At 65.3% G+C, this 57,671-nt stretch carries 47 protein-coding genes, 1 tRNA gene, 1 other RNA gene and 1 pseudogene; 20 read left to right on the top strand and 30 right to left on the bottom strand.

Annotation, left to right across the window (positions count from 1 at the left end):
- Positions 1-13: 13 nt before the first annotated feature.
- The 3 genes from JWP90_RS00975 to zapE form a co-directional block, all read right to left on the bottom strand.
- Positions 14-559: a type II toxin-antitoxin system PemK/MazF family toxin gene (locus JWP90_RS00975; RefSeq protein ID WP_297358651.1), complete on the bottom strand. Its 546-nt coding sequence runs from the start codon at positions 557-559 to the stop codon at positions 14-16.
- A gap of 162 nt (positions 560-721) precedes the next feature.
- On the bottom strand, positions 722-1,954 hold the full coding sequence (locus tag JWP90_RS00970) for an ammonium transporter (protein WP_297358649.1): 1,233 nt from the start codon (positions 1,952-1,954) through the stop codon (positions 722-724).
- 161 nt (positions 1,955-2,115) lie between these two features.
- Positions 2,116-3,153, bottom strand: a complete 1,038-nt coding sequence (gene zapE / locus JWP90_RS00965; protein ID WP_297358647.1) for a cell division protein ZapE — start codon at positions 3,151-3,153, stop codon at positions 2,116-2,118.
- A gap of 148 nt (positions 3,154-3,301) precedes the next feature.
- Between zapE and JWP90_RS00960 the strand changes: the two genes are divergently transcribed.
- Positions 3,302-4,198 (top strand): sulfurtransferase, encoded by an 897-nt coding sequence (locus JWP90_RS00960; protein ID WP_297358645.1) that lies wholly within the window; start codon positions 3,302-3,304, stop codon positions 4,196-4,198.
- Positions 4,199-4,250: 52 nt separating this feature from the next.
- Positions 4,251-4,685 (top strand): SufE family protein, encoded by a 435-nt coding sequence (locus tag JWP90_RS00955; RefSeq protein WP_297358643.1) that lies wholly within the window; start codon positions 4,251-4,253, stop codon positions 4,683-4,685.
- A gap of 4 nt (positions 4,686-4,689) precedes the next feature.
- Here JWP90_RS00955 and JWP90_RS00950 read toward each other — a convergent pair whose 3' ends face one another.
- Positions 4,690-5,877 (bottom strand): alpha/beta fold hydrolase, encoded by a 1,188-nt coding sequence (locus JWP90_RS00950; RefSeq protein ID WP_297358641.1) that lies wholly within the window; start codon positions 5,875-5,877, stop codon positions 4,690-4,692.
- Between the two features lie 40 nt (positions 5,878-5,917).
- Between JWP90_RS00950 and JWP90_RS00945 the strand changes: the two genes are divergently transcribed.
- The 4 genes from JWP90_RS00945 to JWP90_RS00930 all read left to right on the top strand — a co-directional run bounded on the left by JWP90_RS00945 (position 5,918) and on the right by JWP90_RS00930 (position 11,105).
- On the top strand, positions 5,918-6,499 hold the full coding sequence (locus JWP90_RS00945) for a DUF3000 domain-containing protein (protein WP_297358662.1): 582 nt from the start codon (positions 5,918-5,920) through the stop codon (positions 6,497-6,499).
- Positions 6,492-7,691 carry an HRDC domain-containing protein gene (locus JWP90_RS00940; protein WP_297358639.1) on the top strand — a complete coding sequence of 400 codons (1,200 nt, stop codon included), beginning with the start codon at positions 6,492-6,494 and terminating at the stop codon, positions 7,689-7,691. The genes JWP90_RS00945 and JWP90_RS00940 overlap by 8 nt, the downstream gene beginning before the upstream one ends.
- 73 nt (positions 7,692-7,764) lie before the next feature.
- Positions 7,765-8,961, top strand: a complete 1,197-nt coding sequence (locus JWP90_RS00935) for a thiolase family protein (RefSeq protein ID WP_297358637.1) — start codon at positions 7,765-7,767, stop codon at positions 8,959-8,961.
- A gap of 5 nt (positions 8,962-8,966) precedes the next feature.
- Positions 8,967-11,105, top strand: a complete 2,139-nt coding sequence (locus JWP90_RS00930) for a 3-hydroxyacyl-CoA dehydrogenase NAD-binding domain-containing protein (RefSeq protein ID WP_297358636.1) — start codon at positions 8,967-8,969, stop codon at positions 11,103-11,105.
- A gap of 57 nt (positions 11,106-11,162) precedes the next feature.
- On the opposite strand, the gene JWP90_RS00925 is transcribed toward JWP90_RS00930, so the two are convergent.
- From JWP90_RS00925 to dut, 6 genes are all read right to left on the bottom strand, one after another.
- Positions 11,163-12,332 (bottom strand): N(5)-(carboxyethyl)ornithine synthase, encoded by a 1,170-nt coding sequence (locus JWP90_RS00925; RefSeq protein ID WP_297358634.1) that lies wholly within the window; start codon positions 12,330-12,332, stop codon positions 11,163-11,165.
- A 55-nt stretch (positions 12,333-12,387) separates the two neighbouring features.
- Entirely contained in the window at positions 12,388-14,319 is a 1,932-nt protein-coding gene (gene dxs, locus JWP90_RS00920) for a 1-deoxy-D-xylulose-5-phosphate synthase (protein WP_297358631.1), read from the bottom strand.
- A gap of 120 nt (positions 14,320-14,439) precedes the next feature.
- Positions 14,440-17,271: an aconitate hydratase AcnA gene (gene acnA / locus JWP90_RS00915; RefSeq protein ID WP_297358629.1), complete on the bottom strand. Its 2,832-nt coding sequence runs from the start codon at positions 17,269-17,271 to the stop codon at positions 14,440-14,442.
- A gap of 158 nt (positions 17,272-17,429) precedes the next feature.
- On the bottom strand, positions 17,430-18,161 hold the full coding sequence (locus JWP90_RS00910; protein ID WP_297358627.1) for a DUF3159 domain-containing protein: 732 nt from the start codon (positions 18,159-18,161) through the stop codon (positions 17,430-17,432).
- Positions 18,162-18,170: 9 nt separating this feature from the next.
- Positions 18,171-18,905 (bottom strand): DUF3710 domain-containing protein, encoded by a 735-nt coding sequence (locus JWP90_RS00905; protein WP_297358625.1) that lies wholly within the window; start codon positions 18,903-18,905, stop codon positions 18,171-18,173.
- A complete protein-coding gene (dut, locus tag JWP90_RS00900) occupies positions 18,902-19,360 on the bottom strand; it encodes a dUTP diphosphatase (protein WP_297358623.1) in 459 nt (152 codons plus the stop codon). Before dut ends, JWP90_RS00905 begins: the two co-directional genes overlap by 4 nt.
- A gap of 38 nt (positions 19,361-19,398) precedes the next feature.
- Here dut and JWP90_RS00895 point away from each other — a divergent pair, with 38 nt between their 5' ends.
- Positions 19,399-19,863: a DUF3093 domain-containing protein gene (locus tag JWP90_RS00895; protein ID WP_297358621.1), complete on the top strand. Its 465-nt coding sequence runs from the start codon at positions 19,399-19,401 to the stop codon at positions 19,861-19,863.
- On the opposite strand, the gene JWP90_RS00890 is transcribed toward JWP90_RS00895, so the two are convergent.
- A complete protein-coding gene (locus JWP90_RS00890) occupies positions 19,860-20,153 on the bottom strand; it encodes a DUF4193 domain-containing protein (protein ID WP_297358619.1) in 294 nt (97 codons plus the stop codon). The genes JWP90_RS00895 and JWP90_RS00890 overlap by 4 nt on opposite strands.
- A gap of 200 nt (positions 20,154-20,353) precedes the next feature.
- On the opposite strand from JWP90_RS00890, the gene sepH reads away from it, so the two are divergent.
- Complete coding sequence (sepH, locus tag JWP90_RS00885) at positions 20,354-21,382, top strand: septation protein SepH (RefSeq protein ID WP_297358617.1); 1,029 nt, start codon at positions 20,354-20,356, stop codon at positions 21,380-21,382.
- Positions 21,383-21,461: 79 nt separating this feature from the next.
- Here sepH and JWP90_RS00880 read toward each other — a convergent pair whose 3' ends face one another.
- Positions 21,462-22,601, bottom strand: coding sequence for an alkaline phosphatase family protein (locus JWP90_RS00880; RefSeq protein ID WP_297358615.1), 1,140 nt, complete (start codon positions 22,599-22,601; stop codon positions 21,462-21,464).
- Positions 22,602-22,676: 75 nt separating this feature from the next.
- On the opposite strand from JWP90_RS00880, the gene JWP90_RS00875 reads away from it, so the two are divergent.
- Complete coding sequence (locus JWP90_RS00875) at positions 22,677-25,148, top strand: DNA topoisomerase IV subunit A (protein WP_297358613.1); 2,472 nt, start codon at positions 22,677-22,679, stop codon at positions 25,146-25,148.
- A 129-nt stretch (positions 25,149-25,277) separates the two neighbouring features.
- Here JWP90_RS00875 and JWP90_RS00870 read toward each other — a convergent pair whose 3' ends face one another.
- Positions 25,278-27,368 (bottom strand): DNA topoisomerase IV subunit B, encoded by a 2,091-nt coding sequence (locus JWP90_RS00870; RefSeq protein WP_297358660.1) that lies wholly within the window; start codon positions 27,366-27,368, stop codon positions 25,278-25,280.
- 163 nt (positions 27,369-27,531) lie between these two features.
- Between JWP90_RS00870 and JWP90_RS00865 the strand changes: the two genes are divergently transcribed.
- A complete protein-coding gene (locus tag JWP90_RS00865) occupies positions 27,532-27,774 on the top strand; it encodes a hypothetical protein (protein WP_297358611.1) in 243 nt (80 codons plus the stop codon).
- Between the two features lie 246 nt (positions 27,775-28,020).
- Positions 28,021-29,076, top strand: coding sequence for a DNA polymerase IV (locus JWP90_RS00860; RefSeq protein WP_297358657.1), 1,056 nt, complete (start codon positions 28,021-28,023; stop codon positions 29,074-29,076).
- Positions 29,077-29,129: 53 nt separating this feature from the next.
- On the opposite strand, the gene JWP90_RS00855 is transcribed toward JWP90_RS00860, so the two are convergent.
- From JWP90_RS00855 to JWP90_RS00835, 5 genes are all read right to left on the bottom strand, one after another.
- Entirely contained in the window at positions 29,130-29,852 is a 723-nt protein-coding gene (locus JWP90_RS00855) for a cobyric acid synthase (protein WP_297358609.1), read from the bottom strand.
- Positions 29,849-31,147 (bottom strand): Mur ligase family protein, encoded by a 1,299-nt coding sequence (locus tag JWP90_RS00850; protein ID WP_297358607.1) that lies wholly within the window; start codon positions 31,145-31,147, stop codon positions 29,849-29,851. Before JWP90_RS00850 ends, JWP90_RS00855 begins: the two co-directional genes overlap by 4 nt.
- The gene (locus JWP90_RS00845; RefSeq protein WP_297358604.1) at positions 31,140-32,510 is read right to left on the bottom strand and encodes an RNA polymerase sigma factor; all 1,371 of its coding nucleotides are present in this window, start codon (positions 32,508-32,510) and stop codon (positions 31,140-31,142) included. Before JWP90_RS00845 ends, JWP90_RS00850 begins: the two co-directional genes overlap by 8 nt.
- Positions 32,511-32,712: 202 nt before the next feature.
- Positions 32,713-34,032: a nitrate/nitrite transporter gene (locus tag JWP90_RS00840; RefSeq protein ID WP_297358601.1), complete on the bottom strand. Its 1,320-nt coding sequence runs from the start codon at positions 34,030-34,032 to the stop codon at positions 32,713-32,715.
- 140 nt (positions 34,033-34,172) lie between these two features.
- Complete coding sequence (locus JWP90_RS00835) at positions 34,173-35,111, bottom strand: proteasome assembly chaperone family protein (RefSeq protein ID WP_297358599.1); 939 nt, start codon at positions 35,109-35,111, stop codon at positions 34,173-34,175.
- A gap of 102 nt (positions 35,112-35,213) precedes the next feature.
- On the opposite strand from JWP90_RS00835, the gene JWP90_RS00830 reads away from it, so the two are divergent.
- The 3 genes from JWP90_RS00830 (at position 35,214) to sucB (ending at position 39,733) form a co-directional block, all read left to right on the top strand.
- Complete coding sequence (locus JWP90_RS00830; protein ID WP_297358598.1) at positions 35,214-36,719, top strand: leucyl aminopeptidase; 1,506 nt, start codon at positions 35,214-35,216, stop codon at positions 36,717-36,719.
- A 95-nt stretch (positions 36,720-36,814) separates the two neighbouring features.
- Complete coding sequence (gene lpdA, locus JWP90_RS00825) at positions 36,815-38,188, top strand: dihydrolipoyl dehydrogenase (RefSeq protein WP_297358596.1); 1,374 nt, start codon at positions 36,815-36,817, stop codon at positions 38,186-38,188.
- A 69-nt stretch (positions 38,189-38,257) separates the two neighbouring features.
- Positions 38,258-39,733, top strand: coding sequence for a 2-oxoglutarate dehydrogenase, E2 component, dihydrolipoamide succinyltransferase (sucB, locus tag JWP90_RS00820; protein WP_297358594.1), 1,476 nt, complete (start codon positions 38,258-38,260; stop codon positions 39,731-39,733).
- Here the strand turns inward: sucB and JWP90_RS00815 are convergent.
- Entirely contained in the window at positions 39,730-41,178 is a 1,449-nt protein-coding gene (locus JWP90_RS00815) for a hypothetical protein (RefSeq protein WP_297358592.1), read from the bottom strand. The two genes, sucB and JWP90_RS00815, sit on opposite strands and share 4 nt — an antisense overlap.
- A gap of 155 nt (positions 41,179-41,333) precedes the next feature.
- Here JWP90_RS00815 and JWP90_RS00810 point away from each other — a divergent pair, with 155 nt between their 5' ends.
- On the top strand, positions 41,334-42,044 hold the full coding sequence (locus JWP90_RS00810) for a DUF4191 domain-containing protein (RefSeq protein WP_297358590.1): 711 nt from the start codon (positions 41,334-41,336) through the stop codon (positions 42,042-42,044).
- A gap of 99 nt (positions 42,045-42,143) precedes the next feature.
- Here the strand turns inward: JWP90_RS00810 and JWP90_RS00805 are convergent, their stop codons facing one another.
- The gene (locus tag JWP90_RS00805; RefSeq protein WP_297358588.1) at positions 42,144-42,587 is read right to left on the bottom strand and encodes an RDD family protein; all 444 of its coding nucleotides are present in this window, start codon (positions 42,585-42,587) and stop codon (positions 42,144-42,146) included.
- Between the two features lie 139 nt (positions 42,588-42,726).
- Between JWP90_RS00805 and glnA the strand changes: the two genes are divergently transcribed.
- Positions 42,727-44,163: a type I glutamate--ammonia ligase gene (glnA, locus tag JWP90_RS00800; RefSeq protein WP_297358586.1), complete on the top strand. Its 1,437-nt coding sequence runs from the start codon at positions 42,727-42,729 to the stop codon at positions 44,161-44,163.
- A gap of 279 nt (positions 44,164-44,442) precedes the next feature.
- On the opposite strand, the gene JWP90_RS00795 is transcribed toward glnA, so the two are convergent.
- Both JWP90_RS00795 and JWP90_RS00790 read right to left on the bottom strand, forming a co-directional pair.
- Positions 44,443-47,460, bottom strand: coding sequence for a bifunctional [glutamine synthetase] adenylyltransferase/[glutamine synthetase]-adenylyl-L-tyrosine phosphorylase (locus JWP90_RS00795; RefSeq protein ID WP_297358584.1), 3,018 nt, complete (start codon positions 47,458-47,460; stop codon positions 44,443-44,445).
- Positions 47,461-47,471: 11 nt separating this feature from the next.
- Positions 47,472-48,827 carry a glutamine synthetase family protein gene (locus JWP90_RS00790; RefSeq protein ID WP_297358582.1) on the bottom strand — a complete coding sequence of 452 codons (1,356 nt, stop codon included), beginning with the start codon at positions 48,825-48,827 and terminating at the stop codon, positions 47,472-47,474.
- 113 nt (positions 48,828-48,940) lie between these two features.
- On the opposite strand from JWP90_RS00790, the gene panB reads away from it, so the two are divergent.
- The gene (panB, locus tag JWP90_RS00785; RefSeq protein WP_297358580.1) at positions 48,941-49,774 is read left to right on the top strand and encodes a 3-methyl-2-oxobutanoate hydroxymethyltransferase; all 834 of its coding nucleotides are present in this window, start codon (positions 48,941-48,943) and stop codon (positions 49,772-49,774) included.
- 17 nt (positions 49,775-49,791) lie between these two features.
- Here panB and JWP90_RS00780 read toward each other — a convergent pair whose 3' ends face one another.
- Positions 49,792-49,980, bottom strand: coding sequence for an SPOR domain-containing protein (locus JWP90_RS00780; protein WP_297358578.1), 189 nt, complete (start codon positions 49,978-49,980; stop codon positions 49,792-49,794).
- Between the two features lie 36 nt (positions 49,981-50,016).
- Between JWP90_RS00780 and map the strand changes: the two genes are divergently transcribed.
- Positions 50,017-50,904, top strand: coding sequence for a type I methionyl aminopeptidase (gene map / locus JWP90_RS00775; RefSeq protein WP_297358576.1), 888 nt, complete (start codon positions 50,017-50,019; stop codon positions 50,902-50,904).
- A complete protein-coding gene (gene ppgK / locus JWP90_RS00770; RefSeq protein WP_297358574.1) occupies positions 50,901-51,665 on the top strand; it encodes a polyphosphate--glucose phosphotransferase in 765 nt (254 codons plus the stop codon). The genes map and ppgK overlap by 4 nt, the downstream gene beginning before the upstream one ends.
- 162 nt (positions 51,666-51,827) lie before the next feature.
- Here the strand turns inward: ppgK and rnpB are convergent.
- The 5 genes from rnpB to JWP90_RS00745 all read right to left on the bottom strand — a co-directional run bounded on the left by rnpB (position 51,828) and on the right by JWP90_RS00745 (position 55,597).
- Positions 51,828-52,191, bottom strand: an RNA gene (gene rnpB / locus JWP90_RS00765) — RNase P RNA component class A.
- A gap of 147 nt (positions 52,192-52,338) precedes the next feature.
- Positions 52,339-53,094 carry a C4-type zinc ribbon domain-containing protein gene (locus tag JWP90_RS00760; protein WP_297358572.1) on the bottom strand — a complete coding sequence of 252 codons (756 nt, stop codon included), beginning with the start codon at positions 53,092-53,094 and terminating at the stop codon, positions 52,339-52,341.
- 41 nt (positions 53,095-53,135) lie between these two features.
- The gene (locus JWP90_RS00755) at positions 53,136-53,954 is read right to left on the bottom strand and encodes a Nif3-like dinuclear metal center hexameric protein (protein WP_297358570.1); all 819 of its coding nucleotides are present in this window, start codon (positions 53,952-53,954) and stop codon (positions 53,136-53,138) included.
- A 76-nt stretch (positions 53,955-54,030) separates the two neighbouring features.
- Complete coding sequence (locus JWP90_RS00750; RefSeq protein WP_297358567.1) at positions 54,031-54,933, bottom strand: phospholipase; 903 nt, start codon at positions 54,931-54,933, stop codon at positions 54,031-54,033.
- A 298-nt stretch (positions 54,934-55,231) separates the two neighbouring features.
- Positions 55,232-55,597, bottom strand: a complete 366-nt coding sequence (locus tag JWP90_RS00745; RefSeq protein WP_297358565.1) for a hypothetical protein — start codon at positions 55,595-55,597, stop codon at positions 55,232-55,234.
- A gap of 148 nt (positions 55,598-55,745) precedes the next feature.
- On the opposite strand from JWP90_RS00745, the gene JWP90_RS00740 reads away from it, so the two are divergent.
- Positions 55,746-56,762: a manganese catalase family protein gene (locus tag JWP90_RS00740; protein ID WP_297358564.1), complete on the top strand. Its 1,017-nt coding sequence runs from the start codon at positions 55,746-55,748 to the stop codon at positions 56,760-56,762.
- A 91-nt stretch (positions 56,763-56,853) separates the two neighbouring features.
- Here the strand turns inward: JWP90_RS00740 and JWP90_RS00735 are convergent.
- Positions 56,854-56,929, bottom strand: a tRNA-Val gene (locus JWP90_RS00735).
- A gap of 80 nt (positions 56,930-57,009) precedes the next feature.
- A pseudogene (locus tag JWP90_RS00730) lies at positions 57,010-57,671 on the bottom strand (M18 family aminopeptidase); the annotation flags it as partial.

Raw genomic sequence — 57,671 nt, 5'->3', positions numbered from 1 at the left:
TAGGCTGCTTCGTTCAGCGCCAGCCGTAACGCCCGGCGATCGCGTCGGCCACTCGGGAGAAACGGTCCTCGTCAAGCGCTGCTGCTTCCCGTCTCATGCCGGCGGGGTGCACGCGGAAGACTCGCTCGATCCCGACCCAGCTGGGCCGCTCCTGGGAGTCCCAGTTCCCTCGACCGATGGGAACGAAATCGGCTGCATCGCCGTGAGGTTTGCTCGTCAGCGCCACGGCCAACGTCGTGCCACCTGCTTCCGTAGCGACGAGCAGCACCGGCCGGTCCTTTCCCCTGCCGTCACGTTCCTCGTACGGCACCCAGGTCCACACGATCTCTCCTGGGTCCGGATTGCCGTCTGTGGATGGGGAGTGCGTCATCCGCACGCGACGAATCAGGCTCGCATCCACCTCGACGGTGGCATGCCGACCGAAGCGTCCCGGCTGCTCCTCGCCCGGCTCGGCTGACGCCCCGTGCCTGTTCGCATTGCGTTGCCGCCGTGTGGGCGGTTCGGCAGAGCGGTTCAGGAGACGGACGACAGAGCGGACGAGCGCGCCAACGGACGACATCAGCGGTGATCCCCACGCTCGCTGGGGCGGCGGGGTGGCGCGGCGGGGCGTCGACTCAGCAAGATCACGCGCTCATCATAGCGGCGCGGGTCTCTCCCGCAACGCCGGAACGGGATGCCGCTGTTGGGCGGCATCCCGTTCTCTCTGGTTGCGAGGGTGAAGCTAGACGACTTCGAGCACGTATCCCTCTTCGCCGTGAACCGACGTGTCGACGCCCGCGATCTCGTCTTCGTTCTTCACCCGGAAGCCGAGCGTCTTCTGGATGGCGAAGCCGATGGCGCCGGCGACCAGGAAGGAGTAGACCAGCACCGCGAACGCGGCGATGAACTGCACGGCGAGTTGTTCGAGCCCGCCGCCGACGAAGAGCCCGGTCTCCGTGGCGAAGAAGCCGAGGTACAGCGTTCCGACGAGGCCACCGACGAGGTGGATGCCGACGACGTCGAGTGAGTCGTCGAATCCGAGTTTGAATTTCAGTTCGACCGCCAGGGCGCAGACCGCACCCGTGACGACACCGAGCAGAAGCGCCCAGCCGGGGGTGAGGTTGGCGCAGGCAGGGGTGATGGCGACAAGACCGGCGACGGCACCCGATGCGGCACCGACCGAGGTGGCCTTGCCATCCTTGAGCTTCTCGATGATCAGCCAGCCGATGATGGCAGCGGCCGTCGCTCCGAGGGTGTTGATCACGATGAGGCCGGTGTTGGCCAGACCGTTGAGCCACTCGGCGCCGGCGTTGAAACCGAACCAGCCGAACCAGAGGATCGACGCACCGAGGAGTGTGAGCGGCACGTTGTGCGGCTTCTGGATGCCCTTCTGGAAGCCGACCCGCTTGCCGAGCACAAGTGCGAGGGCGAGTGCGGCGGCACCGGCGTTGATGTGCACAGCGGTTCCACCGGCATAGTCGATGACACCGATTCCCGCGTCTTCACCGAAGAGCGCCGTGCCGAGGTTCATGATCCAACCGCCGCCCCAGACCCACGCCGCGATCGGGAAGTAGGCGAGTGTCGCGAAAATGCCGGCGAACAGCATCCACGACCCGAACTTCGCGCGGTCGGCGATGGCACCCGAGATCAGGGCGACGGTGATGATCGCGAATGTGGCACCGTAGGTGGCGCCGAGGAGGTTCGTGTTCGCGTCTTCACCCTGGGAAAGTGCGGTCAGGCCGAAGTCGGCGAACGGGTTGCCTGCGAAGTCGAGCGGGTTAGCGACCGCGCTCATGTTGAACCCGTAGAGAATCCACAGGACGGTGATGAGGCCGAGTGCGCCGAAACTCATCATCATCATGCTGATGACGCTCTTGGCCTTCACAAGGCCGCCGTAGAAGAATGCGACGCCAGGGGTCATCACCAGCACCAGGGCGGTGGCTGTGATTCCCCAGGCAATGCTGCCGGTGTCCATATCGTGTCCTTCGTTCTCTCGAGTGCATCGGGCTACCGACGGGGAACGCTGAGCGTTTCGTCGGTGTAGCCAGCTTGGATGCCGGACGTTTCGAGAGCGGTGTACCCGATGTTTCGGGTCTGTTACACGAGGGGTGCCCTTGTAAAAAGAACGTTTCGGGGTCAGGGAGCTTCGGCCAGCGCGATCATCCGTGACATGGATCGCAGGTACTTCTTGCGGTACCCGCCCGAGAGCATGTCTCCGCCGAACACCTGGTCCAGTGGGATGCCCGTGGCAGAGATCGGTATCTGGGCGTCGTAGACACGGTCGATGAACGCAACCAGGCGCAGCGCCTCCGTCTGCGAGTGCAGCTCGTGGACGTCCCGCAGACCGATCCGGTCGATGCCGTCGATGAGCTTGATGTACTTCGAGGGGTGGACGGTGGCGAGGTGGGTGATGAGCTCATCGAACGAATCATCCGACATCCGCTCCCCCGCATCCGCTGCCCTTTCCAGCCTGCTGGCGTACGCGTCCGCATCCAGGACCCCGGCGTGCCCGTCGGTCGAGCGCCGCCGGAAGTCGTTTCCGTCGATCCGCAGCGTGGTGAAATGGCTCGACATGGCATGGATCTCGCGCAGGAAATCAGACGCGGCGAACCGGCCTTCACCAAGAGCGTTCGGCGGGGTGTTCGACGTGGCGGCCACTCGTGTGCCTGTCGCCACCAGGTCGGTGAGCAGCCGGGTCATCATCATGGTGTCGCCCGGGTCGTCGAGTTCGAACTCGTCGATGCAGAGCAAAGCAGAACCGGTGAGCGCCTCAACCGCCTTCGCGTACCCGAGGGCGCCGACCAGGGCGGTGTACTCGATGAACGTGCCGAAGTACTTGCGCGGCCCCGGTGCCGCGTGCCACAGGGCGGCGAGCAAGTGCGTCTTCCCGACGCCGAATCCGCCGTCGAGGTAAACCCCTGGCTTGACCTCGGGCTCCTTCTTCCGGCGGCCGAAGAATCCGGATGCCTTCGTTGGCGCCCAGCTTGCGGCGAACGACTCGAGGAGGGAGACCGCCTCTTCCTGTGACGCAAAATCCGGATCCGGGCGGTAGCTGGCGAAGCTGGCCTCCGTGAACTGGCGTGGCGGGACAAGACTGGCCGCGATCTCCTCACCGGTGATCGTCGGCGTGCGGTCGGAGATGCGGAGGCGTGCCGTCTCGGCGGTCTGGCTCATGGGACAATACCTCGTGTGTCGAAGTCTTACGGCGCAGCTTTGGCAGGAGAGAAAGCTGCGTATCTTCGCGAGAAGAACGAGTCCCAAGCCTAAGGCAGGCGACGCGCCGCTCACACACCGCTTCGCCGTCCACTCCCGGAGGTAGACCATGCCCATCGAAATCGACGAGTCCCCCGAGTTCGCCGAGTACGCGTACCCCGAACGACTCGTCACCACGAACTGGCTCGAGGAACGCCTGGGAGCGCCCGGCCTCGTCGTCGTCGAATCGGATGAGGACGTCCTGCTCTACGAGGTGGGCCACATCCCTGGAGCGGTGAAAATCGACTGGCACACCGATCTCAACGACCCTGTGCAGCGGGACTACATCGACGGTGAACGATTCGCGGAACTGCTCTCGAGCCGGGGAATCGCACGTGACGACACCGTTGTCTTCTACGGCGACAAGAGCAACTGGTGGGCAGCGTACGCGTTGTGGGTGTTCCGGCTGTTCGGTCACAGTGACGTGCGGTTGCTCGACGGCGGTCGCGACAAGTGGATCGCCGAGGGACGACCGATGACCACGGATGCCACGGCACGGCGCCCGGCCGAGTATCCGGTCGTCGAACGGGACGACTCCGTCATCCGTGCCTATAAGGACGACGTTCTCGCGCACCTCGGGAATCCCCTGATCGACGTGCGTTCACCGGAGGAATACAGCGGTGAGCGCAACACCGCTCCGGCCTACCCCGAAGAAGGTGCGCTGCGTTCCGGCCACATCCCGACCGCGAGCAGTGTTCCGTGGTCCAAGGCGGTCGCAGACGACGGAACCTTCCGTCCCCTCGCCGAGCTCAACGCCATCTACCGGGACGAAGCCGGATTGAAAGACGGAGACGACGTGGTCGCCTACTGCCGGATCGGCGAACGCTCCAGCCACACCTGGTTCGTACTCCAGTACCTCCTCGGCTTCAACAAAGTACGGAACTACGACGGGTCGTGGACCGAGTGGGGAAGCGCAGTACGGGTCCCAATCGCGGTCGGCGAAGAACCGGGAGAACTCCCCCGCTGAACGACCGCGACCCAGCCTCCCGGCAGAAATCCCGTGGGACAATAGATGCACCATGACTGAGATCCTTCCCGCGCAGTTGGCTGAGATCCGCGACGAATTCCTCGCTGTCGACGAGAAATCACGGCTCCAGCTGCTGCTGGAGTTCTCGATGGAGCTTCCTGACCTGCCCTCGCGGTACGCGGAGCACCCTGACCTGCTCGAGCGTGTGGTCGAGTGTCAGTCGCCGATCTTCATCTTCGTCGAGGTAGCCGACGACGGGGTGCACCTGCATGCCACCGCGCCGCGAGAAGCTCCGACCACGCGTGGATTCGCCAGCATTCTCGCCCAGGCGGTCGACGGCCTGAGCGTCGAGGAGGTTCTCGCTATCCCGTCTGACTTCCCGCAGATGCTCGGCCTCGGCAGGGCCGTCTCACCGCTTCGGCTCAACGGCATGAACGGCATGCTCCAGCGGGCGAAACGTCAACTGGCAGAGCGCGCAGCGGCCTGACCGTTCAGCTGAGCGTCGCGGCCCACTCCCGGATCGCCGAGGTCCATCGGCCCTCGTCATAGTTCCAGAGTTTCGTGTGCCCGGCACCGGTGAACGGCGAAAAGGTGACGATGTCCGGACGCGCTGCCGCGAGGTCGTGCGACCCTGACGACGGGACGAACCCGTCATCGTCGCTGTGCAGCACGAGAATCGGGAGGGTGAGCTCGCAGGCGCGGCTGATGACATCGAGGCCACAAAGATCCACAGCCGAGTCGAGGCCGGTAAGCACCCTGCCCCACGGGCTGCTGATCGCAGTGATCGCCGCCAGACGCAGCGGAACGGGGATCCGCCCGGCGTCCGCCTGAAATTCGAGGACTCGGGCCCAGTCGAGCACAGGAGAGTCAAGCACTACACCCCGGAGAAGAGCGGTGTGGCTGCTGCGCAGTGAGGTCTGCACCGCGATGGTGCCTCCCATCGACCAACCCATGAGAACGACGTCTGTGGCGCCGTGCGCTACAGCCACATCCAGAGCGGCGTCGACATCGTTCCACTCGGTCTCGCCGAGGCCGTACAACCCGTCGGCACTGGGCGGAGCGTCGCCGTCGTTCCGGTATGACACCAGAAACGCCGAGTAGCCCGCCTCCCGCCAGACGGGAACGGCTCGGAGACACTCGCTTCTCGTGGTTCCGCGGCCGTGAACGATGACCACCCAGCGGCCGGTGTCTTCCTCAGCCGGGAAGAGCCAGGCCGGCGCGTTGCCGGCCGGTGTCGGCACGTCGATGTTCCGGAAGCCGATGCCGAGCTCTTCAGGCCGGGAGAAGTACCATCCGCTGAACGTGGCCGGGCCGCTCGTCGGTAAGCCATCGGCCGCAGTCTCGAGCTTGCGGGTCACGGCCGCACCGGTCGAGTGCAGAACATCTCCCAGACGCAAATACCGCTCGGGCTCCCCATAGAACAGGCCGTAGCGGCCGGGAAGAGATGTTTCCGGGTTAGCCCCGAGGGTGATCGTCGCGTTTTCGGCGTCGATGGCGAGCACATCGCTCTCCCGGACCCGGGTGCGTGCCGGCGTCACCACCCGCCGCGCGACCGTGCCGACGGCGATGACCGCACTGCTCGCAAGCGTGAGCAGGATTGCGCCGAAGACGACCACGATCTGCCAGCGGCGGCCCGTGGAGACGGGGGCATTCCGGTCGGCGTGGCTGTGTCGTTTCATGGGCAAGTAACTCTAGTCTGCAAACGTGGCTGATTTCCCGATGGGCACCGACGTGCCTCCAGAGTTCCAGAGCGCACTGGACTCCGTTCGGCGCGCCAAGGCGCGGCCCGAATTGGCTGTGACGGAGATCCCCGCACCCGGTAACCTGGCGCCATACAGCGTCGCTCTTTCCGCAGACGTCACGCCGTCCAGACACGGCGCCGATTCCGAACTCGGCACGGGAAGGTTCATCCTCCTCTACGACCCGAGCGAACCCGAAGCCTGGGGCGGCGTGTTCCGCATCGTCTGTTTCGTCCAGGCGCCGCTCGAAACCGAGATCGGCCTTGACCCATTCCTCGCCGACGTCGCCTGGTCCTGGCTCGTCGACGCCCTCAACGCACGATCAGCCAAATACACCTCTGCTTCAGGGACCGCCACGAAGATCATCTCCACCGGATTCGGGGAGCTGGCTGCGCAGGGCGATGGTGCCCAGATCGAATTGAGGGCATCGTGGACTCCGCTGGAGAACGATATCTCCTCACATGTGGAAGGCTGGGGGGAACTGCTCTGCATGCTTGCCGGGCTCCCACCAACAACCGAAGGTGTCACTCTGTTGTCTAGTCGCAGGACGGCGCGTGACTGAACGCCACGTCATCGAGTCGAGGGACGAATACCTCGACGCTGTTCGAACCATTGCAGCCGGAAGCGGTCCGATCGCCGTCGACGCTGAGCGGGCATCCGGTTACCGCTACTCGCAGCGCGCGTATCTCATCCAGCTCTACCGCCGTGGCGCCGGGCTTTTTCTCTTCGACCCGCCCGCGATCGGTCGCTTCGACGAACTGAACGAGGCGATCGCTCCTGCTGAATGGGTTCTCCACGCGGCGAGCCAGGACCTCGCCTGCTTGAGGGAAGTCGGCCTCGATCCGGTTCGCATCTTCGACACCGAACTGGCCGCCCGGCTCCTCGGGTTTCCTCGCGTCGGGCTGGGAACCGTCGTCGAAGAGCTCCTCGGGGTCCACCTGGCCAAGGAGCACTCCGCGGCTGACTGGTCGACCCGGCCGCTGCCGTCCACCTGGCTGGAATACGCCGCCCTCGACGTGGAACTCCTCGTCGATGTCCGCGACAAGCTCGCAGCTCTGCTCGACGAAGGCGGCAAACGCGCCATCGCCGCCCAGGAATTCGAAGCCACTCTGGCCAGGCAGCCGAAGGTCCAACGCCAGGACCCGTGGCGCCGGCTCTCGGGACTGAACACGGTTCGTGGTGCCAGGAACCTCGCGATCGCCCGCGAGTTGTGGACTGCGAGGGATGCGTTCGCTCGCGAGAGCGACATCGCCCCAGGGCGACTCGTCCCGGACTCCTCAATCGTCGCCGCTGTTCGAGCTGAACCACGGAGCCGCGCCGCGCTTGCTGCGCTGCGCGAGTTCAAAGGCCGGGCGTCGAGGAGCGAGCTCCCGCGATGGTGGGCGGCAATCGAACGCGGGCTCAGCACCGAAGACCTGCCGCCGATCCGCGGCGCCTCCGGCGACAGCCTGCCTCCTCCACGGAGCTGGGCGGAGCGCAACCCAGAGGCCGATGGCCGTCTCAAAGCGGCACGGACGTCGATCTCCACGATCTCCGAAGACCTCGCCATCCCGATCGAGAACCTTCTGACCCCCGAGGTTCTACGGCGCGTCGCATGGGATGCCCCCGAACCGATCACAGCTGAATCGATCGCGGACGCCCTCGCCGCTCTCTCGGCCCGCCCCTGGCAGATTGAAGCTACTGCACAGGCAATCGCCTCTGCATTTGTAGAATCCAGCCAACTGGCGTCGGAGGCTCCGAAACGGGAGTCGTAGGAAGAATCAAAGGATTCCGGCCCGATTTGGCGTGCTCTCTAGGATCGGGGTGCAAACGAAATTGGGAGGCAAAGTGGCCGAAATAGCCGACGTCTTTTTTGTTGATGGTGTGCGGACCCCGTTTGGTCGCGCCGGAGAAAAAGGTCAGTACTGGAACACCCGCGCGGATGATCTCGTCGTCAAGGCGATGATGGGGCTTCTCGAGCGCAACCCGGATGTCCCGAAAGACCGAATCGACGAGGTCGCGATCGCGGCCACCACCCAGCAAGGCGATCAGGGCCTCACCCTCGGCCGCACGACCGCGCTTCTCGCCGGACTCCCCCAGTCCGTTCCCGGTTACGCCATCGACCGGATGTGTGCGGGGGCGATGACCGCGGTGACGCAGATCGGCAGCGCCATCGCCTTCGGCGCCTACGACTTCGGCATCGCTGGCGGTGTCGAGCACATGGGCCGCCACCCGCTCGGTGCCGACGCGGACCCGAACCCGCGGTTCCTGAGCGAGAAGCTCGTCTCGGCGGATGCTCTCGACATGGGCAAGACTGCTGAGCGTATCCATGATCGGTTCCCCCACCTCACCAAGGAACGCGCGGATCGTTTCGGCACGCGCAGCCAGCAGAAGCTGCAGGCCGCATACGAGGCAGGCAAGATTCAGCCGGATCTCATCCCCGTTGCGATCAGAAGCGAATCGGGGTGGGGCCTCGCCACCCGTGATGAGGGCACTCGTCCCGAAACCACCATGGAAGGTCTGGCCAACCTGAAGACACCGTTCCGCCCGCACGGACGCGTGACGGCGGGAACCGCCTCCCCACTGACCGACGGCGCGACAGTGAGCCTGCTGGCCGGAGCTTCCGCGGTCACAGAGTTCAAGCTCAAGCCGAAGATGCGCATGGTGAGCTTCGCCTTCGCCGGAGTCGAGCCGGAGATCATGGGCATCGGTCCCGTTCCCTCAACAGAGAAGGCCCTGCGCAAAGCAGGACTCACGATCGACGACATCGGGCTGTTCGAGCTGAACGAGGCTTTCGCGATCCAGGTTCTCTCCCTGCTCGACCACTTCGGCATCGACGATGACGACCCCCGAGTGAACCAGTGGGGCGGGGCGATCGCCATCGGGCATCCACTCGCAGCATCCGGTGTTCGACTGATGACTCAGCTCGCAGCCCAGTTCGCCGAGCGCCCGGATGTGCGCTACGGCCTCACAGCAATGTGTGTCGGACTTGGCCAGGGTGGCAGCGTCATTTGGGAGAACCCGAACTGGAAGGGAAAGAAGTAATCGCTATGACCGACTACTCGACCATCGACTTCAGCCCCCTCCTCGCCCACGCCGTCGACGAGGTCGTCACGCACTCGTTCGTGCGGGACGTCGCGCTGCCGGACGGCACCGTGATCGCCCTCATCACCCTCGACAACGGCAGGGACCACACCCGGCCGAACACCATCGGCCCTGTCACGCTCATGGAGCTGGGCGGCGTGCTCGATGCCCAGCGTGCGCGAGCTGCGGCGAAGGAAATCGGCGCCGTCGCGATCACCGGCAAACCATTCATTCTCGCGGCAGGCGCAGATCTCAGCAAAGTCAGCGAGGTCGAATCCCTGGAGTCGGCGCGGTTGCTCGGGCAGCTGGGCCACCATGTGTACGGCAAGCTTGACACCCTTGGGGTGCCGTCGTTCGTCTTCATCAACGGCCTGGCGCTCGGTGGCGGGCTCGAGATCGCGCTGAACGCGAACTACCGCACCGTCGACGCGTCGGCCGCTGCCATCGCACTGCCGGAGGTGTTCCTCGGGCTGGTCCCCGGCTGGGGTGGGGCCTACCTGTTGCCGAACCTGATCGGCATCGAGAACGCCCTCAAGGTGATCATCGAGAACCCGTTGAAGATGAACCGGATGCTGAAGGCGCCGGAGGCGTTCGAGCTCGGGATCGCCGACGCGATATTCCCGGCGGCGTCGTTCCTGGAGAACTCGCTTGCCTGGGCCGGAGACGTGCTCGCTGGAAAGATCAAGGTCACTCGCAAGAACACTCCGGGAAAGGTTGAGCGGCTGGTCAAGTGGGATGCCGCCGTCGGGATCGCCCGCAGGACGCTCGAGTCGAAGATCGGTACCGTCCCCCTGGCGCCGTACATCGCCCTCGACCTCCTCAGGGCGGCGAAGAGCGGCACGCGGGCCGAAGGTTTCGAACGAGAGGATGAGGCGCTTGCGCAACTCGCCTGTGGCGACCAGTTCCAGGCAAGCGTCTACGCCTTCAATCTCGTCCAGAAGCGCGCGAAGCGTCCGGCGGGTGCGCCGGACAAGGCGCTCGCCCAGAAGGTGACCAAGGTCGGCGTGATCGGAGCGGGTCTGATGGCCAGCCAGTTCGCGTTGCTCTTCGTGCGCCGGCTCCAGGTGCCCGTCGTGATCACTGACCTCGACCAGGGCCGCGTCGACAAGGGAATCGACAGCATCCGCGGGGAGATCGATGCGCTGCTGCAGAAAAAGCGCATCTCCCCCGACGAAGCCAACCGCCTGAACGGGCTCGTCTCCGGCACGACGAACAAGAGTGACTTCGCGGACTGCGACTGGGTGATCGAGGCTGTCTTCGAAGAGCTGGAGGTGAAGCAGAACGTCTTCGCCGACGTCGAACAGTACGTCTCTGACACGGCGATCCTCGCCACCAACACGTCGTCGCTCTCGGTCGAGCGCATCGGTGAGAAGCTGGCACATCCGGAACGCCTCGTCGGATTCCACTTCTTCAACCCGGTCGCCGTGATGCCGCTGATCGAAGTGGTCCGGACACCGCGGACCACTCCCGAGGCCCTTGCGACGGCGATGGCGACGGCGGAGAAGCTGCGCAAGAACGCGGTCATCACCCGCGACACCCCCGGTTTCGTCGTGAACCGGGTGCTTGCGAAGCTCCTCGGCGAGGCGATGTTCGCGGTCGATCACGGCACCCCGTTCGACGTCGTCGACAAGGCGGTGGCCCCGCTCGGCTTGCCCATGCCGCCCTCTGAGCTGCTCGACCTGGTCGGGCTGAAGGTCGGCGCCCACGTGCTCGACACCCACCACAACGCCTTCCCCGACCGGTTCTACCGCAGCGAGAACCTGCACAAACTGGCGGAGTACGGCACCCTCCTGGAGAGAGATTCCAAGGGCAAGGTCAAGGGATTCGACAAGGGAGCGCTCAAGATCGTCGCAGGCGGTACCGAACCGCTCACAGCGGATGCCATCCGGTTGCGCCTGGTGGACGGGCTCGCCGACGAGATCCACCGCATGCTGGAGGACTCGGTGGTCGAAGGGCCTGAGGACATCGACCTGTGCATGATCCTCGGTGCCGGGTGGCCGTTCCAGATGGGCGGTGTCACGCCTTACCTGGATCGTGAAGGCGCGAGCGGGCGAGCGTTCGGGGGAACGTTCCACGATCCGCAGATCCGCGGCATCCGGAACTAGGTTCACCGACAAGGGACGCGAGGCATCAGCCTCGCGTCCCTTTGTTGGGGGCCTCGTTTACAGGACGGGGTGCGGGTAGTCCGCAGAGCGGCCCTGGAATTCAAGAATCGCCGGGTTTTGCACGACGCCGTCCCGGATCTCGACAGCACGACGGATGGTCTCGTTTCGGTCCGCATCTTCAGGGCCGGCCATCACGGTGTCCAGGAACGGCAACAGGGCCTCGCTGATCTCCCACGTAGCGGAGTCCCACAGGTGGGAGGGAGTGTGGTCGACCGCGTAATAGCGGATATGGTCGCCGACCTCGAACATCGGGTCGTCGAACGACGTCATCTTCGCCCACTCGAATCCCATGCCTTCGTCGCAGGACACGTCGACGATGAGGCTGCCAGGGGTGAACAGGTCGAGGTCAGACGTCGACAGGTAGATCACCGGGTTGTTGGGGTCCTGCAGTGTGCAGTTGACGACGATGTCGTGCTCGGCGAGGAACGGAGCGAGGGGTTTACGCCCGTCGTCGGTCACAACGCTCGAGAGGAATGCTCCTTCGTCGTCCTGGTCGAACTGCACGATCGTGGCTGAATGGATCGGGTAACCGACGGCCGCGCGCTCACGGCTGGTGAGAACCCGGACATCGTGTACCCCGAGGGCGTTGAGCGCGGTGACCGCACCGCGTGCCGTGGCGCCGAATCCGATGACGACGGCGTTGAGGCGCCGACCGTAGTCGCCGGTCGAACCGGTCAGTTCGAGGGCGTGGAGCACCGAGGCGTAGCCGGCGAGTTCATTGTTCTTGTGGAACACGTGCAGCGCGAAGCCGCCGTCTGGCGACCAGTGGTTCATCGCTTCGAACGCGATCAGGGTGAGCCGTTTGTCGATGGCCGCCTGGGTCAACTCCCGGTCCTGCACGCAGTGCGGCCAGCCCCAGAGCACCTGCCCGTCGTGCAACTCGGCGAGATCCTGCGCCTGCGGCTTCGGCAGCAGCACGATGTCCGCATCGGCGAGCAACTGGTCGCGGTCGGCGAGACGACCGACGAGAGGGCTCAGCTGCTCGTCCGAGAGGCCGAACCGTTCGCCGTATCCCGTCTCGAGGATGATCCGCTGCCGCAGCTCGGGCTCGATCCGGTCGAGGTGAAGCGGGTGGATCGGAAGACGCCGTTCGTTCTTCTTGCGCGAGGTGGCGAGCACCCCGAGCAGAAGCGGGCGGTCGGATGCTGTGGGCGGGCTGGCGGTCATCGTGTACTCCTTGGGGTAGCCGGCGACGGTGCGCGGCCGGGGATGATGTGCGCGCTCAGCTGCGCTGGGCGCGCTCGGCGGCGGCTTCAGCCGGCCGGGCAACGGGAATGCGGTGACCGGAAACCTGCGCGAGGACGTCGCCGACGATTCTCTCGGCGGTGAGACCGGCATCCTCGAGGATCTGCTCGCGGGTGGCGTGCTGCAGGAACTCGTCAGGCAGCCCGAGTTCGTCGACGCCGGTGTCCACGCCCGCCTTCCGCAGTTCCTGCCGGATGCGGGTGCCGATTCCGCCGACACGCAGACCGTCTTCGATGGTGATGACGAGGCGGTGGCTGTCGGCCAGTCCGACGAGGCTGTTCGCGACGGGAACGACCCATCGGGGGTCGACGACGGTGCTGCCGACACCGGCGGCATGCAGCCGTTCTGCGACGTCGAGGCCGAGTTGAGCCATCGGACCGACGGTGACGATGAGCACATCCCGCGCTTCATCCTCGCGGAGCACGTCGACGCCGTCCGACGTGCGGCGGATCGCCGGGATGTCGGTGCTGACGCTGCCCTTCGGGAACCGGATCACTGTCGGTGCGTCGTCCACCGCGACGGCTTCGGCGAGTTCCTCCTCGAGCCGGGTCCCGTCCCGTGGCGCGGCCAGGTGGATGCCCGGAACCACCTGCAAAATGGAAAGGTCCCAGATCCCGTGGTGCGAAGGACCATCTGGGCCTGTGACGCCGGCGCGGTCGAGGACGAAGGTCACGCCTGCCTTGTGCAGGGCGATGTCCATGAGGATCTGATCGAATGCACGGTTGATGAATGTGGCGTAGATGGCGACCACCGGGTGCAGCCCACCGAACGCGAGGCCGGCCGCCGACGTGGCCGCATGCTGCTCTGCTATTCCGACGTCATGGACGCGGTCTGGATACCGATCGGCGAGTTTGTTCAAGCCCGTCGGCCGAAGCATGGCTGCGGTGATCCCGACGATGCGTGGGTTCGTTTCCGCCAGTCGGAGCAGTTTGTCACTGAAGATGCTGGTCCAGGTCGGCGTCGTACTCGTCGAGATCGCTTCCCCTGTGGAGGGGTTGATCTTGCCGACCGCGTGGAACTGGTCAGCTTCGTCGTCGACGGCGGGGGCGTACCCTTTGCCCTTCTGGGTAATCGCATGGACGATGACGGGCGCGCCATAGTTCTTGGCTTGGCTGAGCGCTTCCTCCATCGCCTGCTCATCGTGGCCGTCGACGGGGCCGAGGTATTTGATGTCGAGGTTCGAGTAGAGCGCCTCGTTGTTACTGAACCGTGCCAGGAACCCGTGCATGCCGCCGCGGACTCCGCGGTACACCGCCCGCCCGGGAGACCCGAGATGGTCGAAAGCCTTCTGGCTCGTGAGGTACAAGTCACGGTAGGTGCGACGGGTTCGCACGGTGTTCAAAAAGCGCGCCATGCCGCCGATGGTTGGAGCATACGAGCGTCCGTTGTCGTTGACGACGATGATCAGCTTGCGAGTGTTGTCGTCGCTGATGTTGTTGAGCGCTTCCCACGTCATGCCGCCGGTGAGTGCGCCATCGCCCACGACGGCGACGACGTGACGATGGTCCTGGCCGGTCATCTCGAATGCGCGGGAGATGCCGTCTGCCCAGCTCAGTGAACTGGACGCATGAGAGCTTTCCACGATGTCGTGGGGTGATTCGCTGCGCTGGGGATAGCCGGCCAGCCCGCCGCGTTCCCGCAGCCTGGAGAAGTCCTGGCGCCCCGTGAGCAGCTTGTGCACATACGACTGGTGACCGGTGTCGAAAACGATCGCGTCCTTCGGGGAATGGAAGACGCGGTGGATGGCGAGCGTCAGTTCGATCACGCCGAGGTTGGGGCCGAGGTGACCGCCCGTTCGAGACACTTCGCTGACCAGGAACGTACGGATCTCAGCGGCCAGCTGGCTCAACTGTTCTCTTGAGAGGGCATCGAGGTCGCGAGGACCCTTGATCGTCTCAAGAAGACCCATCGCGTTCTACTCCTTGTTTCGTTTCATGCGGCCAGATCAGCGCCGACTCCCCCACTCTACGCGGCACCCCTCTGCGATTCCTGATGAATCGCAGAGGGGCGCCGACGTGATAGGGACCGGTTAGACGAGGCTCCGCAGCACGTACTGCAGGATGCCGCCGTTGCGGTAGTAGTCCGCCTCGCCCGGGGTGTCGATCCGGACCACGGCGTCGAACTCAACGGTTTCCTTGCCCGCGGGCGAGTGCTCGGTCGGCTCAGCGACCACGCGAACCGTCTTCGGTGTCGTGCCGGCGTTGAGTTCTTCGAGTCCGGTGATCGAGATCGACTCGCTTCCGTCCAGTCCGAGCGACTCCCAGCTCTCCCCTGCCGGGAACTGCAGCGGCACGACGCCCATGCCGATGAGGTTGGAGCGGTGGATACGCTCGAAGCTCTCGGTGATGACCGCCTTGACGCCGAGCAGGCTCGTTCCCTTGGCAGCCCAGTCACGGGACGAACCGGAACCGTACTCCTTGCCGCCGAGGATCACGAGGGGCGTGCCAGCCGCCTGGTAGTTCTGCGACGCGTCGTAAATGAACGACTGCGGAGCATCCGGCTGGGTGAAGTCACGGGTGTAACCACCCTCGACGCCATCGAGCAGCTGGTTCTTCAGGCGGATGTTCGCGAAGGTTCCGCGGATCATCACCTCGTGGTTTCCGCGGCGTGAGCCGTACGAGTTGAAGTCCTTACGGTCGATCCCGTGTTCGGTCAGGTAGTGACCGGCCGGGCTGTCGGCCTTGATCGATCCGGCTGGGCTGATGTGGTCGGTGGTGACCGAGTCGCCGAGCTTCGCCAGCACGCGTGCGCCGGTGATGTTCGCCACAGGGGTGGTCTCCATCGTCATGCCGTCGAAGTATGGGGGCTTCCGCACGTAGGTGGACTCGGGGTCCCAGTCGAAGGTGTTCCCGGCCGGCGTGGGCAGTGAACGCCAGCGCTCGTCGCCCTCGAAGACGGAGGCGTACTCATGGGTGAACATCTCGGTGTCGATCGAGGTGTCGATCGTGTGCTGCACCTCGGCGGCGTCCGGCCAGATGTCCTTGAGGAACACGTCGTTTCCGTCGTGGTCCTTGCCGAGGGCATCCGTTTCGAAGTCGAAGTTCATCGACCCGGCCAGGGCGTATGCGATGACCAGCGGCGGGCTAGCGAGGTAGTTCATCTTCACGTCCGGGTTGATCCGGCCTTCGAAGTTACGGTTACCACTCAGCACAGCCGTGACGGCGAGATCGTTCTCGTTGATCGCCGCCGAGATCTCCTCAGCCAGAGGCCCGGAGTTGCCGATGCAGGTGGTGCAGCCGTAACCGACCGTGTAGAAGCCGAGCTTCTCGAGGTCGTCGGTGAGCCCGGCCTTGGCGTAGTAATCCGTGACGACCTTCGAACCCGGTGCGAGCGTGGTCTTGACCCACGGCTTCGAGGTGAGGCCCTTCTTCGCCGCGTTGCGGGCCAGGAGACCGGCAGCAAGCATGACCGACGGGTTGGACGTGTTCGTGCACGACGTGATCGCGGCGATCGTCACCGCTCCGTGGTCGAGGGTGAACGCCGATCCGTCATCGAGCGTGACCGACGTCGGCTTGGACACCGACTGCGGCGCGTGGCTCTTGTGGGTGTGCGTGTGCCTGCTGTGTTCGTTCTCGGGGGTGTTCCCTGGCGGGTCGGAGGCCGGGAACGACTCGGAGGTCTCCAGGTCGACGAGGTCGTGCTCGACCGAGGTGTAGTTGCTGAGGTCCGTCTCGAACTGCGACTTCGCGAGGGTGAGCTCGATCCTGTCCTGCGGGCGCTTCGGGCCGGCGATCGACGGTACGACCGTCGACAGGTCGAGTTCCAGGTACTCACTGAAGTTCGGCTCGACGGCCGGGTCGTGCCAGAGGCCCTGGATCTTCGAGTACTCCTCGACGAGGGTGACCTGCTCTTCGCTGCGGCCGGTGAGGCGCAGGTAGTCGAGGGTGACGCTGTCGATCGGGAACATGGCAGCCGTCGAGCCGAACTCGGGGCTCATGTTGCCGATCGTTGCGCGGTTCGCGAGGGGAACCTCAGCCACACCTTCACCGTAGAACTCGACAAACTTGCCGACGACACCGTGCTGGCGCAGCTTCTGCGTGATGGTGAGGACGACATCGGTTGCGGTGACGCCGGTCGGGATCGAGCCGCTGAGCTTGAAGCCGACGACCTTGGGGATGAGCATGGAGACGGGCTGGCCGAGCATGGCTGCCTCCGCCTCGATGCCGCCGACGCCCCATCCGAGCACTCCGAGGCCGTTGACCATGGTGGTGTGGGAGTCGGTGCCGACGAGGGTGTCAGGGTATGCCTGCAGCACCGTTCCCTGTTCTGAGCCCGTCGAAGGGACAGTGCGGGTGTGGGTGACGCGGGCCAGGTACTCGATGTTGAGCTGGTGGACGATGCCGGTTCCTGGCGGGACGACCTTGAAGTCCTCGAACGCCGTCTGGCCCCAGCGGAGGAACTGGTACCGCTCGCCGTTGCGCTCGTACTCGATCTCGACGTTGCGCCGCAACGCGTCTTCGGTGCCGAACAGGTCGGCGATGACGGAGTGGTCGATGACAAGTTCAGCCGGCGCGAGCGGGTTGATCTTCGTCGGGTCTCCGCCGAGCTCAGCGACGGCTTCACGCATGGTGGCCAGGTCGACGATGCATGGCACGCCCGTGAAGTCCTGCATCACGACGCGGGCCGGGGTGAACTGGATTTCGGTGTCAGGCTCGGCGGATGGAACCCAACCGCCGAGCTTTCTGATCTGCTCAGCCGTGACGTTCTTGCCGTCCTCGGTGCGCAGCAGGTTCTCGAGAAGAACCTTGAGACTGAACGGGAGCTTCTGGGCACCTTCAACGGCGTCGAGCCGGAAGATCTCGTAGTCGGTGCCCCCGACCGAGAGTGTGTTTTTCGCCCCAAAGCTATTTACGGTAGACAATGGCCTTCTCCTTTATTGGCACAGGCACGTACACGCCTGCCATAGGTCAATAGTGGTTTCCCGACCCCGTGCGTGGCTAGCAAGGCGAACCTAACCCAGTTTGCGCGGCATCCGTTCTGACCATCGACCCTATTTATCTTGATGTCGAGATAACTCTATCAGGAGGCGGCGGGCAATCTCCGGTACACCGCGCGGACGACCAGCCAGGTGACGATCAGCAGGGGCGCGTAGAGCGGGATCCCCATGATCAGCTTCGTCGCGGCAAGCCATTCGACGTTGCCGGCGAGGTAGAGCGGAAGCTGCACGCCGAGCCGGAGGAGGAACATGCCTGCCCAGCACAGCGTGAGGACAGCGAAGACCCGTCGTTTGACCGCTATGCGCCGCCAGGCCGTGCCCTCGTTCATCAGGTAGCCGGCGATCAGCCCGATGAGCGGCCAGCGGACCGCGACAGAGATGAGCAGGGCCGCGGCGTACGCGCCGTTCGTGACGAAGCCGAGCACGAAGTTGTCCTCAGGCCGGTTGGTCATCAGTGCGAGCACCGCCGAGGCGCCCGCTGCGACGAGTCCGCCGAGGGCAGAGGACACGGGTGTGCGCTGCACGAGGCGCAGTACGGTGAAGATCGCCGCCACACCGACCGAGATGCCGAGCGAGAGCGGGAGATTCTGCGTCAGCGTGTAGACGACGAGAAAGAGCAGACCGGGCACGATGGCTTCGACGATCCCACGGATGCCGCCCATCGCCTCCAGCAGGACTCTGCCGTTGGGCTTGTCCGCCTGGGCAAGCGCGCCGAGCCCGGATCTGGCGGCCGCGTTGCCGAGCGCTGCCGCAATCGTGGCAGCGGCGTCGGGCTCGGAGCCGCCCTTGCGATCGTCCGGGGAGTTGCTGGTCATCGATCAGGCTCAGGTCGCAGGCGTAGCTGACGCAGGCATCCTGAGCGGAATCAGGTCGCGAGGCGGCATCGGAGCCGAACCACGGACGACGACGATGCTGCGGAAGAGGTCTTCGACTTTGGCTGCGGCATCCGGGTCGGTTGCTCCTTCGCCGGCGATGACGCCGCGGAGGAACCAGCGTGGACCGTCGACGCCGACGAACCGGGCGATGCGCATGCCCGCTGCCCCGTTCGATCCCTGGACGACGGGAACTTCGGCCACGAGCTCCGGGCCGAAGACCCCGTCGCGTTCGGTGACTGTTCCGCCCTGCTTGGCGATCTGTTCCTGAATCTGCACCCGCGTCTCGTTCCACAGCCCGGTGCTCCTCGGTGCGGCGAAGGGCTGGATCTGTAGGGTCGAACCGGCGTAGTCGAGGCCGACGGCGACGATGCGCTTGGTGCTTTCCTCAACCTCGAGGCGCAGGTTCAAACCTTCACGCGGGAGAATCTTCACGCCGCCGAGGTCGATGTACGGACGGACCGAATTCGCCTCGGCCTCGTCCAGCGGTCCTTCGGTGCTGCGGTCACTCGGTGCAGCCTTCGACAGGTCGGTGCCTGCATCCTCGACGTCCGCGTCGATGGCCTCCAGCTCAGCATCTGTGCCTGTGGCGTTTTCGCCGACGGTGTTCTCGACGGTGGCGTCGACGTCCGCGTCGACCGCCGTCTCGGTGGTGTCGATGTCCTTCTGCTTGTTCTTCCTGATCATTCCTGGGGTCCTGTTCCTGAAGTGTTGTACCCGGTGGAGCCGAAGCCACCATCGCCGCGGAGGCTGCCCGGGAGCGTGTCGACCGGCACGAAACGCGCCCGGCTGACCGGCTGCACGATCATTTGCGCGATCCGGTCGCCCGGTTCGATCGTGTACGCGTTCGACTGGTCGGTGTTGAGGAGAGTTACCTTGATCTCGCCGCGGTACCCCGCGTCGACGGTGCCTGGAGCGTTTACCACGGTGATGCCGTGTTTCGCTGCGAGGCCCGAGCGCGGCACGATGAAGGCGACATAGCCGTCCGGGAGGGCGATCGAGACGCCCGTGCCGATCACTGCCCGTTCGCCGGGTGCCAGGGTCACGGCATCCGTCGATTTCAGGTCAGCACCTGCGTCGCCGGGGTGCGAGTACACCGGCAGTTCCGGGGCGATAATGAGTACGTCAACGCTTTCGATCACGTGTCGAGGGTAGTGCAGAAGTCTGAATGGAAGAGCCCATGACCCGATATAGCGAACGTTTATGGCCTGCACCCTGGCTTCTCATCGCCTCGGCCCTTGTGATCCCGGCGAGCATGCTGGTGCTCGCCCCCATCTCGATGCCCGCCGGCATTGTGACGGCGATCCTCCTGTACGGCGGCTGTGTCGCGCTGTTCCTGCTTGGCGCACCCACCATCGAGGTGGACGATCGGATGCTTCGCGCCGGTCGCGCGCGAGTCTCGTTGGATCTGCTCGGAAAGCCTCAGGTCTTCACCGGGGAAGAAGCCGCCCTTGAGCGCGGGCAACGTCTCGATGCACGGGCGTGGCTGCTGATCCGCGGGTCCATCGACCCCGTCGTCACCGTGCCGCTCCACGACCCTGCCGACCCTACGCCTTACTGGCTGATCTCCACTCGCCGACCACGAGAACTGGCCGCCGCGATCGAAGGATCGCGACGGCCAGCAGCTGCCAGAGAAAGTCTTTAGGCGGCGCACTCCGCGCAGATCGGTCCGAGCTTGGACTCGTGGTCGATCTGCGAGCGGTGCTTCACGAGGAAGCAGTTCACGCAGGTGAATTCATCCGCCTGGGGCGGAAGAACCACGACGTCGAGATCGAGGTCGGAAAGATCTGCTCCAGGGAGGTCGAAACCGCCGGGGTTGTCGGCGTCTTCGGCGTCGACGGATCCAGACAGTTTGTCTGGCACGCGCTCCTTGAGGGCCTCGATCGACTCTGAATCATCGTCGGTCTTGCGGGGGGCGTCGTAGTCCGTTGCCATGTCCATCCACTTCTTATGTTGTCGTCCGATCGCTGTCGGCGGCGATAGTTTGCACGTTTTCGGGGGGAATAGCAAACCGGAACCGGTTCGCATGCACTTCCGCAAACCTGAACCCGCGGCACGCCCACGGTATTCCCAAAGAAACGGGTAAGCCGTGGCACCATTTGAGGAACAAATCACAGCCTGAAAGGCAGTTGATCATGCACGACTTGAAAGTCATTGGTGTCGAGGACGGCGCGCTCATCGCGGCCACCGAAAGTGGGGAGCGCTTCCGTCTCCTCATCGACGACGTGCTCCAGTCGCACGTGCGCCGCAGCCGTCAGGAGCCCACGAGCGGCCCCAAGCTGAGCCCGCGCGAGGTCCAGGCCCACATCCGTTCGGGAATGTCGGCCGAAGAGGTCGCCACCCTGACCGGCGCTGACCTTGATTACATCCAACGGTTCGAGGGTCCAGTGCTCGCTGAGCGTGAGCACATCGTCGGCGCCGCGCTGAGCGTCCAGGTCCTGACGGCCATCGAGCCGTCGTCCGACGAGGACGACTCGACCTTCGGGGCAGCTATCCGCGCCAGGCTCGAATCGCTCGGTGCCAGCGACGAGCGGTGGACGAGCTGGAAGGAAGCCAGCGGTGGCTGGACCGTGAAGCTGTCGTTCTCGGCGTCGAACATCGAGCACGATGCGCGCTGGAGCTTCGAGCCGAAGAGGCAGGCGCTCGCCCCGCTCAACAGCGAAGCGGTGACCCTGTCGAAGCAGGGCGAACTCCCGACGGCTCTCATCCCGCGCCTGCGAGCGGTTGATCGCGAGGACGCCCACCCAGATGACAGCCGGTTCGACAGCGGAGCCTTCAACTTCCGTGCGTCTGAAGACAGCGGTGACCTCTCCCCTCACATCGAGATCGCGGCGAGACCACAGTCCTCATCGAAGGCCGCAGCTGCGGCGGCGATCAACCGCTCAGAGGACGGCAACGGCCAGTCCAATCAGACGGCGGATCTGCTCGAAGCGCTGCGCAAGCGCCGTGGCGAGCGTGAATCAGCGCACCGCCCGGTCGATGACAGCTCTGCCCGACCCTCCCCCCGCCCCGCCGATGTGCCTCTCGACATCGACAGCCAGCGGCCCGGTGAGCCACCGACTCCCCCGGTGATCCCGAGCGCGTCCGCCCGCCCCAAGCGCGGGCGCACTGCGATGCCCTCATGGGACGAGATCGTTTTCGGCGCCAAGTCTGACGACGACTAGAGGCGGTTCGACCACCGGGCCCTGACGGTCACCCGTGGCGAATAGGCGCTGCCGGCGACACAGGGGGCCGGCAGTACGCTCAGAGCTCGAACGCTCCGAGCCGGACGAGCGGCACGATCCGTTCATCCGCGGTGAGCGACCCGTGCTGCCCGATCATGTTCCGTGCCGCCTGGTCGACGGGTCGCGAGTCGTAGTAGACGATGCGTTTGCGGGCGGCAACGAGAACGTCGCCGATACGCGGGAGCACATCCGGATGCACGTCTCCGAAGAGCCCGGCGGCGATCGCTTCCTGCCGGGGCGCAACCCAGGCACGCTCCCCCTCGCTCTGCTCCCAGAGTGTCGCGAGGGCGAGGCGATCGGCATCCGTCGCTCCCGGCTCGAGGTAGAGGTGCAGGCACCGGGGTTCGCCGCCGACGTGCCTGACGCCATCGATGAGTTCCGGCGCCTGGTCGAACAGCACATGCGCCCGATGCGGCACGTCGACCGAACCGTGATCGGCGGTGACGAGCACACCGACCCGCGGCGGAACGACCTTCAGGAACGCCTGCAGTTCGGCATCGACGGCCTCGAGGCCGCTGAGCCATTGCGGGGATTCCCAACCATACGAGTGCGACGCTTTGTCGAGCTCGGGAATGTACAGGTAGACAAGCGACGGTTCACCGCTCGCCAGAATCCGAGAGGCTTCGGCGAATCGCTCGGTGATGGTGTTGGCGCCGCGGTATTCTGCACCCCGCAGCACCGCGCGGGTGAACCCCGACGTTCGGAATTTCGACGGACCAACGGCGAAGCTCCGGATGCCGCCGGTCGCGGCTTTCTCGAAGACAGTCGTCTCCCGCTGCCACACTTCCGGGATCATCGCGTCGTCCCACCCGGTGAGCTGGTTCACCAGCCGGTCGTTGGAGGCGTCAAGGGTGCGGTACCCGACCAGGCCATGCTGACCGGGCATGGCGCCCGTGGTCAACGTCGTGAGGGCTGCAGCGGTCGTCGTGGGGAAGACCGAGGTGATCGCTTCGCGCGGTCGAGCGGCCAGGAACCGGGCGTGACCTGCCCGGGCCGCCAATTGCGACCGGCCGAGACCGTCGACGACGACAACAACGGCGGAACGCACGGGAGGGAGGTCCAGATCGTTCGGTTCCGCTGCCAGCGCGCGTGCCGAATTTGGCAGAACATCGGCAAGGCTTCGGGCTCCGGCTTTTTCGGTGGGTAGCATGGTGGCCATCCGGGCAATTCTGGCATAACCGCGACGCGGCCGCCGATCGCCAGGACCCCTGACCCAATCCCTAGAAAATCCCGGATGCCCCGCACACAAACTCCACCCCCTGCCGATGACTTCACCGAACGCATCGAAGATGTCGACGTATCCGTTGAAATGCAAGGGTCGTTCCTGGAGTACGCCTACTCGGTGATCTACTCACGGGCGCTCCCCGACGCCCGTGACGGGCTGAAACCGGTGCAGCGCCGCATCCTGTACATGATGTCCGAGATGGGTCTTCGCCCCGAGCGCGGTCACGTGAAATCCGCGCGGGTCGTCGGTGAGGTGATGGGCAAGCTGCACCCGCACGGTGACTCAGCCATCTACGACACCCTCGTTCGGCTCGCGCAACCGTTCACGCTGCGCGTTCCGCTCATCGACGGCCACGGCAACTTCGGATCACTCGACGACGGACCCGCTGCAGCGAGGTACACCGAAGCCCGGCTGGACGCGTCAGCTCTTGCGATGACCGAGGGACTCGACGAGGACGTCGTCGACTTCGTTCCCAACTACGACAACCAGCTGACGCAGCCCGAGGTCCTCCCCGCGGCGTTCCCGAATCTCCTCGTCAACGGCGCGAGCGGTATCGCCGTTGGCATGGCGACGAACATGGCGCCACACAACCTGATCGAGGTGGTCGGTGCCGCGAGACACCTGCTTTCCCACCCGGATGCCACCCTCGACGACCTGATGGAGTACGTGCCGGGTCCGGACCTTCCCACCGGCGGAACCATCGTCGGCCTCGACGGGATCAAGGACGCCTACGCCACCGGGCGCGGCAGCTTCAAGACTCGCGCCAAGGTGAGCATCGAGAGTCTCTCGGCGCGCAAGAACGGCCTCGTCGTCACCGAACTGCCCTACCTCGTCGGTCCTGAGCGGGTCATCGAGAAAATCAAGGACGGGGTCACGAGCAAGAAGCTCAGCGGCATTTCGGATGTCACCGACCTCACCGACCGCAAGCACGGGCTCAGGCTCGTCATCGGAATCAAAACCGGTTTCAGCCCGCAGGCGGTCCTCGAGCAGCTCTACCGCTACACTCCACTCGAAGACGGCTTCAGCATCAACAACGTCGCGCTCGTCGGCGGCGGCCCGCAGACGCTTGGCCTGCGCGAACTGTTGCAGGTCTACATCGATCACCGCATCGATGTCGTCACCCGCCGGTCTGCGTTCCGTCTTGCACGGCGCAAGGAACGCCTGCACCTCGTCGAAGGCATGCTCATCGCCATCCTCGACATCGACGAAGTGATCCAGGTCATCCGAGCGAGCGACGACACCGACCAGGCCAGGACCCGGCTGGTCGAGGTCTTCGATCTGTCCGTGCTCCAGGCCGAATACATCCTCGAGTTGCGGCTTCGCCGCCTGACCCGGTTCTCACGGATCGAACTCGAGGCCGAGCGCGAGAAGCTTCTTCAGGAGATCGCCGAACTCGAACGTCTCCTCGGGAGCCAGGCTCTCATCCGCAAGCAGGTTGCTGACGAACTGGCGGATGTCGCCGAGCGGTTCGGTACGCCGCGTCGCACTCTCCTCACCGAAGCCAGGCCGAGCATCGCTACCGCCGCGTCCAAGCGCCAGGCGGCCCAGCTGGAGGTCGCAGACACCGCGTGCCGGGTGTTCCTCAGCACGACGGGCCGTGCGGTCCGGGTCGACCTCGTCGACAGCGAAGAGCCGCCGGCGCCGGCGCGCACCCGTCGGCGCAGCAAGCACGACGCCGTCCGGTCGTTCCTCGACACGACATCCAGAGCCGAGATCGGCGCGGTCACGTCGCGGGGCCGGCTGATCCGTTTCACAGCCGTTGACCTCCCCGTCGTCCCCTCCAACTCTCTCCAACTCGCTGCTGGGGTGAGGATCGCGGACTACCTCGCCCTGCCGAACAAGGCGGAACGGATCCTCGCGCTCGTGTCGCTCGACAGCACGACGCCGATCTCGCTCGGCACGAGACTGGGAGTGGTCAAACGGGTCACGCCCGGCGATTGGCCGAACAAGCCCGACTTCGAACTGATCGGTCTGAAACCGTCGGATGAAGTCGTCGGCGCGACGCAAGCGCCCGACACCGCCGAGCTGGTGTTCATCAGCTCCGCGGCCCAGTTGCTTCACTTCCCGGCATCGGGAGTCAGGCCTCAGGGTCGCCCTGCCGGTGGCGTCGCCGGAATGAACCTGCCATCCGATGCTCACATCGTCTTCTTCGGTGCGCTCGACCCCGATGCCGAGAACGTCGTCGCGACGGTCTCGGTGTCGTCGGCCACGATCCCCGGGACCGACCCAGGCAGGGTCAAGGTGTCGTTCTTCTCCGAGTTCCCCGCGAAGGGCCGAGCAACAGGGGGTGTCAGGTGCCACTCCTTCCTCAAGGGCGAAGACGGCCTCTCGCTCGCCTGGGCAGGACCCGCGCCTGCACATGCGGTCGGAGCGGACGGGTCGGCACGGACGCTTCCGGATGCCGGTGCGAGGCGCGACGGGTCCGGAACCGCCATTGACTCCGTGATCGGGTCGATCGGAAGCGAGATCGTTACCGCCTGACGCGCGGGCGCGCGCGTCATCCGTCGCGGATGCCGGCCGCCGATTCACCTACTCCGGCCGGAAACACCCCGCGCACTTGGTGAGTACGTCCAGAGTGGGTGTATTCGCCGCGGAGGCCCACCGCGTGGCTCAGGCGTCGATGCGGTCCCGGTTCAACCGGTCGGAGCTTTCGACGATGAACTCCTTGCGCGGCGCCACATCGTTGCCCATGAGAAGTTCGAAGACCTGCGCAGCCTGTTCCGCGTCGTGCATCTGCACCCGTCGGAGGGTGCGGTGCCTGCGGTCCATCGTCGTCGTCGCGAGCTGGTCGGCATCCATTTCACCGAGTCCCTTGTAACGCTGGATCGGCTCTTTGTATCGCTTGTTCGTCTTCTTGAGCTTCGCGAGCAGCGCGTGCAGCTCCTGCTCGGAGTACGTGTAGATCGTCTCGTTGGCCTTGGACCCGTTGTTCATCACAACCACGCGGTGCAGCGGTGGCACCGCAGCGAAGACCCGGCCTTCGGTGATCATCGGCCGCATGTAGCGGAAGAACAGCGTCAAGAGCAGGGTTCGGATGTGGGCGCCGTCGACGTCGGCGTCGCTCATGATGATGACCTTGCCGTAGCGCGCCGTCGAGATGTCGAAGCTGCGGCCGGAGCCCGCTCCGATCACCTGGATGATCGCGGCGCACTCCGCGTTCGACAGCATGTCGGAGACGGATGCCTTCTGGACGTTGAGGATCTTCCCGCGGATCGGGAGCAACGCCTGGAATTCGCTGTCGCGAGCGTTCTTCGCCGTGCCGAGCGCCGAGTCACCCTCAACGATCATGAGCTCACTGTTGGCCACATCGTTGCTGCGGCAGTCGACGAGTTTCGCGGGCAACGAAGAGCTCTCGAGCGCGTTCTTGCGTCGCTGGGTCTCCTTGTGGGCGCGCGCGGAGATGCGCGACTTCATCTCGGACACGACTTTGTCGAGCACGAGTGCCGTCTGGGACTTGTCGTCTCGCTTCGCCGACGCGAACCGTTCCTTCAGCGCGGAGGTCACCACGCTCGCGACGATGCTGCGCGCAGCGGGCGTGCCGAGGACCTCCTTGGTCTGTCCTTCGAACTGCGGCTCAGGAAGACGCACGGTGAGTACCGCGGTGAGCCCGGCGAGTACGTCGTCCTTCTCAAGCTTGTCCGATCCCGCCTTCAACCGGCGGGCGTTCTGCTCCACCTGCTGCCTGAGGAACTTGAGCAGAGCCTGCTCGAACCCGAGCTGGTGTGTTCCTCCTTTGGGTGTGGCGATGATGTTGACGAAGCTTTTCGAGACAGTGTCGTAGCCGGTGCCCCAGCGGAGGGCGATGTCGACCTCGCAGGTCCTTTCGAGTTCCGTGGCGAGCATTGCCCCGCTCTCGCTGAGCACGGGAACGGTTTCAGTGAACGTGCCACTGCCGGTGAGCCGCCAGATGTCGGTGACCGGCGTGTCTGTGGCGAGATGCTCTACGAATTCGGAGATGCCGCCCTCGTACTGGAAAAGGTGGGTGTCGGCATCGGCTGTCTCACCCGAGCGTTTGTCCTCGATCGTGAGACCGAGACCGGGGATGAGGAACGCCGTCTGACGGGCGCGGGCGACGAGGTCGTCCATCTGGAAGGTGGCGCCCTTGGTGAAGATCTGGCGATCCGCCCAATAACGGACGCGGGAGCCGGTCACCCCCTTCTTCACCTTGCCGACGACCCGCAGTTCACTGCCGAACTCGAACGGCGTGAACGGAGCGTCCGGGCTCGGCTCTCCGATGTCTGTGAAAACGCCGGGTTCGCCACGGTGGAAGGACATAGCCCAGGTTTTGCCGTCGCGATCGACCTCCACGTCGAGTCTCTCGCTGAGCGCGTTGACGACGGAAGCCCCCACTCCGTGAAGTCCACCGGATGCCGCGTACGAACCGGAGCCGAACTTTCCGCCGGCGTGAAGTTTGGTGAACACGACTTCGACCCCGCTCAGGCCGGTCTTCGGTTCGATGTCGACGGGAATGCCTCGGGCACGGTCGCGCACTTCGACGCTGCCGTCCTCGTGGAGAACGACGTTGATGTGATCGCCGTGGCCGCCGAGAGCCTCATCGACGGAGTTGTCGATGATCTCCCACAGGCAGTGCATGAGTCCACGTGAGTCTGTCGAGCCGATGTACATTCCGGGGCGTTTGCGGACCGCCTCGAGGCCTTCGAGGACGGAAAGATGGCGGGCGGAATAATCGGAACTCACAATGTTCAAGCCTACCGATCTGGCCCTGTGAGCCCGGAAGTGACACGATTTGGTGCCCTGACCGTACGCGCAGAGCGAAATAGGCGACACGATGGGAAGATATCCGGCCATGCGTGGTTTCATTGGGTGACAGCACATGCTCGAACACCAAGGTCAGGAGGAGCTCATGTCAACAGGAGAACACGGTACCGGACGAGTCGGAAACGGTAGCGTCGACACCCTTGAGCCACAGCTGACCGCGGCAGACCGTTGCGACAGTTGCGGCGCACAGGCGTACATCCGGGTAGTTGTGAAGAGCGGCGAATTGCTGTTCTGCGCCCACCACGGAAAGAAATATCAGGAGAAGCTGTCGGCAATCGCACACAGCTGGCACGACGAATCCAGCCGACTCCTCAACGACCCGCGCTGATTTCGCCGGGCTGAGCCCCAGGACGAGAGAACCGCCGCCCGATTTTCGGGCGGCGGTTTTTCGTGTCCTCTGGTGTGCTGAGAGGGCCCCGTCGTTGCCCCGACGCTTCCGGGGCGCCCTTGTGTTCGCCCGAATGCCTTTGAAGTTTCACGACCGGACTTTGAGGCGGTACGCCCATGCGCCGGCCTATGCAAAAATACGGGCGGCGGACAGACTGGTCCCGTGGATTCTGGGCTCACTCCGTGGGTGTTGCACGTCGACCTCGACCAGTTCATCGCGGCTGTCGAAGTGCTGCGGCACCCTGAGCTGGCCGGCAAACCGGTGATCGTGGGCGGGCGGGGCGATCTCGCCGAGCGCGCCGTCGTCTCCACCGCTTCATACGAGGCGCGCTCATTCGGTGTGGGTTCTGGGATGCCGCTGCGGATCGCTGCCCGCAAGGTACCGGATGCCGTAATCCTCCCGGTGGACGCGGAGGCGTACACGGCGGCATCGCACGAGGTCATGGCGACCCTCCGGGAACAGCCGGGAGCAACCGTGCAGGTGCTGGGCTGGGACGAGGCATTCCTCGGGATCGACAGCGCAGACCCCGAGACGTACGCGCGAAACCTGCAGCGAGCGGTATTGGAACGCACCCGGCTGCACTGCAGCGTGGGCATCGGCGACACACTCGTTCGGGCGAAGGTCGCCACAGGATTCGGCAAACCGCGCGGCGTCTTCCGGCTGACAGCCGCCAATTGGCTGGACGTGATGGGGAACCGGCCGACCATCGACCTGTGGGGCGTCGGGTCGAAGGTGTCCCGCCGCCTCTCGGGGCACGCTATCACGACCGTCGCCGAGCTTGCCGCGGCAGATACCGAGACCCTGGTCGCGGAGTTCGGCCCGAGAATGGGCCCGTGGTACCGCTCGCTCGCGCGGGGCGAGGGAGCGCGCGTCGTCGACGACACACCATGGCTGGCTCGCGGACACAGCCGGGAGACGACCTATCAGCAGGACCTCAGGACACCGGCCGAGGTGGAGGCAGCAGTGCGCGAGCTGGTCGAGCGCGTGCTGCAGGATGTCGAAGCCGAGGCACGCCCAGTGGTTGGTGTGACCCTTAAAGTGCGTTACGCGCCGTTCGTCACCAGGAGCTACACGAAGAAGATCCCCGAGACCGCGGACCGTCAGGCCGTGCTCTGGCGCGCATTGGACCTGGTCGGCAGGATCGAGGCCGGCCGCCCGGTCCGGCTCCTCGGCTTTCGAGCGGAGATGTCTCTGCCGGATGGCGCGCGCGACCGGCACACGCCGACGCGCAGCGGCTGGTAAAACGACGAAACCGCCGCCCGATCGGACGGCGGTTTCGTGATGCTGAGGCCGGATCAGGCCGATGGCACCTTTGCGAGGAGGATGGACCGGGCCAAGTCGACGACCCCGTCGAGATCCGCGTGCTGGGGTCCCGGTCGGTAGTCGATGCCGGCGCGCTGTGCGGCCGCCTCGATCAGGGAGTCAGCAACCACCGGGTTCAGCACGAGGAACGGCCCATGGCAATGGGTGCCGATGCTGTTGTGCACCCTGGCGCCTTCCGTGCCGTCACCGTTGCCGAAACCGTTGCGGACCCGACCGAGGGCCCTCTGGTCCGGGCGGCCGGTGTACAGCGCGGTGTGATTCTCTGTGCCGATGAGCAGCCCGAATTCGCTGTCGACCGCGAAAGCCTCGGTGATGACTCGTTTCGAGCTGCTGTCGACGGAACCGGCGAACACGCCGGCGCCTGGGAAGACCTCGGTTGCGCTCAGCCTGAGCGACGTGGAGAGCAGGTGGAAACCGGCTCCGGCCGCAACGATTACAACCCCGGCCTCCGACCAGGAGCGGAGTGTCGGCGCGATGCGTGCCACGTCCGCGGCGATCGATCGCACGGCACTGGACGTGCCGGTGCCGATAAGGACGATGTCCGCCGACTCCGGAAGCTCTTCACCGGGCGAGTAGCTGAGCTCCTCCACGTCGATACCGGCAAGCCGCATGCGGCGCACGAGCGCAGTGCGGTTGCCGACGTCGCCGTTGAGCGAGAGGTCGTGAGGATACAGCTCCAGAACACGAATACTCATGCGGCACCCGCTTCCAGGTCTTTGTAGCCCAGGTAACGGCGGGTGGCCATCATCTGGTCGTAGTCGAGGAAGAACGTGTGACGCCCGCTCTCCGGCTTCGGACCGTCCAGCATCCGTTGTACTGCCTTGGTGATGTCCGGCTCGATGACGCCGAAGTTCTTGCCCTCGTACGCCAGGCGAAGGGCCACGAACGCTCCCTTGGGGCCGGAGATGACGTCGACGTGGTTGAGCCGGCTGAGGTCGGCAGCGTACAACCAGGACGGGTCCTTGCTGGACTCGTCGTAGGCGAACAGCACCGAATCCGGGGTCTGCTGCAGGTAGTCGAGGTTGAGCTGCAGGCTGGCGAGGTTCTTCAGCATGAGAATCTCGACCTCCACGCCGTTCACCTGGAGGATCTCACCACGGCCGTAGACGGTCTTGGTCGTCTGCACCGCGGAGATCGCCTTCGCGATGTCGAAGCGCTCCCCCAGGTTGCGAGCGGCGAGGGTGAACGCGGCAGCGATGTCGACGGCGTAATGGATGCCGCGTGACGGCATGCGCACATCGTGGACGGTTCCTGCGAAGGAGATCTTCGCGTCGTAGCCGACGGCGTGGACGACCTCGGCGACGGCGTGACGGACGGCTGTCGCTGCGGGAGCGCCAGAGAAGTCCCGAGCTGAAACCTGCCCGTGGGGCGCTGACGCCTGGACCTCCGCGGTCACCCCGAAGTACTCGACAGCCAGACGGCCTTCTGCCTCGAGTTCGCTTCCGAGAGTGCTGAGGAAGTTGTCGTCCCGGTTGAGGACGATCGAGGAGCCGATCTCAGCGGCGATCCCGCGGAACATCTGAGCCACCTTGTCCGGCTCGCCGAACCGATAGATCTGGTCGACGAGAAGGTTGAGGATCACAGCTGTCTGCGGCTTCAGCTGCCGGGCGATCACCGCACCGTAACCCTCATCGATCTCGAGGATGGCGATGTCAGCGTCCATGCGGCCGGTCAGCGACGTCTCGGCGAGCATCGCTGACGCGATGCCCTGGGGCATGTTCGCGCCAGACGGGTTGGTGAACACTTTCAGCCCGTGCTCGCGCATGACCGCCGAGAGAAGGTTCGTGGTTGTGGACTTGCCGTTCGAGCCGAGGACGAAAACCACGCCGTACGGCAACTGAGAGGCAACATCCCTCATCACGTTCGGAGCGAGCTTCTGTACCACCACTCCGGGCAGCGCACTCCCCCCACCGCGCAGACGCGTTGCGAAGCGCGTCAGGCGGCCGGCGAGGATCGGAAGGACATAGTGCAGGCCGGTCGGTTTACTCAAGGTAGTCCCGCAGCGACTGCGACCGGGACGGGTGGCGCAGCTTGGCCATCGTCTTCGATTCGATCTGGCGGATGCGTTCGCGGGTCACGCCGAACGTGTCGCCGATCTGGTCGAGGGTCTTGGGCATGCCGTCACCGAGGCCGAAGCGCATCCGGATGACGCCGGCTTCACGCTCGCTGAGCGAGTCGAGCAGGCTCTCCAGCTGCTTCTGCAGCATGGTGAACCCGACAGCGTCTGCAGGAACGACAGCCTCGGTGTCTTCGATCAGGTCACCGAATTCGCTGTCTCCGTCTTCACCGAGGGGGGTGTGCAGCGAGATCGGCTCACGGCCGTACTTCTGCACTTCGATGACCTTCTCAGGGGTCATATCGAGTTCCCGGCTGAGTTCCTCAGGCGTGGGCTCACGGCCGAGATCCTGCAGCATCTGCCGCTGAACCCTGGCGAGCTTGTTGATGACTTCGACCATGTGCACGGGGATACGGATCGTGCGCGCCTGGTCGGCCATGGCGCGGGTGATCGCCTGGCGGATCCACCAGGTCGCGTAGGTGGAAAACTTGAAGCCCTTGGTGTAGTCGAACTTCTCGACCGCACGGATGAGGCCCAGGTTTCCCTCCTGGATCAGGTCGAGGAACTGCATGCCGCGGCCGGTGTAGCGCTTCGCGAGCGAAACGACGAGCCGGAGGTTCGCACCGAGCAGGTGGCTCTTGGCACGGGCTCCGTCCTTGGCCACCCACTGGAGTTCACGACCGAGCTGCGTGCGCTTCTCGGTGTCGTCCATCTGCGACAGCTTGTCCTCGGCGAACAGTCCGGCTTCGATCCTCATCGCGAGCTCGACCTCTTCGGCCGCGTTCAGGAGCGCGACCTTACCGATCTGCTTGAGATAGTCCTTCACGGGGTCTGCTGTGGCACCGGTAATGGCTGACGAGTAGACGGGTACTTCGTCCTCGTCGTCGACGAGTGAGAGGACGAGCGCACCCTGCGGGAGCGCTTCAGCCTCTTCCGCTTTCTTCTTCCGGGCTTCTTCGGCTTCTTCCCGTTCGGCGTCCGTCTGATCGACGTGCACCTCTTCAGGTTCCTCTGCCTTCTTCTTGGCAGGCCCACGCTTGGCGGGGCCGGCCTTTGCCGTCGCCACCTTCGGGGCCACGCCGGCTGCCTCGGCAGCTAGAGCAGCCTCAGCTTTCTTCAGGGCAGCTGCCGTGGGGGCCTTTGTGGTCGTGGCCTTCGCAGGCGCCTTCTTCGCGGGCGCCTGGGTCTTGGCTGCGGTCGTCGCGGGAGCTGTCTCCGCGACCGTCTTGTCTGTTGCGGCCTTCGTTGCCGTCGTCTTTTCTTCCGTTGCCGAAGTTTGTGCGGCCTTGCTGGCCATAGGAGCACCTTTCAGTCCCGGGAGCGTGTTTCTCACGGACACCCGCTCATGGGCCCAGATTGTTTTCGGACATTACTAAGACCCATGTCAAGCCCTGGCGCTGAGCACGCGTCAGAAGACACGACCAGCACGGACTTGAACGGGTCCTTAGTCCACATTATGTCACGCTTTGCTGTGAGAACGAGCCACCCCGTGATCGCCGTCACCCGCGGCGGCGACGAATCGCCTCAAGAGCAGCGACCCACAGGGGCCCGACCTGTATTCCCTCTTCTTCGACGATACGTCTCCGGGTGCGCCGGCGCGCGAGGATCAGCATCACCACACCGAAGCCGATGACGAGGTACTGGACGAGGAACCCGAGCCGGAAGGACTCCAGCCGGTACAACTCCCCCGGTGACGCGCCTGTGGCGGACTGCGAGTCGAGGATCAGCCCGATGAGGAACATCATGACGAAGCTGGCCAGGAAGCCGCCGACGTTCACCACGCCATTCGCTGACCCGAGGACGCGCGCCGGATTGAAGGTGCGGGCGAAATCGAAACCGATGAGAGACCCAGGGCCTCCTGCCCCGAGCACCACCAGCAGGACGATGAGCAGCCAGAACGGCGGGGTCCCCGGCCAGAGCAGCAACGCCGTCCAGGCGCACCCGATCGCGATGACGATCCCGAGGACGAGATTGCTCCGCCGGTACGGGTATCGCGCTGAGAGCAGGCCGAGCAGCGGGCCGATGAGAACCCCGGATGCCACGATCACGAGCAGCATGGACGCCGCCATCGGTTCGGACAGGCCGAGGCCGTAGACCATGAACGGGTATCCCCACAGCAGCGAGAACACGGTGCCCGATGACTGCGTCACATAGTGCGACCAGAACCCCAACTGTGTGCCCGGCCGGCTGAAGCTGGTCTTCAAGGATTGCAGCGCTTCCCGGAAGCTCTCCGCCCGCCCGGACTCCGTCGACTCTGCGGGCCGGTCGCGGATGACCGCGAGACCGAGGACCAGGGTGAGGGCGACGAAAGATGCCGCGGCGAGAAACGCGGGGGTCCATCCGAGCGCGTGCAGGAGCCAGGCGAAGGGAATCGCCGAGAGGATCTGACCGGCCTGCCCGAGGTTTCCCATCCACTGCGAGAGCTGCGGAACGATGGGGCCCGAGAACCAGGAGCTGACGAGGCGCATCACGGAGACGAAGATCGCCGCGTCACCGGCCCCGACGAGGATGCGGCCCATCACCGCCACGGAGATCGACGGCGAGAAGGCAAGAACGACCTGCCCGGCGACAAGGAGGGACAGTCCGGCGGTGATCAGGACCCGCGGGCCGAGCCGGTCGATGAGTACCCCGACGGGAACCTGCATCGCCGCGTAGACGACGAGCTGCAGGACGGCCAGCGCCGACAAAGCAGACGCGCCGGCGTCGAACCGTTCCACCGCAGACACGCCCGCAACGCCGAGAGTCGAACGCTGCATCACCGCAGCGATGTAGGCGAGGACCCCGACCCAGAAGACGAGCCAGGATTTCGCGGAGTTCATTCTCCCAGCCTAGGGCAGCGAGAAAAGCTGGCCGATTGATCGGAGCGCGTGGATACCTGCATCGCCCGCATCCCTCGAAGCTTCGCTCCCCGCTCGGACGCCCTCGACTCGGTCGAGGGAACGCAGCGCTGAGGTCCCGCCTACTCGGCAGAGTCGGCCGGTGGGCGCTTCTCATCCGGGCCCTTGCGACCCGCGAGGAACTTCTCGAGTTCGGCAGCGATTTCGTCCGCTGATGGGAGCGTGCCGTCTGAATCCATGAGCGGCGACCGCAACGAGCTGCCCTCCATGTAGGTGTCGTACCGCTCCTCGAGCGTGCCGACGAGCCTCTTCAGCTCCTCATTTCCCCCGACCTGCTCGTCGATGCGGGAGACGAACTCCCGCCCTTCCTCCCGCAGCTCATCGGTGGGAAGGATGAGCCCGGTCGCCGCGCTGATGCTGTCGATAGCCGCTATGGCCGCAGTCGGGAATTCGGTGTCTGCTAGGTAGTGCGGGATGAGGAGGGCGAAGCCGGCGACTCCAGAGCCCCGCTCGGTCAGACGGTACTCGAGAAGGTGGAGCACGTTGGAAGGCACCTGGGTGTGCGGTCGCCACGCGCTCATCGACTCGATCAGCTCTGTCCGCGTCCCGCTCACGGTGACCCCGATGGGCCTGGTGTGCGGCACCGGCATCGGGATCGCGTGAACCCAGGTCGTGCGCGCAACCCGGAACCGGTCGATCAGACCGAGGACATCCCTCACGAAGCGCTCCCAGAGGAAGTCCGGCTCGTAACCGGTCAGCAACAGGAAGGGGTGGTGGAGGTCGTCATACGCAAGGGACACCTGGAGCCTCGGCGGCGTGTACTCGGTGAGGTGGTCCTGGTCGAAGTAGATGATCGGCCGACGTGCGCGGTAATCCAGCAGCAGATCGTTATCGAAAATCGCTACCGGTTCGCTCTCGAAAGCGCCGCGCGAATAGTCGTTGAACTGCCCGGCTGCGCCACCGGCATCCGAGAAACCGGTGAGCGCGACGACGAGATCGAGCCCGTCCGGCACGTCGGATGCCGCAGCCGTCAGCTCGAAAAGTTCGCCGGGATAACTCATGCTTCTACTCTAATCGGCGACCCGGGGACCCCGAGCTGCCACGCGACGCGCAGAGCGAACACGGCCGGGAGCCCCTCCGGCCAAACGTCTACCATGAGAGGCATGTCTGTTCCCGCGCTTTCCGTGTCTTCGTCCGCTGCCATCGACTCCAACGCTGACGTTCTCGTGCTCGGGGCGCTGAGGTCCGGTTCATCGGCTGTTCTCCACGCGGGCGACGGATTCTCAGCCATCGGCGAGGTCTTCGACGCGATCGGCGTCACCGGCGCCGCCGACCAGCTGGTGCGGATCCCGGCCTCCGTCGGATCGGCGGGAAGCATCGCGATCATCGGACTCGGATCGGATGCCGGCACCGACAGCCTACGGAACGCGGCCGGGTCGGCCGTGCGGCAGCTCGCGGGCTCAGGCACCGTCGCTTTCGCCTTCCCCACCGCATCCGCCGATGACGTGGAAGCGATTCTCGAGGGCGCGGCCCTCGGTGGTTACACCTTCACCGCCTACCGCAACACCTCCCTGAATTCCGCGAAGCCCGGAGTGGCCGCAGTCACCGTGCACCTGGGCGAAAACGCTGGCGAGGAGAACGCGTTCGACGCCGTCGTCGAACGCGCAGGGATCGTCGCCGACGCTGTGGCGCAGGTCAAGGACCTCGTCAACACTCCCCCGGGAGACCTGTACCCGGCGGCCCTCGCCGAGGCGGCGGCGGACGCCGTTGCCGGGCTCCCGATCGACGTGACCACGTGGGACGAGGACGCTCTCGCCGCCGACGGTTTCGGCGGCATCCTCGGCGTCGGGCAGGGCTCCAGCCGCGGCCCCCGGCTCGTGAAGCTCGCCTACTCGCCGGAGGGCGCCGCGAAGCACCTCGCCCTCGTCGGGAAGGGCATCACCTTCGACACCGGTGGGTTGTCGCTGAAGCCTGCCGCATCGATGGTGGGGATGAAGTACGACATGACCGGGGCCGCATCCGTTCTCGGCGTGATCGTCGCCGCGGCGCGGCTGACGCTGCCGGTCCGGCTCACCGCCTGGTTGTGCATCGCCGAGAACATGCCGTCAGGGACAGCGATCCGCCCGAATGACGTGCTCCGGATCAAGGGGGGTCGCACGGTCGAAGTCACCAACACCGACGCCGAAGGCCGGCTTGTCATGGCCGACGGCCTCGTCGCCGCGAGCGAGGAGCACCCGGACGCGATCATCGACATCGCCACGCTCACCGGTGCTGCCGTTGTCGCTCTCGGTAAACGGTTCACCGGCGTGATGGGAGACGAAGACTTCACGGCCGATGTTCTCGCGTCAGCACGATCCGTCGGCGAACCGATGTGGCCCATGCCGTTCCCGGTTGAGACCCGCGCGCTGCTTCGCTCGGATGTCGCGGACCTTGCCAACGCGAAAGTCGGCAACACCGCAGGGGGCATGCTCGTCGCCGGCGTTTTCCTGAAGGAGTTCATCGGCCCACGGAGCGACGCCGACGACGCCCCCGCCATTCCGTGGGCTCACCTCGACATCGCCGGCCCCGCCAACAACCCGGACGCTCCCTTCGGTTTCACCGCAGGCGGCCCGAGCGGCGTCGGCGTCCGCACCCTGGTCAAGGTGGCCGAAGAGTTTGGTCGCCCGTAGTAAGGTCGTATGGGCTAGTCAGCCCCCAATCGTCGCCAGCTCGACCCCGTGTCGGCGACTCAAGCACGAACCCAGATGCACAAGGGAGAAGCTCAGTGTCGGAGCAGAATTTTGACATCGTCGTTCTCGGTGGAGGAAGTGGCGGATACGCAGCAGCATTGCGCGCATCCGAACTCGGTCTCACCGTCGGACTCGTAGAGAAGGACAAACTGGGCGGGACGTGTCTCCACCGGGGTTGTATTCCCACGAAGGCGCTTCTGCACTCGGCCGAAGTGGCTGACGCCGCCCGGGACTCCTCGAAATATGGCGTGAAGGCAACATTCGACGGCATCGACGTCGCCGGTGTGACCAGCTACCGCGAAGGTATCGTCGCCAAGAAGCACAAGGGCCTTCAGGGACTGATCAAGGCCCGCGGCATCACCGTGATCGAGGGCGAAGGCCGACTGACCTCCCCAACGACCGTGCAGGTCGGCGAGACGACGGTCACCGGTAAGAACGTCATCCTGGCGACTGGTTCATACAGCCGTTCGCTCCCCGGCCTGGACATCGGCGGCCGTGTCATCACGAGTGAGCAGGCACTCGAGCTCGACTTCGTCCCCCAGAAGGTTGCCGTCCTCGGCGGCGGCGTGATCGGCGTCGAATTCGCCAGCGTCTGGAAGTCGTTCGGCTCCGACGTCACCATCATCGAGGCGCTTCCCCACCTCGTCCCGAACGAGGACGAGGCGATGAGCAAGGGCCTCGAACGTGCCTTCCGCAAGCGCGGGATCAACTACTCGCTCGGCGTCCGCTTCCAGGGCGTCACGCAGAACGAGAACGGCGTCGTCATCACGCTGGAGGACGGTAAGACGATCGAGGCCGAACTGCTTCTCGTCGCCGTCGGTCGTGGCCCGTCCACGGCGAACCTCGGCTATGAAGAAGTCGGCGTCACCATGGACCGCGGCTTCGTGATCACCAACGACCGGCTCGAGACGAACATCCCCGGGCTCTACGCCGTCGGCGACATCGTCCCAGGGCTGCAGCTTGCCCACCGCGGATTCCAGCAGGGAATCTTCGTCGCCGAAGAGATCGCCGGACTCAAGCCGGTGCTGATCCCCGACGTCAACATCCCGAAGGTGACCTACTGCGACCCCGAGGTCGCATCCGTGGGTCTCACGGAGGCGAAGGCTGCCGAGGAGTACGGGGCAGACAAGATCACCTCATACGAGTTCAACCTCGCCGGAAACGGCAAGAGCGAGATCATCGGCACCACCGGTAACGTCAAGGTCATCCGCGTCAACGACGGCCCTGTCATCGGCGTGCACATGATCGGTGCCCGGGTCGGCGAACTCATCACCGAGGGCCAGCTCGCCGTGAACTGGGAAGCGTACCCGGAGGACCTGGCTCCTCTGATCCACGCCCACCCGACGCAGAGCGAAGCGCTCGGCGAGGCGTTCCTCCACCTGGCGGGCAAGCCGCTCCACGCACTGTAGGTCGCGCCCACCCGGGTGCGATCAATCTAAGCTACATACGTAAGAACTGGTTTCAAAGGAGACAAGGTCATGGCAGAATCCGTAAGCCTTCCGGCGCTCGGTGAGAGTGTCACCGAGGGCACGGTCACCCGCTGGCTGAAGAACGTTGGAGATCGGGTCGAGGTGGACGAGCCGTTGCTCGAGGTATCGACCGACAAGGTCGACACCGAGATCCCTTCCCCCATCGCCGGCGTGATCGAAGAGATCCTCGTTCAGGAGGATGAAACCGTCGAGGTCGGCACGGCGCTCGTGAAGATCGGTGACGGCTCTTCGTCGGGTGGGAACGCCCCGGCCGAAGAAGCTCCGGCGGAGGAAGCTCCGGCCGAGGAATCCGCACCGGCTGAGGCCGCCCAGGCCGAAGCGGAAGCGCCGGCTGTCCAGCCTTCCACCGAGGTCTCGGAAGAGGCCGCCGAAGCTCCCGAGTCGGCCCCGGCCGGCGAACCGGCTCCGCCCGCCCCCGCCGCACCCGAGCCCGCTCCGGCGTCCTCAACGCCTGCGCCCGCTCCGGCGGCGCCAGCAGCACCCGCTGCTTCCGCGCCCGCTCCAGCGGCTCCCGCTGCGGCGCCGGCCCCCGTAGCAGCGGCGCCGGCCCCCGCCGGCGAATCCCTCGGCGGAAGCGGATACGTCACTCCACTGGTTCGGCGTCTCGCCAACCAGCAGGGCGTCGACCTCTCCACCATCACCGGCACCGGTGTCGGCGGACGAATCCGCAAGGAAGACGTCCTCCAGGCTGGTTCGACAGCATCCGCTTCGAGCGCGCCGGCCAAGGCTGCTCCTCTCGAGGTCTCCCCGCTGCGCGGAACCACCCAGCCCATGTCGCGCCTGCGCAAGGTCGTGGCAGAACGCGCCGTCATCTCGATGCAGTCCTCGGCTCAGCTGACGAGCGTCGTGGAAGTGGACGTCACCAACATCGCATCGCTGCGTGACCGGGTGAAGAACGACTTCCAGTCCAAGACGGGGAACAAGCTGTCCTTCCTCCCGTTCTTCGCGCTGGCGGCGGCAGAGGCGCTCAAGGCTTTCCCTGTCATCAACGCGACCATCGACGGCGACTCGATCGTCTACCCCGAGCACGAGAACATGAGCATCGCGGTCGACACCGAGCGCGGTCTGCTGACTCCGGTCGTGCGGAACGCAAGCGACCTGAACCTCGCTGAACTCGCCGCTCAGATCGCTGACCTCGCCGAGCGTACGCGCGACAACAAGCTGAAGCCTGACGAGCTTTCGGGCGGTACGTTCACGCTGACCAACACCGGTTCACGTGGTGCCCTCTTCGACACCCCGGTGGTCTTCCTGCCGCAGGTTGCGATCCTCGGGACGGGAATCGTCACCAAGCGTCCGGTCGTCGTGAAGGCTGCAGGACAGGAAGCCATCGCGATCCGTTCGATGGTCTATCTCGCTCTCTCCTACGACCACAGGATCGTCGACGGCGCAGACGCCTCGCGCTTCCTCGTTGCCGTGAAGAACCGTCTGGAAGACGGTAACTTCGAGGCCGACCTCGGAATCTAATCCGGTTCGAACAGATCACGCAGACGCCAGCCGGTGTCCGTCCTCACCGCGAGGACGAGCACTGGCTGGCGTTCTTCGTTTCCGGTGGCCGCTCGCATGAGCGCAACGTCGCCGTAATTCTGCAAGAGTTGCACTTCGGCTCCGTCCGCGGCGAGCAGCCGGGACGACCCGTCCTTACCGAGCGCGTGGATGTCCGCCTCGGCGAGGGCAGAGGCAGGCTCGGCATATCGGGACACACAGGCCGCTGACCCCTCGCGCGCGCAACGCATCCGTAACTCGAGCAGCACGATCGTCGCGGCCACGGGATCCTCCAGGCCAGCAGGATCGTGGTCGGCCGGAGCGCCGCCTACCACTGGCGCGGGGACTGCAGGCGATTCCGTTTCCCCCGTTATCCCGGCGGGGTGAGGAGAATGCCCGGCCTCGGCCGCCGAGCCTGCTGACCCGGGCGCACGGTCCGGGATCGCAGCAAGCCCGGCGAGCAGGACGCCGACGAGCAGGACGATCCCGAGGCAGACAACGAACGCCCGACCGCGCATCACCCGTTGCATCCAGGCGCCGACTCCGCTGTTTCGAGCGGCCGCCGCCCATTCCGCGAGAGCGGGCCAGACGTCGGTCGGGCGACCGTTGGGCACCGCGAAGGAATATCCTGCACGAGCCGGTGGTCCGCTTCGCCCTTGGACGCCTGCGCTCAACGGCCCCCGGTCGGGTGCAAGGACAACCGGAAGCGCAGGCGCAACTGTGAAGAGCCGGCACTCCAGTTGTGCGAGGAGCGAGCCCGTGGCGGAACTGTCGTTGAGCTGCGTTCCGATCCAGACGGAGATGTCGCTGAGCGCTGACCGGGCGGGCTCATCCACGACGTACGCCACCGCATCGATGAGAGCTCCGAGAGATCGATAGTCCGCAAGAATACCTCGCGGCAGGTGGTCCTCGTCGTCGGAACTGTCCTTCTGCGCGTCCGAAAGCACATCGAGGCCGCCGATGACCGGCCGTCCGTCGGGGCAGAACAACACGGTGGCGGGTGAGACGCCGCCGAGGCAGAGGCCCGCACGGTGGATCGCAGACAACCCGGCCACGAGCGGCGCCAGGACGGTCACCGCCTCCCCCGGCGCGAGGCTCACGCGGCACGAAAGCAGGGTGGCGAGGGTCCAGTCGGTTCGTTCATGGACCAGGACGACGTGCCCGTCGGTATCGGTCGCCAGGTCGACCAGCCTCAGGACGTGTGACGATGAGATGCGACTGTGCAGGGCGAGGCGCCCGCCCAGTGCCTCCGTCGCCGGTTGGACTGTCAGGCATAGGGTTTCCTCCCCGCCGGGGCCTCGGGCCAGCCACGGGTTCGTTGCACCAATACCTGCCACCTGCCGGAGAAGGCGGTAGCCGGCGACGACGGTGCCGGGCAACAGAGCACCATCGACGGAGGACGGCGCGGTGGAGAGAACATCGGGCATGACGGGATGATCGCAGGGCGCAACACTACCCCGCCCCGTCCCTGCGCCGGTCGGGGAGAGGGACACCCTGAACAGCTGGATGTGAGGGAACCGCCCGCCCTTGGGGGCCGGAAAGCGAACGGACGGGCAGCCGCAATGCCGGTATCCTTGTTCACATGGCACGCAAAGAAAAACCCGTCAAGGCGGCGAAGGAACCCGGCCGTCTGAAGCAAATGGGGCAGGTCTTCCAGATGACCCGCCGCTACGACAAGAGCGTCGTATGGTGGATGGTTCTCGGGTTCCTCGGCAGCATCGCGATTGCTGTCGCGGCCGCGCTCATCTTCTCCCCCGGCAGCATCCTCGCACTCGTGCTGTGGATCATCGCCGGTCTGCTTGCCGGTGTACTCGTGGCCATGATCATCCTTGGGCGTCGGGCCGAGCGCGCCGCTTACGGCCAGATCGCCGGCCAGCCGGGTGCCGTCGGCGCTGTGTTCCGCAGTTCACTCCCCCGCGGCTGGCAGGGCAGCGAAATGCCGATCAACGCCAACGCGAAGACCCAGGATGCTGTCTATCGTGCGGTGGGACGCGGCGGCGTGGTACTTGTCGGGGAAGGCCCGCGTTCCCGCGCAGGGCGCCTCGTCGACGATGAGAAGCGCAAGATCAACCGGGTCGTTCCGAACGTGCCTGTCACCGTGTTCTTCGTCGGACCTGACGAAGACTCTGTACCGCTCTACAAGCTCACGAAGTCGTTCCGCTCCGTGAAGAAGACGTTGACCAAACCTGAGGCACTCGCCGTCGTCAACAGGCTTGCCTCGCTCAGTGTCGGTTCGCTGCCGATCCCGAAGGGCGTCGACCCCTTCAAAGTCCGCCCTCAGCGGGCACGCTGACCCCATGCACAAGAAAACCCGTCCTGGCAAATGCCCGGGCGGGTTTTCGCTGTTCTGGGACGGTCGTGCGCTGCAGCCCGGATCGCGACGGATGCGTCGTCACGCCCGGATCAGCACGGTGCCCGCGATCTTGTCGTGGAACCCACGCTGGTCCACATCCCACACCAGCGCTGGGAGGATGACGACAAGCAGGAGTGTGCGGACGACCGGGCGCCACACGCCGACATACCCGCCGGTGAGCGGGACCACGCGCAGCCCGACGAGACGGTGCCCGACGCTGCCGCCTGTTGTGGTGATGAAGATCACCTGGAGCACGGCGAACGCGACGCTGTTCGCCCAGCCGTTGCCGATCCCGACCGAGTCCGGAAAGAAGATAGTGACGATCATCACGGCAGAAGCCCAGTCGATCGCCAGTGCGCCCAACCGCCTACCCACCCTGCCGACGCTGCGCGGACCGCTCTCGGGCAGCCCGAGTCGTTCTCCGGGATACCGGCTGGGGGCGGCATCGCCGAAATCGGCGGTGGGCTTTCGAACACTCGACACATCTCGATCCTACGCGGCGGGTGCCGGTGTAACATGCCAGAAACATGGGTGTGACCGCGGGGTAACCCCGGGTCAATACCCTCTCTAGAGGTTGCACACTGCAGCCGTCTCGGTACCAACCCTTTTTGGAGTTCTCCATATGTTCAGCGACTCATCCGAGGTGCTTAGTTTCATCAAGGACACCGACGTCAAGTTCGTCGACGTCCGCTTTACCGACCTTCCCGGTGTCCAGCAGCACTTCAACATCCCGGCATCGACTGTCGACGAGGAGTTCTTCACTGTCGGTCAGCTGTTCGACGGCTCGTCGATCCGGGGATTCGCGAGCATCCACGAGTCCGACATGCAGTTGATCCCGGATGTCTCCACTGCGTACATCGACCCGTTCCGTACGGAACGAACGCTCATCATGATCTTCGACATCTACAACCCGCGGAACGGCGAGATCTACGCCAAGGACCCGCGTCAGGTGGCGAAGAAGGCAGAGAAGTACCTCGCCTCAACAGGCATCGCCGACACGGCGTTCTTTGCTCCAGAAGCCGAGTTCTACATCTTCGATGACGTGCGCTACGAGACCAACCAGCACTCGAGCTTCTACTCGGTGGACTCCAGCGAGGGTGCCTGGAACTCCGGCAAGGACGAGAGGATCAACGGCGTCGGTGGCAACCTCGCCAACAAGACCCCGTACAAGGGCGGCTACTTCCCGGTCAGCCCGGTCGACCAGCACGCCGATCTCCGCGACGACATCTGCATCAAGCTGGCGGACGCGGGACTCATTCTCGAGCGCAGCCACCACGAGGTCGGCACAGCGGGCCAGGGTGAGATCAACTACCGTTTCGACACGATGACGCACTCGGCTGACGACATCCTCAAGTTCAAGTACATCGTCAAGAACACCGCCCACCAGTGGAACAAGACGGCGACGTTCATGCCCAAGCCGCTCTTCGGTGACAACGGGTCAGGAATGCACGTCCACCAGTCGCTGTGGAACGGCGGAACGCCGTTGTTCTACGATGAGGCCGGCTACGGCGGACTCTCGGACATCGCCCGCTGGTACATCGGCGGGCTCCTCAAGCACGCTCCCGCAGTGCTGGCATTCACCAACCCGACGATCAACAGCTACCGCCGCCTCGTCCCCGGCTTCGAGGCGCCCGTGAACCTGGTGTACTCGGCCGGCAACCGGTCGGCATCCATCCGCATCCCGATCACCGGATCGAACCCGAAGGCGAAGCGGATCGAATTCCGTGCGCCAGACGCGTCCGGCAACCCGTACCTGGGTTTCGCCGCACAACTGATGGCAGGGCTCGACGGAATCAAGAACCGCATCGAGCCGCACGAGCCGGTTGACAAGGACCTCTACGAACTGCCTCCTGAAGAGGCCAAGAGCATCCCCCAGGTGCCGTCGACGTTGGAGGGCGCCCTCCAGGCCCTCGAGGCGGACCACGACTTCCTGCTCCAGGGAAACGTGTTCAGCCGCGAACTCATCGAAACGTGGATCGATTACAAGCGCGAGCACGAGATCAAGCCGCTCGCCCAGCGTCCGCACCCGTTCGAGTTCGAGCTCTACTACGGGGTGTAGTCTCCAGGCTGCGAAACGCGATAAACCCGCCCGCACGGTCTCCTCGACCGGGCGGGCGGGTTTTTCCGACGAGATCCGCCGCGTCGGCACTTCCGCGGCTCGCCAAGAGCGCCGCGTACTCAAGTAACAGGTCAGCAGCTTCGTCATCGACACCGAGGGGTTTGTCGGCGAAGGTGACCTGTGCGAATCTCCTGACGATAAGCATCCGCAGCAATCGGGCATAGGGGACTGCCAACCTCACGATCCCGGTTCCGAAAAAGCGGCTCGCGAAGGCTCACATCACCGCGTCGTCGGCTCCGGTCTGACCGGTCCCCCGTAGAACTGTTTCTCGAAAACGCTGCGTGCTCGCCGGGTGACCTGCAGGTAGTCCTCCTCCAGCTGGGCAGCCGAACCCGGCGGGTACTCGAGCACCCGTGCAATGCCCTCGAGCTGCATGCGGTCGCTCGGGAGCACATCCGTGGTCTTGGTGAGCCACAGCGTCATAGCGGACCGCAACCGCGAGGCGAAGATCCACGCGGACCTCAGCCGGTCGGCGGTCTCCTCCTGCACGAGTCCGTTCTGGACGGCAACGGCAAGGGCTTCGAGGGTGCTCGTCGTCCGCAGTTGCGGAATCCTGGCGCCGTGCTGCAGTTGCAGGAGTTGAACGAACCATTCCACGTCGCTGAGCGAACCGCGCCCGAGTTTGACGTGACGGGTCGGGTCAGCACCCTGCGGCAGCCGTTCGTTCTCCACGCGGGCTTTGATCCGTTTGACTTCACGCACGGCGCTCTCCGCGATGTCAGCCGGGTACCGGATGCCGTCGGCAAGCGCCTCGAAGTCACGCTGGAGCGACTGGTTCCCTGCGACGCCACGAGCGCGCAGCAGGGCTTGCGCCTCCCAGGTGAGTGACCAGCGGGAGTAGTACGCCCGGTAGGACTCCAGGGACCGTGCGACGGGCCCGTTCTTTCCCTCCGGGCGGAGGCCGACGTCGAGGTCGAGCGGCAACCGGTGGTCCTCGCTGAGCCTGTTGAGTTCCGAGATGATGCGGTTCGCGGCCAGGTGGGTTTGCTCGTTCGGCAGGGCGGTAGCCCGGTAGACGTACATGACGTCGGCGTCCGAGCCGAATCCCAGCTCCGCTCCCCCGTACCTGCCCATGCCGATCACTGCGAATTCCAGCGACGTTTCGCCGAACCCATCCGCTCGGCGGATGGTCTGGAGGAGCCCCCCGATCGTGGCCGTCGTGACATCCGTGAGCCCGAGCGCGAGGTCGCTGACCGGCAGGGTCCCTGTCACCGAACCCAGGGCAAGCCTCAGAATCTCCCGGCGTCGCAGCCGGCGGATCGCCTTCGCGGCGGGATCATCCGAGTCGTGACGCCCGAGGATTGCCGTGATCTCCTCCTCGAGGGTTGTCAGGGAGCGTGGTTTCAGTTCCGAGGCCTGCTCCAGCCAGGCCACGGCTTCAGGGATCTGGTCGAGGAGTTCACCGATGAACCGCGAACCGCTCAGTACGTGTGTGAGTTTCTCTGCGACGCCGGATGAGTCGCGCAGCATACGAAGGAACCAATGGGTCGTGCCAAGCGATTCGCTGAGCCGGCGGAAGGCGAGCAGGCCATAGTCGGGGTCCGCTCCGTCGGCGAGCCAGCGCAGCATCACGGGCAGGAGGTTCCTCTGAATGATCGCGCGGCGTGAGACGCCGGCGGTCAGCGCAGCGATGTGGGTGAGGGCGCCCTGGGGGTCGCGGAACCCGATCGCGGCGAGGCGCGCCCCAGCCTGCTCCGGACTCAGCAACACCTCCTCTTCGGGAAGTGAGGCAACAGCTGAGAGCAGCGGGCGATAGAAGAGGCGTTCGTGGAGGCCACGGACTTCGTGCTTGGTGCGCTCCCAGAGGGCGACGAGGGCTTCACCGGTCGGCGCGAACGTTGATGCCCGTGCGAGCACCCTGAGGGCATCCGGGTTCTGCGGCATCAGGTGGGTGCGACGGAGTCGGTGCAACTGCAGCCGGTGCTCGAGAACACGAAGCAGTCGGTAGTCGGCTGCGAACTCCGCCGCCTCCTCCCGGCCGATGAAACCGTGATCGGACAGCGCGGTGAGCGCCGCGATGGTGCCGCGTTCGCGCACCCCGGGTTCCGCCGCGCCATGCACGAGCTGGAGCAACTGCACGGTGAACTCGACGTCGCGGAGTCCGCCTGGGCCGAGCTTGAGTTGGTAGTGCACCTCGTCGGCCGGGATGTTCTCGGTGACCCGCTCCCGCATCCGCTGCACCGATTCGACGAAATTCTCCCGTCCGGCGCTTGACCAGACAAGCGGTGAGGTCGCGTCGACATAGCGCTGCCCGAGTTCGAGATCGCCGGCGAACGCTCGCGCTTTCAGCAGAGCCTGGAACTCCCAGCTCTTCGCCCACCTGTCGTAATAGGCCAGATGCGACTCCAGAGTGCGGACGAGGGCTCCTTGCTTGCCCTCCGGCCGGAGGTTCGGGTCCACCTCCCACAGCTCCGGTTCGATGTCAGGCTGGCTGATCCCGCGCATGCAGAGAACGGCGATCCGGGTGGCGATGTCAACGGCCCTGGCGTTGCTCAGTCCCTTCTCCTCATCACCCTCGGCCACGAAGATGACGTCGACGTCGCTCACATAGTTCAGTTCCCCAGCGCCGGCCTTGCCCATGCCGATGATCGAGAACCGGGTTCCGCGCACCTCATCGGCGTCGAACCGACCAGGCCCGCTGGTCGCGGTCGCCAGCTGGGTCCTCGCTACCGCGATCGACGCTTCGAGAGCCGCGGCCGCGACATCCGACAGCGCCTTCGCAACGCCGTCGAAGACATCCCTCGGGTCCTCGGCGGAGAGGTCGTGGTCCGCGATCCTCGCCAGCCAGCGCCGGTACCGCACGCGCAGGCGGGTGTAGCCCTCCTCCTCGCCATAGGCGGCGAATCCGTCTGTCGCGTCGACCGAATCGAGCAGGCTCTGTACCAGTTCGTCGCGGGTGGGAAGTCGGCCATCCCAATCGCTGAAGGCCGACAGTTCGGCGGGGTGCCGGGTGAAGAAGTCGGCGAGACCGGCGGAGGCCCCGAGGAGCCGGATGAGAGGAACGCGGTGTTCTGGTTTCTCCAGCGCGACACCCACCGCATCAGGGTGAGAACGTGCCAGGGCGAGAAGTCCCCGTAACGCCTCGTCCGGGTCGGCGGCTTTCGCGAACGCGGGAAGAACCGCGTCGAGGTCGAGGTGGACCGCTTCGACCAGTTCGTCGAGTTGCGCCCGCACCCCGCTCAGCGCGGCGAAACCGAGCCGGGCAAGGTCGGTGAGAGTGGCCTGGTCCCGTCGCATCCGGGTTCGATCTACAGAATCTCGATGTTCTTCGAGAGCTCGAACGGTGTGACCTGCGCGCGATACTCCTGCCATTCCTGGCGCTTGTTCAACAGGACGTAGTTGAACACCTGCTCACCGAGCGTCTCAGCGACGAGTTCGGATTCCTCCATGAGCTGGACGGCGTGGTCGAGACTCGCGGGAAGGGCGGCGTAACCCAGCGCACGTCGTTCGGCGTCGCTGAGGCTCCACACGTTGTCCTCTGCCTCAGGCGGAAGCTCGTAGCCTTCTTCGATTCCCTTGAGCCCTGCCGCCAGGAGAAGCGAGTATGCCAGGTACGGGTTCGCCGCCGAGTCGATTGCGCGGTATTCGACGCGGGCGCTTCCGCCCTTGTTGGGCTTGTACAGCGGCACGCGCACAAGTGCTGAGCGGTTGTTGTGGCCCCAGGTGACGAAACTGGGCGCTTCAGCGAGACCGTTGTTGCCGACGGAGCCCCACAGCCGCTTGTAGGAGTTCACGAACTGGTTCGTCACGGCCGTGATCTCCGGAGCGTGGTGCAGCAGACCGGCGATGAACTGCCTGCCGATCTTCGAGAGCTGGTACTGGGCACCCGCCTCGTAGAACGCGTTCGTGTCGCCCTCGAAGAGCGAGACGTGCGTGTGCATGCCCGAACCGGGTTTGTCGGAGAGCGGCTTGGGCATGAACGTGGCGTAAACGCCTTGCTCGATCGCCACCTCCTTGATCACGGTGCGGAAGGTCATGATGTTGTCTGCTGTGGTGAGCGCGTCGGCGTAGCGCAGGTCGATCTCGTTCTGGCCCGGGCCTGCCTCGTGATGGCTGAACTCGACGGAGATACCGAGATCTTCAAGCATCCGAACCGAGCGACGGCGGAAGTCATGGGCGGTTCCGCCTGGGACGTTGTCGAAGTAACCGGCGGAGTCGACGGGGATGGGCCCTTCGGGGCCGATCTGGGCGGACTTGAGCAGGTAGAACTCGATCTCGGGGTGCGTGTAGAACGTGAACCCGCGGTCGGCAGCCTTCTCGAGTGTCCTTTTGAGCACGTTGCGCGGATCGGAGAGGGCCGGCAGTCCGTCCGGCGTGGTGATGTCGCAGAACATCCGTGCCGTCGGGTCGATCTCACCGCGCCACGGCAGCAACTGGAACGTCGTCGGGTCGGGGACCGCGAGCAGGTCTGATTCGTAGGACCTCGAGAGCCCCTCGATCGCCGATCCGTCGAAACCGAGTCCCTCGGCGAAGGCTCCTTCGACCTCAGCGGGGGCGATCGCCACCGACTTGAGGGTGCCCACCACATCGGTGAACCAGAGGCGGACGAACTTGACTCCCCGTTCCTCGATCGTGCGAAGAACGAAGTCGCGTTGCTTATCCATCTGATCCCCTCGAAATGTACGTCGGTGGTGCGTTCTTAGGCTATCCGGTTCACGCCTCCAGCGTGGTTAACCGTGCAGTTCTGACCGGCCGGGAGCATCGCTAGACTGGCGCCATGTCTGAGCCATCGAAGCCCGCGGCATCCGCCGGCCCCGCCCGAGTCCGCACCCGCCACTTCCAGCGTGCGAAGGAACAGGGCATCAAGATCACCGGTCTGACGAGCTATGACATGCTCACAGCGACGATCTTCGACGAAGCCGGGATCGATTTCCTCCTGGTCGGCGACTCGGCGGGCAACACCGTGCTCGGCTTCGACACGACGCTGCCGGTCACCGTCGACGAGCTCATCCCGCTCACCCGAGCTGTCGCCGGTGCTGCGAAGCGGGCCTTCGTCATCGCCGACCTGCCGTTCGGGTCATACGAGAACGGCCCCGAAGACGCTCTCAAGACGGCCTTGCGTTTCATGAAGGAGACGGGAAGTCAGGCGGTCAAGCTCGAGGGCGGTGAACGCAGCCACGAGCAGATCCGGCGCATCGTCACGGCAGGCATCCCGGTCATGGGTCACATCGGGTTCACTCCGCAGAGCGAGCACGGCCTCGGCGGGCACATCATCCAGGGCAGGGGCGCCGCGCTGGAGCAGCTGCTCCGCGACGCCCGCGCCGTGCAGGACGCCGGAGCATTCGCCGTCGTCCTCGAAATGGTTCCCGCTGAAGCGGCAGCCCGGGTGACCGCTGAACTCGACATTCCGACGATCGGCGTCGGCGCAGGGCCCCACGTGTCGGGTCAGCTGCTCGTCTGGACGGACTTCGCTGGGCTGACCACCGGTCGCATCCCGTCGTTCGTGAAGCAGTATGCGAACCTGCGCGGTGCACTGACGGATGCCGTCACGACGTTCAGGAACGAAGTCGCCGACGGCGTGTACCCCGGTGAGGAGCACAGTTACAGCTGAGCCCTGACCGCCTGCGGCTACCGGTCTTCGGTCGCTTCCTCAGCTGCCCAGGCGGCGGCTCGTTCACGAAGGCGCTCGGGCGCTCGCGCCGCCTCCTCGGCGGTGTCGAACGGTCCTGCCCGGTCGACAGCAGGCGATTCATAGCCGCGCTCCACCTGGCCGGTCTTCAGGTTGTACCAGTATTGCTTCGACGGATCCTCAGACATGAGCTGTCCCTTCGCTGGATGGCTAAGCTTGATCCTATGCCTAAGGACCGCAACGGACATCTGATTCCCGGCGCTCAAACAGCCCAGCGAAACGTGCCTCCAGGCATCCCTCGTCCCGAGTACGTCGGCAAGGCCGCACCACGACCGTTCACCGGATCCGACGTGTACCCGCCTGAGGCGATCGAACGCATCCGCCGTGCCGGTCGGATCGCCGCGGATGCCATCGCGCTCGTCGGCGAGAACGTACGACCCGGGGTCACGACCGATGAACTGGACGCGATCGGGCATCGGTACCTCGTGGAGAACGGCGCATACCCGTCGACCCTGGGTTACCGCGGCTTCGCCAAATCGTTGTGCAGTTCGGTCAATGAGGTCGTCTGCCACGGAATCCCGGACGACACGGTGCTCGAGGACGGCGACATCGTCAACATCGACATCACCGCTTTCGTCGACGGAGTCCACGGCGACAGCAACCGCACGTTCATCGCCGGGCAACCAGCCGAAGACGTCCGGCTGCTGATCGAGCGCACGGAGGAATCCCTCCGCCGAGGCATCAAGGCCGTCGCACCGGGCAGGCAGGTCAACGTGATCGGCAGGGCGATCGAGTCGTACGCGAAACGATTCGGTTACGGCGTCATCCGTGACTTCACCGGCCACGGCGTCGGTGAAGCGTTCCACTCGGGCCTGATCATCCCCCACTACGACTCAGCGCCGCAGTATGACACCGTGATGGAGGTCGGGATGGTGTTCACCATCGAACCGATGCTCACCCTCGGCACCCACGAGTGGGACATGTGGGAGGACAACTGGACCGTCACGACGAAGGACAAGAGCATCACCGCACAGTTCGAGCACACCCTCGTCGTCACCGAACGCGGTGCTGACATCCTTACCCTCCCCTCGCCGGCAGCGGCAGCAGCATGAGCGGCACAGCAGTCGGTATCGACATCGGCGGAACCGGAATCAAGGGGGCGATCGTCGACCTCGCCACCGGCGCGCTGCTGAGCGACCGGATCAAGATCCCGACACCGAAGGGCGGCAAACCAGACGGGATCCTGGCGACGACGGTCGAGCTGCTGAACCGCCTCGAAGGCCTCGAACCGGATGCCCCTGTCGGCGTTTGCTTCCCGGCGGTCGTGAAGCACGGAGTGACCCTGTCGGCGGCGAACATCTCGAAGAAGTGGATCGGGCTTCACGCTGAAGAGCTCTTCGAGCAGGCGCTCGGTCGCGACATCACCTTCGCCAATGACGCGGACGCCGCCGGCTACGCCGAGGCGTCGTTCGGTGCAGCACGGGGCGTCGACGGTGTCGCCATCATGACAACACTCGGCACCGGGATCGGCACCGCGATCCTGCATAACGGCGTTCTGGTGCCCAACGCGGAATTCGGTCACCTGGAGATCGACGGTCACGACATCGAGACCAGGGCCTCCAACGCCGCGCGGGAACGCGAGAACCTCGGCTGGGCGGAATGGGCCGAACGCCTGCAGAAGTTCTACGGTGCTTTGGAGAGGTATCTCTCGCCTGACCTGTTCATCGTCGGCGGAGGCGTGTCGAAGCAGCACGACGAGTTCATCCCGCTTCTGAGCCTGTCGACGCCGATCGTTCCCGCGGTGCACCGCAACAACGCCGGCATCCTCGGCGCCGCGGCGCTCGCGGTGCGGACGATTCCGCCGCTGAGCTGAGCGTTGCGGCTCGGCGCGCCTACGTGACGGTAGCGCACGTCTGGAATTCCGGTCGGTCCCACGCTCGGGTGTCAAGGATGTCACGAAGCGCTTCGACGGCGTCCCAGACGCCGGTGTAGCCCCGATACGCGGTTCATTCTCGACATCCGTTGTCTGAGGGGGTGAATGGGCCGGCTGATACGCCGGGTTCTGTTGAGGCGCTTTCGCGCCCTGGACGACCATCTCTCTCGAGGCTGCGTTACCGCAGCCTTCCAGCGGCCTACCCGAGAACGGGACGAGCAGCCCCGTTGTCCTCTGTCTGACCTTGCTCCGGGCGAGGTTTACCGAGCCGGCCGGGTCACCCCGGCCGCTGGTGGTCTCTTACACCACCGTTTCACCCTTACCTGGCGCTTGCGCGCCCGGCGGTCTACTTTCTGTTGCACTGTCTCGCGGGTTACCCCGGGTGGGTGTTACCCACCGCCCTGCTCTATGGAGCCCGGACGTTCCTCGGCACCATTACTGGCGACGCGGCCGTCTTGCCGACCCATTCACAGCTCAAGCTTACCGGGCGGCATCCGCTGACCGACGCGGCGCGTAACTTCAGCCGGGCCAGCTCACGCGAAACGGACAGATTCACCCCGCGTGCCGGGTGAGAGCGTCCGCAACGGATGAATCCGCGCGTATCGGGTGCCCGTCAATCGGTGCTTGGCTGTCCCCAGAGGCCGGATTCCTCGGTGCGCACGATGATGGCGGAGCACTCCGGGCACTGAAGCACGTCGTCGATCTCGGCGGCGCGAACCTTCTGGAGCTCATTGCCGGTCAGGCTGATCGTGCAGGCGCCGCACGTGCCGGCGCGGAACAGGGCGGCCCCGGTCCCGCCTCGGGTACGGACTCTCTCGTACAGGGCAAGCAGGTCAGTTGCCACCGAGTCCTCGAGCATTCCGCGCTGAGCGGTGAACGTCGCCCGTTCCTGCGACAGAGAGTCGAGGGCTGCCTTACGGCGTGCAGCGATGTCGGTGAGCTTCTTCTGCAGTGCCTCGTCGATCGACTGAGTGGATGCGAGTTGCGCTTCGGCCTGCTCCACCCGTTCCATCACCACGAGTTCCATGTCCTCGAGGTTGTTCTTGCGCCGATGCAACGACTCGAGCTCGCTTTCGAGCGCTGTCACGTCTTTCACCGACGACGTGTTGTTGACCCGTTCGGTGTCGCGGGCGATGCGCGCGTCGACCACGGCGGCATCCGATTCGAGACGCCCCAGTTCCGTCCTGGCATCCTCAAGAGCGCCGAGCTCGGCAGCGAGGCGACTGCTGAGTGCCGTGCGTTGGGACGACACCTGGCTGTATTCCGCCGACTCCGGCAGGCTGCGCTCGCGGTGGGAGACACGGGCCAGACCCGAATCGATGGTCTGCAGTTCGAGCAGTTTCTTCTGCTCGGCGAAGCTGGATTTCACGTGTGTTCTCTCTGAGTGGTGCTGCGGGTGTCCTGCCCAGATTACTGGGTCACGACGAAATCCCACGGGTCGGTCCGCAGGTCGCTCACCGTGATGTGCAGATCCGGCAGGAGCGCAGCGAGTTGTTCGGCGGCGCGGTCGAGCCAGAGCCATTCGCTTGCCCAGTGGGAGACGTCGATCAGCGCCGGTCCGCCGCCGACCCGGGACTGCTCGATCGACTCAGATGCCGGATGGTGCCGCAAGTCACTTGTGATGTAAACGTCGGCACCCCTGACCCCGCTCTCGCCGAGCAGGGAATCGCCGGCGCCTCCGCACAGAGCAACCCGCTGAACGATGCGATCGTAGTCCCCCGCGACCCGGATGCCGGTGGCAGTCGCCGGCAGCAGGTGGGCGATACGGTGCGCGAGGTGACCGAGCGACATCGGTTCCTCCAGCAGCCCGACTCGTCCGATGCCTGTCGATCCGTCGGCGTTGGGAACGAGCGGTTCGACCGTGCGCAGTCCGAGCCGTTCGGCGAAGATTCCTGAAGTACCTTCGTTCACCACGTCAGCGTTGGTGTGGGCGGCGAGCAGAGCGCATCTCCCGCGAATCAAGGAGGTCAGCACGGAACCCTTGTACCGGTCGGCGGCGATGCTCGTGACACCGCGGAGCAGAAGCGGATGGTGCACAAGAAGCAGGTCCGTGTCTGTCGTCAGGGCTTCCTGAACGACAGCGTCGACCGCATCGACCGCGAGGAGAACACGAGAGATCTCGTCATCCGGATGCCCGGCGATCAGCCCGGAGGCGTCCCAGCCTTCTGCTCCTCGGATTGGCCAGAGTACTTCGACGGCTGAGGAGACGTCGGCGAGGGAGTATGACACCGCCTCAGCCTAGCGAGCCGCCTGCCGGATTACCCGGCAGACGGCTCACATCGACCTGGATCTCGAACCGGGTCGATCAGTACCAGTTCACGGACTGCGAGTGCGACCATGCGGAGCACGGGCTGCCGTAGACGCTCTTGATGTAGTTCAGTCCCCAGGCGATCTGGGTCGCAGCGTTGGTCTTCCAGTCCGAACCTGCCGAGGCCATCTTGCTACCGGGGAGGGCCTGCGGGATGCCGGTCGCGCCGCTCGACGCGTTGTACGCGGTGTATGACCAGCCGGACTCCTTCTGCCAGAGCTTGTTCAGGCAGGAGAACTCTCCGGATCCCCAGCCGTACTTGGACGCGGCGAGCGAGGCTGCGACCGCGCGGGCGCCGTCAGGGGTGTTCGCGTTGGTGCGCGACTCCGCGGCCTGGGCCTCTGCGGTGGCCTGGGCGGCTGCCGCGGCTTTCGCGGCGTCGGCGGCGGCTTGCGCAGCAGCGGCCTCTGCCGCGGCCCGGGCGGCTGCTGCGGCAGCAGCCTGCTCGGCGGCGACCCGATCGGCTTCGACGACGGCCGCCTGAATCCGTTCCTTAGTTCCATTCGTGAACGTTGCGAGCACAGCGACGGTCGCGGGCTTGAGCGTCTTGTAGCCGGCGAGGGAGGCAACGGATGCCGTCAGCGGCGTGACATCGACTTTGTGCTGAGCCGTGGCCACGACGGCGTTCGCGTCGGCGATGGTCGTTTCGGCCAGCCGGTCCGCGTGCGCTTCGGTGATTTCCTCCGTAGTACCGGAGAGGGTCGATGTGATGCCGGTGAGCGAGCTTGACAGTGTCGCGCTCGATTCGGCATTGGCGGCGTTCGCCTGGACGGTGAGGCCGGATGCGGCGAGGACACCGGCGACCGCAAGTGCGATGATCATGGACGCACGGGTGGTCTTCTTCGTCGAACGCGTCTCTTTCCGTGACGCTGGGGTGTTCTTCTGAACGAGGTTGTTCATAGGTCTCCGGGGTGGTGCTCCCGCGGTTCAGCGCATGCGGGTGCGAAGCCTCGGTGAAGCACACGCCAGAAATAATGGTGAGCAGGCGTGGAGCCTCAGCCATCGCGAACACGTGGGCGATGCCTGCACGCGCTCAGCGGCTAGATGGGGTGACGGTCAATGTCGGGAGTCACAGCGGCTGGCCGCTGCACGACCGCGCGGTTGAGACTGCACGGACGGCTGAAGCACCCATCCTTCATGACGTTTCTGTGAGGAATATGCACCGGACCTGTGTAAATGGTGTGCTGGCTCCCCGGGTTCAGGATGCGGCGTCGTCGACTATCCCGATGAAACGACTGCCGATGCCGTCGATTTCTGTGCGGGCGAGGCCGGGTTGCGGGTCCGGAAGCTCGTCCGATGCGTGGTGTTCGCAGCTCAGGTAGGTGAAGGTAGGCCACCATTTCTTGGGCCGAACGGCCTCGGAGAATCCGCAGATGTCGCACGTGAGCTGCACCCAGACCGCCTTCTTGCCTGTGCGGTTCGCCCGCGACTGTGCGAGCCAGGCGGGAGGGTTCTCGTTCAGCGCGTCTACCTCCTCCGCGGGGATCCGTCCGGGGATGCCGTGGCGCACCGCCATTTCAAGCGGAATGTCCAGGCGGAGGGAAGCTTCTCGTCGAGTAATCATCTCGTTCAATGCTAGGCGATGGCTGGTGCTGCTGATCGCGGAGTTTAGTGACGGCGCCGGTAAAGGTCCAGTGCCTGCCGAAGGCCGAAGGACAGGAGCAGAGTCGAAACCGGCCGGCATCCGCCGGTCATTTCTCTCGGGAGGCACCATGTATTTTCACGTGCAACAGCTGATCAATGAAATCGCGCAGGACGAGCCGGATCCGGCAGCCGCAAACGCGCTCCAGGAGGGTCTCGGCGGGCAGTTCGGCGAGATGCGCACGATGATGCAGTACCTGTTCCAGGCCATGAACTTCCGCGGCCCGGCGGCGAAACCGTACCGTGACCTGCTCCAGGGCATCGGAACAGAGGAGATCGGCCACGTCGAGCTCATCGGCACGACCATCTCTCGGCTGCTCGACGGATCGCCCCGGTACAAGGGCAAAGCGACCGATCCGCTCGACGAACCGGGCTCCGGCGGGGCGACACCGTTGAACATCGCACTGGACACCAGCAACATCCACCACTATCTCGTCGCGGCCCAGGGCGCCCTGCCGGTGGACTCTGCCGGTAACCCGTGGTCAGGCAGCTACGTCTACAACTCAGGCAACCTCGTGCTCGACCTGCTCTACAACCTCATGCTCGAATCGACCGGCCGGCTCCAGAAGTGCCGGATCTACGAGATGACGGCGAACAAGACGGCCAGGTCGACGATCTCCTACCTCATCGTTCGCGACCAGGCGCACGAGAACGCTTATGCGAAAGCGCTCGAAAGCCTCGGCGTCAAGTGGAACACGCTCCTGCCGATTCCGAAGACCAGCGCGGAGAAGTTCCCCGAGGTGAGGGCGCTTCTCGACCTCGGCCTGCAGAGCAAGCAGTACACGTTCGATCTCACCGGGCACTCCGAGGCAGGCAAAATCTTTCAGGGGATGTCGCCGTCGAATGACGGCACGATGCTGGATGCCAGCGAACAGGCGCCGGAGGGCGCGCCGCTGACGATCGCCCCCGAGCGTTTCGAGGAGTTCTCGCCCGGGCTGGACCCCGAGATGCTCGCACTCATCCAGGCGACGGCCGACATGGAACTGGCCGACGTCGATGCGATGTTCGGGCCGGTGAAGACGGGGGTGGTGTCGGCCGTGGACGCCGCGACATCCGCGGACGCCAAGGCCACGAAGGCGAAGCCCTGAATCGACGCGGCTGTCGGAGTCGTCGACGCGGCGGTAAACCTTGACCGCGATCCGTAAAACAAGAAATCCCCGGGTGACCGGGGATTTCCTTTGGTGGGCCCTACCGGGATCGAACCGATGACATCCACGGTGTAAACGTGGCGCTCTACCAGCTGAGCTAAAGGCCCGTAATCCCGCACCTGCGGAAGAACGAATCTCCATACTACGACACGAATCGGCCCCGCTCGAACGTGCTACCGGCCGACCGCTACGGGCGCGGCGACAGGAACGCAGTGAGCGCGCCGGCCAGCGCAGCGGGGTCTCCCACGGCACACAACTCGCGCGCCGAGTGCATGGACAGCAGCGGCACACCGATGTCCACAGTGCGAATGCCGAGCCGCGTAGCGGTGATCGGACCGATCGTCGACCCGCACGGCACCGTGTTGTTCGACACGAACTCCTGGTAGGCGACGCCCGCCTGGCGGCACGCGCGCGCCCATTCCGCCGCGCCCATCGCATCGGTCGCATAACGCTGGTTGGCGTTGATCTTCAGCAACGGACCCCGGCCCATGACAGGCCGATTCGCCGGGTCGTGGCGCTCGGCATAGTTCGGGTGCACGGAGTGCCCGGCGTCGGAGGAGAAGCACCACGAGTCGACAAGCCCGCGCAACCGCTCGGACTCCGTGGCATCCGCTGCGATGCGGGTGAGAACGTCGGCGAGGAACGGTCCACCGGCGCCGGACCTCGTCGACGAGCCGACCTCTTCGTGATCGAAGGCGGCGAACACCGAGACGTGGTCGGTCGAGTCGCCCGCCGCGAGGACGGCGGCGAGTCCGGCATGCACCGAGACGAGGTTGTCCATGCGCCCCGCCGCGAAGAACTGCCCGTCGAGTCCGAACACGGCACCGGGGGCGGTGTCGGCCACGACGA

Source organism: Mycetocola sp. (assembly GCF_025464835.1).
In the GTDB taxonomy this organism is placed as follows: domain Bacteria; phylum Actinomycetota; class Actinomycetes; order Actinomycetales; family Microbacteriaceae; genus Mycetocola_A.
The sequence above is the reverse complement of the archived record's forward strand: the minus strand, read 5'-3'. Positions and strand labels throughout refer to the sequence as shown.

Excerpts from the sequence above, each read along its gene's own strand:
- JWP90_RS00865 (WP_297358611.1), top strand. The coding sequence starts at position 27,532 with ATGTCAACAGGAGAACACGGTACCGGACGAGTCGGAAACGGTAGCGTC.
- JWP90_RS00955 (WP_297358643.1), top strand. The coding sequence starts at position 4,251 with ATGACTGAGATCCTTCCCGCGCAGTTGGCTGAGATCCGCGACGAATTC.
- JWP90_RS00950 (WP_297358641.1), bottom strand. The coding sequence starts at position 5,877 with ATGAAACGACACAGCCACGCCGACCGGAATGCCCCCGTCTCCACGGGC.
- sepH (WP_297358617.1), top strand. The coding sequence starts at position 20,354 with ATGCACGACTTGAAAGTCATTGGTGTCGAGGACGGCGCGCTCATCGCG.
- JWP90_RS00790 (WP_297358582.1), bottom strand. The coding sequence starts at position 48,827 with ATGGATAAGCAACGCGACTTCGTTCTTCGCACGATCGAGGAACGGGGA.
- JWP90_RS00745 (WP_297358565.1), bottom strand. The coding sequence starts at position 55,597 with ATGATTACTCGACGAGAAGCTTCCCTCCGCCTGGACATTCCGCTTGAA.
- sucB (WP_297358594.1), top strand. The coding sequence starts at position 38,258 with ATGGCAGAATCCGTAAGCCTTCCGGCGCTCGGTGAGAGTGTCACCGAG.
- JWP90_RS00925 (WP_297358634.1), bottom strand. The coding sequence starts at position 12,332 with ATGACCGCCAGCCCGCCCACAGCATCCGACCGCCCGCTTCTGCTCGGG.
- zapE (WP_297358647.1), bottom strand. The coding sequence starts at position 3,153 with ATGAGCCAGACCGCCGAGACGGCACGCCTCCGCATCTCCGACCGCACG.
- JWP90_RS00830 (WP_297358598.1), top strand. The coding sequence starts at position 35,214 with ATGTCTGTTCCCGCGCTTTCCGTGTCTTCGTCCGCTGCCATCGACTCC.
- JWP90_RS00945 (WP_297358662.1), top strand. The coding sequence starts at position 5,918 with ATGGGCACCGACGTGCCTCCAGAGTTCCAGAGCGCACTGGACTCCGTT.
- JWP90_RS00890 (WP_297358619.1), bottom strand. The coding sequence starts at position 20,153 with ATGGCAACGGACTACGACGCCCCCCGCAAGACCGACGATGATTCAGAG.
- JWP90_RS00810 (WP_297358590.1), top strand. The coding sequence starts at position 41,334 with ATGGCACGCAAAGAAAAACCCGTCAAGGCGGCGAAGGAACCCGGCCGT.
- ppgK (WP_297358574.1), top strand. The coding sequence starts at position 50,901 with ATGAGCGGCACAGCAGTCGGTATCGACATCGGCGGAACCGGAATCAAG.
- JWP90_RS00795 (WP_297358584.1), bottom strand. The coding sequence starts at position 47,460 with ATGCGACGGGACCAGGCCACTCTCACCGACCTTGCCCGGCTCGGTTTC.
- panB (WP_297358580.1), top strand. The coding sequence starts at position 48,941 with ATGTCTGAGCCATCGAAGCCCGCGGCATCCGCCGGCCCCGCCCGAGTC.
- glnA (WP_297358586.1), top strand. The coding sequence starts at position 42,727 with ATGTTCAGCGACTCATCCGAGGTGCTTAGTTTCATCAAGGACACCGAC.
- JWP90_RS00780 (WP_297358578.1), bottom strand. The coding sequence starts at position 49,980 with ATGTCTGAGGATCCGTCGAAGCAATACTGGTACAACCTGAAGACCGGC.
- JWP90_RS00960 (WP_297358645.1), top strand. The coding sequence starts at position 3,302 with ATGCCCATCGAAATCGACGAGTCCCCCGAGTTCGCCGAGTACGCGTAC.
- JWP90_RS00815 (WP_297358592.1), bottom strand. The coding sequence starts at position 41,178 with ATGCCCGATGTTCTCTCCACCGCGCCGTCCTCCGTCGATGGTGCTCTG.
- JWP90_RS00880 (WP_297358615.1), bottom strand. The coding sequence starts at position 22,601 with ATGGCCACCATGCTACCCACCGAAAAAGCCGGAGCCCGAAGCCTTGCC.
- JWP90_RS00895 (WP_297358621.1), top strand. The coding sequence starts at position 19,399 with ATGACCCGATATAGCGAACGTTTATGGCCTGCACCCTGGCTTCTCATC.
- dxs (WP_297358631.1), bottom strand. The coding sequence starts at position 14,319 with ATGGGTCTTCTTGAGACGATCAAGGGTCCTCGCGACCTCGATGCCCTC.
- JWP90_RS00905 (WP_297358625.1), bottom strand. The coding sequence starts at position 18,905 with ATGATCAGGAAGAACAAGCAGAAGGACATCGACACCACCGAGACGGCG.
- JWP90_RS00855 (WP_297358609.1), bottom strand. The coding sequence starts at position 29,852 with ATGAGTATTCGTGTTCTGGAGCTGTATCCTCACGACCTCTCGCTCAAC.
- JWP90_RS00750 (WP_297358567.1), bottom strand. The coding sequence starts at position 54,933 with ATGAACAACCTCGTTCAGAAGAACACCCCAGCGTCACGGAAAGAGACG.
- JWP90_RS00930 (WP_297358636.1), top strand. The coding sequence starts at position 8,967 with ATGACCGACTACTCGACCATCGACTTCAGCCCCCTCCTCGCCCACGCC.
- JWP90_RS00740 (WP_297358564.1), top strand. The coding sequence starts at position 55,746 with ATGTATTTTCACGTGCAACAGCTGATCAATGAAATCGCGCAGGACGAG.
- JWP90_RS00910 (WP_297358627.1), bottom strand. The coding sequence starts at position 18,161 with ATGACCAGCAACTCCCCGGACGATCGCAAGGGCGGCTCCGAGCCCGAC.
- JWP90_RS00875 (WP_297358613.1), top strand. The coding sequence starts at position 22,677 with ATGCCCCGCACACAAACTCCACCCCCTGCCGATGACTTCACCGAACGC.
- JWP90_RS00835 (WP_297358599.1), bottom strand. The coding sequence starts at position 35,111 with ATGAGTTATCCCGGCGAACTTTTCGAGCTGACGGCTGCGGCATCCGAC.
- JWP90_RS00975 (WP_297358651.1), bottom strand. The coding sequence starts at position 559 with ATGTCGTCCGTTGGCGCGCTCGTCCGCTCTGTCGTCCGTCTCCTGAAC.
- JWP90_RS00970 (WP_297358649.1), bottom strand. The coding sequence starts at position 1,954 with ATGGACACCGGCAGCATTGCCTGGGGAATCACAGCCACCGCCCTGGTG.
- map (WP_297358576.1), top strand. The coding sequence starts at position 50,017 with ATGCCTAAGGACCGCAACGGACATCTGATTCCCGGCGCTCAAACAGCC.
- JWP90_RS00840 (WP_297358601.1), bottom strand. The coding sequence starts at position 34,032 with ATGAACTCCGCGAAATCCTGGCTCGTCTTCTGGGTCGGGGTCCTCGCC.
- JWP90_RS00845 (WP_297358604.1), bottom strand. The coding sequence starts at position 32,510 with ATGGCCAGCAAGGCCGCACAAACTTCGGCAACGGAAGAAAAGACGACG.